Origin of the sequence: Lutibacter sp., assembly GCF_041562875.1 — a bacterium.
Classification (GTDB): domain Bacteria; phylum Bacteroidota; class Bacteroidia; order Flavobacteriales; family Flavobacteriaceae; genus Lutibacter.
The window spans coordinates 1-40,552 of the sequence record NZ_JBFFOE010000019.1 but is presented as its reverse complement, the minus strand read 5'-3'; the positions used below and the strand labels follow the sequence as shown (position 1 = coordinate 40,552).

41 protein-coding genes and 1 tRNA gene are annotated in these 40,552 nt (G+C 28.2%); 18 read left to right on the top strand and 24 right to left on the bottom strand.

Features of this window, described 5'->3' with window-relative positions; all coding sequences use genetic code 11:
- From ABY863_RS04595 to ABY863_RS04580, 4 genes are all read right to left on the bottom strand, one after another.
- On the bottom strand, nucleotides 1-1,813 hold a 1,813-nt coding region (locus ABY863_RS04595; protein WP_372793090.1), incomplete at its 3' end, for a M1 family metallopeptidase.
- 66 nt (nucleotides 1,814-1,879) lie between these two features.
- Entirely contained in the window at nucleotides 1,880-2,377 is a 498-nt protein-coding gene (locus ABY863_RS04590) for a DUF6702 family protein (RefSeq protein WP_372793089.1), read from the bottom strand.
- A 71-nt stretch (nucleotides 2,378-2,448) separates the two neighbouring features.
- Nucleotides 2,449-3,219: a carboxypeptidase-like regulatory domain-containing protein gene (locus ABY863_RS04585; protein ID WP_372793088.1), complete on the bottom strand. Its 771-nt coding sequence runs from the start codon at nucleotides 3,217-3,219 to the stop codon at nucleotides 2,449-2,451.
- A complete protein-coding gene (locus tag ABY863_RS04580) occupies nucleotides 3,203-3,970 on the bottom strand; it encodes a hypothetical protein (RefSeq protein WP_372793087.1) in 768 nt (255 codons plus the stop codon). The genes ABY863_RS04585 and ABY863_RS04580 overlap by 17 nt, the downstream gene beginning before the upstream one ends.
- Nucleotides 3,971-4,070: 100 nt before the next feature.
- Between ABY863_RS04580 and pepE the strand changes: the two genes are divergently transcribed.
- Entirely contained in the window at nucleotides 4,071-4,778 is a 708-nt protein-coding gene (gene pepE / locus ABY863_RS04575) for a dipeptidase PepE (RefSeq protein ID WP_372793086.1), read from the top strand.
- On the opposite strand, the gene ABY863_RS04570 is transcribed toward pepE, so the two are convergent.
- The 8 genes from ABY863_RS04570 to ABY863_RS04535 all read right to left on the bottom strand — a co-directional run bounded on the left by ABY863_RS04570 (nucleotide 4,770) and on the right by ABY863_RS04535 (nucleotide 12,790).
- Nucleotides 4,770-5,489, bottom strand: coding sequence for a DUF4369 domain-containing protein (locus ABY863_RS04570; RefSeq protein WP_372793085.1), 720 nt, complete (start codon nucleotides 5,487-5,489; stop codon nucleotides 4,770-4,772). The two genes, pepE and ABY863_RS04570, sit on opposite strands and share 9 nt — an antisense overlap.
- 15 nt (nucleotides 5,490-5,504) lie before the next feature.
- Entirely contained in the window at nucleotides 5,505-6,647 is a 1,143-nt protein-coding gene (gene ribB, locus ABY863_RS04565; protein WP_372793084.1) for a 3,4-dihydroxy-2-butanone-4-phosphate synthase, read from the bottom strand.
- Nucleotides 6,648-8,096, bottom strand: coding sequence for an LptF/LptG family permease (locus ABY863_RS04560; RefSeq protein WP_372793083.1), 1,449 nt, complete (start codon nucleotides 8,094-8,096; stop codon nucleotides 6,648-6,650).
- A gap of 5 nt (nucleotides 8,097-8,101) precedes the next feature.
- On the bottom strand, nucleotides 8,102-8,755 hold the full coding sequence (locus ABY863_RS04555) for an outer membrane lipoprotein carrier protein LolA (RefSeq protein WP_372793082.1): 654 nt from the start codon (nucleotides 8,753-8,755) through the stop codon (nucleotides 8,102-8,104).
- Nucleotides 8,756-8,778: 23 nt separating this feature from the next.
- Complete coding sequence (locus ABY863_RS04550; RefSeq protein ID WP_372793081.1) at nucleotides 8,779-11,142, bottom strand: DNA translocase FtsK; 2,364 nt, start codon at nucleotides 11,140-11,142, stop codon at nucleotides 8,779-8,781.
- Between the two features lie 52 nt (nucleotides 11,143-11,194).
- Nucleotides 11,195-11,563, bottom strand: a complete 369-nt coding sequence (locus ABY863_RS04545; RefSeq protein ID WP_372793080.1) for a diacylglycerol kinase — start codon at nucleotides 11,561-11,563, stop codon at nucleotides 11,195-11,197.
- A 2-nt stretch (nucleotides 11,564-11,565) separates the two neighbouring features.
- On the bottom strand, nucleotides 11,566-12,063 hold the full coding sequence (gene tpx, locus ABY863_RS04540) for a thiol peroxidase (protein WP_372793079.1): 498 nt from the start codon (nucleotides 12,061-12,063) through the stop codon (nucleotides 11,566-11,568).
- Nucleotides 12,064-12,157: 94 nt separating this feature from the next.
- Nucleotides 12,158-12,790 carry a peroxiredoxin gene (locus ABY863_RS04535; protein ID WP_372793078.1) on the bottom strand — a complete coding sequence of 211 codons (633 nt, stop codon included), beginning with the start codon at nucleotides 12,788-12,790 and terminating at the stop codon, nucleotides 12,158-12,160.
- Nucleotides 12,791-12,973: 183 nt separating this feature from the next.
- Here ABY863_RS04535 and ABY863_RS04530 point away from each other — a divergent pair, with 183 nt between their 5' ends.
- Nucleotides 12,974-14,332, top strand: a complete 1,359-nt coding sequence (locus ABY863_RS04530; protein ID WP_372793077.1) for an MATE family efflux transporter — start codon at nucleotides 12,974-12,976, stop codon at nucleotides 14,330-14,332.
- Nucleotides 14,319-14,549 (top strand): hypothetical protein, encoded by a 231-nt coding sequence (locus tag ABY863_RS04525; protein WP_372793076.1) that lies wholly within the window; start codon nucleotides 14,319-14,321, stop codon nucleotides 14,547-14,549. The genes ABY863_RS04530 and ABY863_RS04525 overlap by 14 nt, the downstream gene beginning before the upstream one ends.
- 3 nt (nucleotides 14,550-14,552) lie before the next feature.
- On the opposite strand, the gene ABY863_RS04520 is transcribed toward ABY863_RS04525, so the two are convergent.
- From ABY863_RS04520 to ABY863_RS04510, 3 genes are all read right to left on the bottom strand, one after another.
- Nucleotides 14,553-15,062, bottom strand: coding sequence for a hypothetical protein (locus ABY863_RS04520; RefSeq protein WP_372793075.1), 510 nt, complete (start codon nucleotides 15,060-15,062; stop codon nucleotides 14,553-14,555).
- 9 nt (nucleotides 15,063-15,071) lie between these two features.
- Complete coding sequence (locus ABY863_RS04515; RefSeq protein ID WP_372793074.1) at nucleotides 15,072-15,947, bottom strand: OmpA family protein; 876 nt, start codon at nucleotides 15,945-15,947, stop codon at nucleotides 15,072-15,074.
- Nucleotides 15,948-16,044: 97 nt separating this feature from the next.
- Nucleotides 16,045-18,252 carry a DNA mismatch repair protein MutS gene (locus ABY863_RS04510; protein ID WP_372793073.1) on the bottom strand — a complete coding sequence of 736 codons (2,208 nt, stop codon included), beginning with the start codon at nucleotides 18,250-18,252 and terminating at the stop codon, nucleotides 16,045-16,047.
- A 58-nt stretch (nucleotides 18,253-18,310) separates the two neighbouring features.
- Here ABY863_RS04510 and ung point away from each other — a divergent pair, with 58 nt between their 5' ends.
- Together ung and ABY863_RS04500 are read left to right on the top strand one after the other, a co-directional pair.
- A complete protein-coding gene (ung, locus tag ABY863_RS04505; protein WP_372793072.1) occupies nucleotides 18,311-18,976 on the top strand; it encodes a uracil-DNA glycosylase in 666 nt (221 codons plus the stop codon).
- A gap of 62 nt (nucleotides 18,977-19,038) precedes the next feature.
- On the top strand, nucleotides 19,039-19,755 hold the full coding sequence (locus tag ABY863_RS04500) for a hypothetical protein (RefSeq protein WP_372793071.1): 717 nt from the start codon (nucleotides 19,039-19,041) through the stop codon (nucleotides 19,753-19,755).
- A 187-nt stretch (nucleotides 19,756-19,942) separates the two neighbouring features.
- On the opposite strand, the gene lipA is transcribed toward ABY863_RS04500, so the two are convergent.
- From lipA to ABY863_RS04470, 6 genes are all read right to left on the bottom strand, one after another.
- Nucleotides 19,943-20,809: a lipoyl synthase gene (lipA, locus tag ABY863_RS04495; RefSeq protein ID WP_372793070.1), complete on the bottom strand. Its 867-nt coding sequence runs from the start codon at nucleotides 20,807-20,809 to the stop codon at nucleotides 19,943-19,945.
- 34 nt (nucleotides 20,810-20,843) lie between these two features.
- Nucleotides 20,844-22,070: an NRAMP family divalent metal transporter gene (locus ABY863_RS04490; RefSeq protein ID WP_372793069.1), complete on the bottom strand. Its 1,227-nt coding sequence runs from the start codon at nucleotides 22,068-22,070 to the stop codon at nucleotides 20,844-20,846.
- Nucleotides 22,070-22,636 (bottom strand): RNA polymerase sigma factor, encoded by a 567-nt coding sequence (locus tag ABY863_RS04485; RefSeq protein ID WP_372793068.1) that lies wholly within the window; start codon nucleotides 22,634-22,636, stop codon nucleotides 22,070-22,072. The genes ABY863_RS04490 and ABY863_RS04485 overlap by 1 nt, the downstream gene beginning before the upstream one ends.
- Complete coding sequence (locus ABY863_RS04480) at nucleotides 22,630-23,739, bottom strand: glycosyltransferase (protein WP_372793067.1); 1,110 nt, start codon at nucleotides 23,737-23,739, stop codon at nucleotides 22,630-22,632. The genes ABY863_RS04485 and ABY863_RS04480 overlap by 7 nt, the downstream gene beginning before the upstream one ends.
- A 3-nt stretch (nucleotides 23,740-23,742) precedes the next feature.
- Nucleotides 23,743-23,928, bottom strand: coding sequence for a membrane or secreted protein (locus tag ABY863_RS04475; RefSeq protein WP_372793066.1), 186 nt, complete (start codon nucleotides 23,926-23,928; stop codon nucleotides 23,743-23,745).
- A 344-nt stretch (nucleotides 23,929-24,272) separates the two neighbouring features.
- Nucleotides 24,273-26,387 (bottom strand): elongation factor G, encoded by a 2,115-nt coding sequence (locus tag ABY863_RS04470; protein ID WP_372793065.1) that lies wholly within the window; start codon nucleotides 26,385-26,387, stop codon nucleotides 24,273-24,275.
- Nucleotides 26,388-26,634: 247 nt separating this feature from the next.
- On the opposite strand from ABY863_RS04470, the gene ABY863_RS04465 reads away from it, so the two are divergent.
- The 8 genes from ABY863_RS04465 (at nucleotide 26,635) to ABY863_RS04430 (ending at nucleotide 34,375) form a co-directional block, all read left to right on the top strand.
- Nucleotides 26,635-27,066 (top strand): DUF2141 domain-containing protein, encoded by a 432-nt coding sequence (locus tag ABY863_RS04465; RefSeq protein WP_372793064.1) that lies wholly within the window; start codon nucleotides 26,635-26,637, stop codon nucleotides 27,064-27,066.
- A gap of 29 nt (nucleotides 27,067-27,095) precedes the next feature.
- A complete protein-coding gene (locus ABY863_RS04460; RefSeq protein WP_372793063.1) occupies nucleotides 27,096-28,439 on the top strand; it encodes a 2TM domain-containing protein in 1,344 nt (447 codons plus the stop codon).
- Between the two features lie 28 nt (nucleotides 28,440-28,467).
- Entirely contained in the window at nucleotides 28,468-28,764 is a 297-nt protein-coding gene (locus ABY863_RS04455) for a 2TM domain-containing protein (protein ID WP_372793062.1), read from the top strand.
- Between the two features lie 4 nt (nucleotides 28,765-28,768).
- Nucleotides 28,769-29,086: a 2TM domain-containing protein gene (locus tag ABY863_RS04450; protein WP_372793061.1), complete on the top strand. Its 318-nt coding sequence runs from the start codon at nucleotides 28,769-28,771 to the stop codon at nucleotides 29,084-29,086.
- A 73-nt stretch (nucleotides 29,087-29,159) separates the two neighbouring features.
- Entirely contained in the window at nucleotides 29,160-29,912 is a 753-nt protein-coding gene (locus ABY863_RS04445) for a LytR/AlgR family response regulator transcription factor (protein ID WP_372793060.1), read from the top strand.
- Nucleotides 29,913-30,097: 185 nt separating this feature from the next.
- Nucleotides 30,098-32,023 (top strand): 30S ribosomal protein S1, encoded by a 1,926-nt coding sequence (rpsA, locus tag ABY863_RS04440; protein ID WP_372793059.1) that lies wholly within the window; start codon nucleotides 30,098-30,100, stop codon nucleotides 32,021-32,023.
- A gap of 102 nt (nucleotides 32,024-32,125) precedes the next feature.
- The gene (gene glmM / locus ABY863_RS04435) at nucleotides 32,126-33,508 is read left to right on the top strand and encodes a phosphoglucosamine mutase (RefSeq protein WP_372793058.1); all 1,383 of its coding nucleotides are present in this window, start codon (nucleotides 32,126-32,128) and stop codon (nucleotides 33,506-33,508) included.
- 15 nt (nucleotides 33,509-33,523) lie between these two features.
- Nucleotides 33,524-34,375 (top strand): hypothetical protein, encoded by an 852-nt coding sequence (locus tag ABY863_RS04430; RefSeq protein WP_372793057.1) that lies wholly within the window; start codon nucleotides 33,524-33,526, stop codon nucleotides 34,373-34,375.
- Here the strand turns inward: ABY863_RS04430 and ABY863_RS04425 are convergent.
- The gene (locus tag ABY863_RS04425; protein ID WP_372793056.1) at nucleotides 34,372-35,256 is read right to left on the bottom strand and encodes a lysophospholipid acyltransferase family protein; all 885 of its coding nucleotides are present in this window, start codon (nucleotides 35,254-35,256) and stop codon (nucleotides 34,372-34,374) included. The genes ABY863_RS04430 and ABY863_RS04425 overlap by 4 nt on opposite strands.
- A gap of 103 nt (nucleotides 35,257-35,359) precedes the next feature.
- On the opposite strand from ABY863_RS04425, the gene ABY863_RS04420 reads away from it, so the two are divergent.
- The gene (locus tag ABY863_RS04420) at nucleotides 35,360-36,004 is read left to right on the top strand and encodes a rhomboid family intramembrane serine protease (protein ID WP_372793055.1); all 645 of its coding nucleotides are present in this window, start codon (nucleotides 35,360-35,362) and stop codon (nucleotides 36,002-36,004) included.
- Between the two features lie 31 nt (nucleotides 36,005-36,035).
- Here ABY863_RS04420 and ABY863_RS04415 read toward each other — a convergent pair.
- Nucleotides 36,036-36,108: transfer RNA gene (locus ABY863_RS04415), tRNA-Gly, on the bottom strand.
- Nucleotides 36,109-36,164: 56 nt separating this feature from the next.
- Complete coding sequence (locus ABY863_RS04410; protein ID WP_372793054.1) at nucleotides 36,165-36,590, bottom strand: GNAT family N-acetyltransferase; 426 nt, start codon at nucleotides 36,588-36,590, stop codon at nucleotides 36,165-36,167.
- Nucleotides 36,591-36,710: 120 nt separating this feature from the next.
- On the opposite strand from ABY863_RS04410, the gene ABY863_RS04405 reads away from it, so the two are divergent.
- The 4 genes from ABY863_RS04405 to ABY863_RS04390 all read left to right on the top strand — a co-directional run bounded on the left by ABY863_RS04405 (nucleotide 36,711) and on the right by ABY863_RS04390 (nucleotide 40,545).
- Complete coding sequence (locus ABY863_RS04405; protein ID WP_372793053.1) at nucleotides 36,711-37,220, top strand: GNAT family N-acetyltransferase; 510 nt, start codon at nucleotides 36,711-36,713, stop codon at nucleotides 37,218-37,220.
- The gene (locus ABY863_RS04400; protein ID WP_372793052.1) at nucleotides 37,207-37,641 is read left to right on the top strand and encodes a GNAT family N-acetyltransferase; all 435 of its coding nucleotides are present in this window, start codon (nucleotides 37,207-37,209) and stop codon (nucleotides 37,639-37,641) included. Before ABY863_RS04405 ends, ABY863_RS04400 begins: the two co-directional genes overlap by 14 nt.
- Nucleotides 37,642-37,656: 15 nt before the next feature.
- Nucleotides 37,657-38,388 (top strand): M15 family metallopeptidase, encoded by a 732-nt coding sequence (locus ABY863_RS04395; protein WP_372793051.1) that lies wholly within the window; start codon nucleotides 37,657-37,659, stop codon nucleotides 38,386-38,388.
- Between the two features lie 105 nt (nucleotides 38,389-38,493).
- Entirely contained in the window at nucleotides 38,494-40,545 is a 2,052-nt protein-coding gene (locus ABY863_RS04390; RefSeq protein WP_372793050.1) for a tetratricopeptide repeat protein, read from the top strand.
- The last annotated feature ends 7 nt before the right edge of the window (nucleotides 40,546-40,552 follow it).

Sequence of the window (40,552 nt, the reverse complement as noted above, 5' to 3'; positions counted from 1 at the left end):
CTTTTGCCATGTTTTCAGCTCTTTCTGTTGGTTTGTCAGTTACATAATATTTTTTTACTTCTTTTATACCAATATCATTACTACCAGTGGTATAAAACCAACCTCTCCAAAACCAATCTAAATCCATTGCTGAAGCATCTTCCATTGTTCTAAATAAATCAGCAGGAGTTGGGTGTTTAAAAGCCCAACGTTTTGCATAAGTTTTAAAAGCGAAGTCAAATAACTCTGGACCCATAATGGTTTGCCTTAAAATGAATAAACCTGCCGCAGGTTTTGCATAAGCATTTGCTCCAAAATTAAAAACAGTTCCACCTTGAGACATTATTGGCGCAATTTTATCTTGATCTCCAGACATATAACCTGTAATATTTTTAGGAGTGTTTTCCATTGGGAATAATGTTGGCTCATACTGGTATTCAGCCAAAATTTCTACAAAAGAATTTAAACCTTCATCCATCCATGTCCATTGTCGTTCATCTGAATTTACAATCATAGGAAAGAAATTATGTCCAACTTCATGAGTAACAACGCCTATCATTCCTTTTTTTGCTCTTTCTGTGTATTTTCCGTCAGTATTTGGTCTTCCGCCATTCCAACAAATCATAGGATATTCCATTCCTTGTTGCTTAGCGTTAATAGATGTTGCTTGAGGATATGGATAATCAAAAGTATGTTCAGAATATACTTTTAAAGTATTGGCAACAACTCTAGTTGAATGCTCTTCCCAAAGTGGATTTCCTTCATTTGGATATAATGAATATGCCATTACAGTTTTATTGTTTAGTTTAACTGCCATCGCATCCCAAATTAATTTACGAGATGAAGCAAACGCAAAATCACGAACATTTTCAGCATACATTTTCCAAGTTTTAGTTTTATCAGATCTTCCTTTCTCAGCTTCAAGAGCTTCTTCAGGCGTTACAATAAAAACGGGATTGTTATAAGAAGTATTTGCTTCAACATATCTGTTGTATTGCTTATTTGAGAAAACATCTTTTGGATTTTGAACAATACCAGTTCCATTTAAAATATGATCCATAGGTGTTGTAATTGAAACATCATAATTTCCAAATTCTAATGCAAACTCACTTTGTCCCCAAAACTGCATATTTTGCCAACCTTCAACATTATTATAAACTGCTAAACGAGGAAAAAACTGAGCGATAATGTATAAGTTATTACCATCAGGAAAAGGTTCATATCCAGATCTTCCACGTTCAGATGTATAATCATTAATATTATACCACCATTTTATATTGAAAATAAATTTTTCGCCTGAAGCTAATGGTTTTTGTAAATCCATTCGCATCATGGTGCTATTAATCATATAATCAATAGAGTTTCCATTTACATCGGTAATATATTCTATATTAAAACCACCTTGAAAAGGTTTTCCCATAAAAGATTTTGTAAATTTTGAAGGCGTATATAAAACATCAGGCCCACCACCTTTTATATCATTAGTTTTAGAATTTGGGGCTCTCATATTTTGATCTAACTGAACCCATAAATACTCTAAATTATCTTTAGAATTATTATGATAGGTAATTGTCTCTTCTCCAAAAAGTTTGTTGTTTTCTTCATCTAAAACAATATTCATTTTATAATCAACCTGCTGTTGTGTATATTCATAACCTGGAGCTCCAGATGCTGTATGTTGTTTGTTTGGAGTTGGTAATTCTTCGTTTAGCTGTTTAAATTTACTAACATTGTAATGTGCTTGTTGTTTTTCTTTTGGTTGTTGTATTTCTTGACCGTAAAATGATGTTGAAACAACTACAAATGAAAGTATTACAATAAATATTTTTTTCATAGGGAGTTAGTTTATAAATAATTAAACTGAAATTTAATTATTTTTAGTAAGAGTAATTGTTGAGTATTAATAATTTAAGAAACCTTTAACATTGTTGGGTGTTAAATAAAATGTTTTGTTTTTATTATTTGCTTTTATTTTGATAATATTTTGTTGATTTTCAAAATTTCTAAATAGAGATGTGTTGGTAACTTCAATAGATTTTAATTCATTTATATTAGGAATTTCTAAGTAAAAATGAACAATATCATTATCATATTCTTTGCCAATATATTCATAAACTTTTGATTCATTATTTAAACTAATTTTAAAATGTTCATTTAAATAATTTAAATAATATTCATCTATATTTTCAATCTCTTGTTTGGTTGCTAAATTTAGTGTTGTTTTATGGTCTTTATTTAATGTAAATTCAAGATCATCAATAAATATTCCTACTATAATTTGAAGTGATTTTTTTTCTTGATTATATTCAATTTCGCAAAGGCTGATATAATATTTGTGCAGTGTAAATGCGAATAGTGGAATTAATAAAAAGAGCAGTAGGTATTTTTTAAATTTCATTTTATCCAATTTAAGTGCTAATAAACAAAAAGCATTCCAAAGAAACAATTTACATAGTGTAATAAATATTACTAATTTTTAATTGAATTAAATTTTTTTGCTTGAAGTATTAGAAAGTTTTTGATGACAATTTCATCTCTTTCAAAAAATTGATTTAGGCCATTTCCTTCACAATAATCTAAAAATAAATAGATATTGTCTTCTGAAATATGTAGAGCTTCTTTGAAAAAAATAGCACCATATAAATTTTTGATTGTATTTGGGAATTCATTTTTTAGTTGTTTAATTTCTTCCTGTTCTAATCTTCTTATTTTTCTTTTTATACGGCCTTTTTTTGTCAACATCGTAAATATTGCGAAAGGATTTATTCCACCTGCATTTGCGTTTGGATCTGTTAATTTTCGTGCATTAGGTGCTTTCCTATTTGAAATTCCATCATTGTTTAAAATAGTTCCTTTTGTAACTGCTGTATCTCTCCAATTTATAAATACTTTTTTCGCTAACATTACTTCATCAAGTTGATAATAGTCGGGCTCTAAATAGACTGTAATTGTTTTTGAATTTAGGTGAGTTTTTGAAATTTTAATAATTCTATTTTCATAAACTACAGATGAAAACATGATAGAATCTCCTTCTTTAGCATAAATTGTGAAAAGACCATTTTCATTGCTTGAAGTACCTAAATTAGTCGCTTTATTTAAAATATTAATATCTTGTAAATATGTTGAATCATATTTTACAATACCTTCAAGTTTAACATGTGTTTTTTGTGCATTCGATTCTTGTATTGATAATGCGAATGCAAAAATTAGAATTATATAGGTCTTAATTTTTAATTTCATTGTAAGTTTTGCTTTCTTCACGCAATATTTTTATGACTTCTAACAAGTTGTTCTTATTGTATTCTTCAATAATATTTTTATACTCACAATAGGCTAAAAAATGATTTATTTTTTCTTCAGGAATTTTTAAGTTATTTGTAAAATAGCTGACTCCTAAATCTTTTTTTATTTTTATTGGGAATTGTGTTTTACTTTTTAATTCTTTTTTTAATTTTCTTAATGCAATTAAATAATAATCTGGAAAAGTAGCCGCTGCAGGTAGAGGTTTAAAAGGCCCAACAAAAGGTGCTTTTTTAGGACCTTGAATATCAGGTGGCAAAATTTTATCTAAATCACTTAATTTTAAAACAAAATTGTGTTTAGGGATAGTGTCTTTAGGTTTTTTTGCTAAATCTATATTTAAATTTCCTGTTAAACCGTGTAAAAAGACTTCTTCTAAACTTATGGTAGTTGGAATTAAATATACATCCATTATTTTTGAATTTAGATGATTTTTTGTTACTACTATTTTTATTTTTTCATATTGAATAGATGAAAATAATAGTGTGTCATTAAGGTGTACTCTAATTTCATACTCACCATTATCATTGCTTATAGTACCTGATAAATTATTTAGATTAATAAGATGTACATTACTCACAGAACCGCTAAAACTGAATATTTTTCCAGTGATAACAGTCTGTTTTTCTTGAGAATAAGAGTTTATAACAAGAAAAATAAAAATAAGTAAGTTGGTTAATCTTAATTTCATCTAAACAAATTACGTTATTGAAATCTTAAAATAGTATTAATACATTGATAAACTTATGTTAAAGAATGAAATTTATTATATTTGATAAAATTTATTTTTAATGAAAAAATTATTGATTGCCAGCACTTCAACGGTTCACGGAAAGGGTTATTTAGAATATATTTTACCTCAACTATCTGAATTTTTTAAAGGAGTACCTGAAATTTTGTTTATTCCATATGCAAGGCCAAGTGGGTTAACACATGATGAATATACGAGTAGAGCTCAACAAGGATTTGAAAAAATTAATATTAAAATTAGGGGAATTCACGAGTATAAAAATGCAATTGATGCTGTAAATAATGCCAAAGCAATATTTGTTGGTGGAGGTAATACATTTTTATTGGTACAACAATTATATCAGCATAAATTAATTTCAACCATTAAAAATGTAGTTGAAAACGGGATTCCTTACTTTGGAACTAGTGCAGGAAGTGTAATTACAGGCATAACTATGCAAAATACGAATGATATGCCAATAATTTATCCACCAAGTTTTGATACTTTAGGATTTTTGAATTTCAATTTAAATTGTCATTATTTAGATCCAGACTCTAATTCTACTCATATGGGAGAAACAAGAGAAACTCGTATTAATGAATATCACACAATTAATAAAACTCCGGTTTTAGGACTTAGGGAAGGTAGTTGGTTAAAAGTTGAAGGGAAAAAAGTTACATTAAAAGGAACTTTAAATGCACGTTTGTTTCAACAGAATAAACCAGCAATTGAATTGCCCACCGAAACCGATTTTAGTTTTTTAATGTAAATTTAAAAATGATGCAATAATTTTTGCATCAGGTGATTTTTTTATTTCTGAGGAAAGAATATCATATGTTTTTTTAATTTGAAGTGTATCTATTGTTGTTGATTTTATCTGATCTCTTAAAATCATAGCAGCAATATATGATTCCTTATTTTGAAGTATATAATTATTACTAAAATTTGTAAATTCTTTTTCAATTTTTTTCATTTCCTCAGAAATCTCTGCAAGTTTGTCAACATCATTTTCAAGCCTAGCTTTTTGAAATTTCGGAAACAAATAATCTATCTTTTTAAAAATAGTTTTAGCTTCTACTTTGTATTCAAAAAGTTTGTTATTTAATGATGAACCTATAATTATTGGATCATTTATGGTTTCAGAATTTATAATGATTTCAAATTGTGTATTTTCAATAATAAAAAGTGTAATTGAAGAATAATTTTCAAAAGTAATAGCAAAACGCTCAGGAAATTCCACAATTCCTATAAATGAGAAATTGTTATTTTGAATTTGAGCCGAATCTATTTTATAAAAAGAATCTTCAATTATTTTATTTAAATAAACTTTTTCTGGGTAAAAATTTTCTAAAGTACCTTTAATTTCAAATCCATTAAGAGTAGAAGCTTTAGAAATATTAGGCAGATCTATTTGTGAAACATTTTTTTTACACGAATAAATTATGATACAAAAAATACCAAGTAAAAAAAAATGTTTCATTATAGGATGTACTAATTAGTAATTTAAATACTCCACTATTTCTAGCCCATAACCAGTCATTCCAATACGTTTAGTTACAGATGGTGCATTTGATAAAACTCTGATTTTACTAATTTTTAAATCATGTAAAATTTGGGCACCAATACCAAAATCTTTATCATCAGGTTTTATTTGAGGAACTTTATGTTCAATATCTTTTTGTGCTTCTTTTAGTAGTGATAAGCGGTTTATCAGGTTGAAAGATTGGTTTTCTTGACTAATAAATACCGCAGCTCCTTTGCCTTCGTCATTTATCATTTTAAATACTCTAGAAAAAGTATCGTCAGGATTACTTGTTAATAGCCTAATAATATCATTATTAATTAAAGTTGAATTTACACGAACTAATACTTCCTCATTTTCGTTCCAAGAACCTTTGGTTAATGCCAAATGAACTTGGTTGTTGGTAGTTTGTTTGTATGCTCTTAATCTAAATTCACCGAAGCGAGTTTGAATATTGAAATCTTCAATTTTATAGATTAATGAATCGTATTTCATACGATAAGCAACTAAATCTTCAATTGAAATAATTTTTAAATCAAATTTTTTGGCAACTTCCAGTAATTGTGGTAGGCGAGCCATGGTGCCATCTTCATTTAAAATTTCAACTAAAATTCCTGCTGGTTGAAAACCGGCTAAACGAGCCAAATCTATAGACGCTTCTGTGTGTCCAGTTCTACGAAGTACACCACCTTCTTTAGCTCTAAGTGGAAAAATATGACCAGGTCTTCCGTAATCTCCTGGCTTCGTATCTTTTAATGTTAATGCTTTAATAGTTTTGGACCTATCGTGAACAGAAATTCCTGTTGTACAACCATTTCCAATTAAATCTATTGAAACAGTGAAAGGTGTATTGTGCAAAACAGTATTGTTATTTACCATAAGTGGTAAGTCTAGCTCTTCACAACGAGCTTCAGTTAAAGGAGCACAAATTAAGCCTCTTCCATGTTTCGCCATGAAATTAATCATTTCAGGAGTTACACATTCAGCGGCAGCAATAAAATCACCTTCATTTTCTCTATCTTCGTCATCAACGACAATAATCATTTTACCATTTTTAATAGCTGTAATGGCTTCTAGTATTGTGTTTAATTTAATTTTATGAGCAGAACTTTCCATTTATAAGTTGGTTGTTTTATTTCCTGTTTTATTGAATAATTTTTGTATGTTGTCAAGAACAGAATCAATATTAAATATTCCCATTCCTTGTGTAGCCCTTCGTGTTAATAAAATTCCAAAGGGTAATAAGATTAATGTTGAAAGCCAGCTTCCAAATAAAGCTGAAATAGCACTTTCTTCAGATAAGTTGCCTCCTAATTTTGAAATAAAAAAGTAAATAACAAAAATTATAATTGCCATTATCATTGGTAAACCAAATCCACCTTTTCTAATAATTGAACCAAGTGGAGCACCAATGAAGAAAAGCACCAAACAAGCTAAAGAAAATGAAATTCTATAGTAAATTTCATGGTCATAAAGGTTTAATAATTTTCTTTTGTCTTTAAAACTTATTTTTTGATTTTTATTATGATCTATAGTTCGTTTCAATAATTGAATTGATTCATTTAGAACAATACTTTTGTTATAGGTTGTAAAATTATTAAGTATTACTGAATCTAATTTAGTGTCAATAAGTGAATCTGGGTATTTATATAATTTTTTTGCTTCTAAAATGTTGAAAAAATAGTCAGCCTGGTTCTTCGTATATTCATCGTACTTTATTTTATTTACTTTTGAAATAGAATCTAACTGAACAATGCTTAGCATACCGTGGTGTTCTTTAATTTTCTCATCATCCAACTTGTCATCATCATTAAATGAAGAAATGTCAATATTTATGGTATATGTCTTGAATGTAGCTTTGGAAGCAGGCATTTTTGCTCTATCTTTAGGCTGCATGGATTTATTAATATGCTCTTCATAATAATTACCATTTTCTAAAGTTAAAGTCATGTATTTACTACCTTCTTCTGTTGAAATGATCCCTTTTTGAGCAGTGATAACTTTTATTTTTCCTTTAGATTGACTTAAATCTGCTATTTGAACATTTTTTAGTAAATTATCTTCTTCACCATATTTTTCTTCAAATTTTATGCTATACCCAGGAATATCAGTATTAAAAGCACCTGGTACTAAAGCTAAAGCAGGTTTTTTCTTTTTCATATTCAAATACAAATTTTTCTGCTTCAAAGTAGCCCAAGGATAAATGTTGTTTAAGAATACAAAGTTAAGTGCGCTTATAAATAGAATTAAAAATATTAATGGTCTTATCACTCTTTTTAATGAAATACCTGCACTTTTAATTGCTGCCATTTCATAATTTTCAGATAAGTTTCCCAATGCCATTATTGAGGATAATAAAATACCAATTGGCAAAGCTGTTGGAGTTAGCATAAGAGCTAAATACACTAAAAATTTTAAAATAAAAAAAATGTCGATACCTTTTCCAGCAATTTCGTCAAATGCAAGCCACAAAGATTGCATGACCAACACAAAAAGAACCACAAAAAATGTAGCTAAAAAAGGTTCTAGAAAACTTTTTAAAATGTATTTATCGAATACTTTCAACGCTTTTATTTTGGTTCAGAGATTGTATATTTTTTTTGATCTCTGTATTTTGCTTTGTCAAAGATAAAAAGCTTTTCTGATAAAGGCTGATTTGTTTTGAAAGTTCTTACTTCAAGTGTTGTTATTGTACCATTTTCCCCTTTTTCAATCACATTGTAAATGTGTTTGGTCTTTATGTCTACCCCAATAAGTATACTATTAATCTCAGAATTACTATCAATAGGTCTAAGTTTAACATATTGTATTTTAATTCCTTTAATAGTCTTTAATTCATCCATTTTATAAGTGTAGCCATTTTTATAGAATGAAAATATTTTTGAAGGTGTTAGGGCTTCTTCACTGTCTTTTGTTTTGTTTTGTATGATTACTTCTTCATCTTCATGAATAATAAGATAGATTTTTTTACCATCAAAAATTTGCTCAGTACCCATATAATTTAGGTGATACAAATCTTTTTTTAAAGTAACACTTCCTTTCGTTTCTTGATGAATATCAGCATCAGAATTATCCAATTTATGATCAAATTCAATATAAATATTTTTATAAGTTTCTACTTTTTGAGCAACTTCATCTAATAGTTTTTTTGCTTCATTAGAATTTTGGCTATAAGTTGAAATACTTATAAATGTAATTGTTATTAATAATGCTATTTTTTTCATTCTATAATTTATTATTCTTTTAATTATTTTGGTTCATTATCTAATAATTGATTTAAAGCCATTTCATCTGAAATTAAAACTTGTCTAGCTTTACTTCCTTCAAAAGGCCCAACAATTCCAGCAGCTTCTAATTGGTCAATTAACCTACCAGCACGGTTGTAGCCTAACTTTAATTTTCGTTGCAACAAAGAGGCAGAACCTTGTTGTGCATGAACAATTACTAAAGCAGCATCTCTAAATAATAAATCCCGCTCGCTAATATTAATATCAAGACTTGTGCCAATTTCATCACCACTATATTCAGGTAATAAATAGGCCTCTGGATAAGCGCGTTGTGAACCAATAAAATCAGTTATTTTTTCCACTTCTGGCGTATCAACAAATGCACATTGTAAACGAATTAAATCATTTCCATTAGAAAAAAGCATATCTCCTCTACCAATTAATTGATCAGCGCCAGAACTATCAAGAATTGTTCTAGAATCTATCTTTGAAGTTACTCTAAATGCTGCTCTCGCAGGAAAATTGGCTTTAATTATACCAGTTATTACGTTTACAGATGGACGTTGAGTGGCTACAATTAAATGAATCCCAATAGCACGTGCCAACTGTGCTAAACGAGCAATTGGAGTCTCAATTTCTTTACCAGCGGTCATAATTAAATCAGCAAATTCATCAATAACTAGAACTATATATGGTAAAAATTTATGTCCGTCGTTTGGATTTAATTTACGCGATTTAAATTTAACATTGTATTCTTTTATATTACGAACCATTGCTAATTTTAATAAATCGTAACGTGCGTCCATTTCAATACATAATGAATTTAGAGTATTAATAACTTTAGTAGTATCGGTTATTATTGCATCATCTAAATCAGGTAATTTAGCTAAATAATGACGTTCAATTTTATTAAATAATGTTAGTTCAACTTTTTTAGGATCTACCAAAACAAACTTAACTTCGGCGGGGTGCTTTTTATACAATAATGAAGTTAACACAGCATTTAAACCAACTGATTTTCCTTGACCTGTTGCACCCGCCATTAATAAATGCGGCATTTTAGCAAGGTCAACCACAAAAGTTTCATTTGAAATAGTTTTTCCTAAAGCTATTGGCAATTCCATTTCGGAATTTTGAAATTTAGTAGAAGAAATTACCGATTTCATAGAAACCATGGTTGGTTTTTTGTTTGGAACTTCAATACCAATAGTTCCTTTTCCAGGGATTGGGGCAATAATTCGAATTCCCATTGCAGAAAGTGATAATGCAATATCGTCTTCTAAATTTTTGATTTTTGAAATACGTATACCTGCAACTGGAACTATTTCATACAAGGTTACTGTTGGACCAACAGTTGCTTTAATGCGTTCAATACCAATATTATAATTATTTAAGGTTTCTACAATTTTATTTTTATGTCCCTCTAACTCTTCTTGATCAACGGAAATACTTTCATTATAATCTCTTAATAAATTTAAGGTTGGAAATTTATAATTACTTAATTCTAACGTTGGATCAAATTCGCCAAAATCTTTGACAAGCTTATCAGATAAATTTTCATCTACATGGTTTTCTTCAACAATTTGGTCAACTGCAATTTTAACTTCTTCAGGTTCAGGATTATGTTTAAGTGTTATATCTAATTCTTTTGAGGAATTATCTTGGATTGTAAAATTAGATTCATTTGGTTTTTCTTTTGTTGCAGATGGTTTATCTTCTGTTAATTCACTTAAAGGATATTTATTTTCATTTGAAATATCTTCAATAATTGTCTCGTTGTTATTATTTTTAACTGTAAAAAAACTAGTTTTAATAACTTCAGGAGTTAATTTAAATCGAATTACTAAATAAGAAACAATTAAAAAGAGTAGCACTAAAATTAATCCAGTTTTACCTAAAAATTGTTGTAAATAAATATTCATTTCAAATCCAATAATACCAGCAAGTAAAGAATTTCTGTTTGCTAAAAATCCAAATGAAATTGAAATCCAAAGAATTCCTAAAATTCCCCATCCCCAAGATTTTAACACTCTTTTTATACTTCCTTTTAAAAAGATAAAGAAGCCTGAAAAGAATAGGAGTACAGGTAAAAATAGTGAAGCAACTCCAAAATTTTTATAAATGAAAAAATGACTTATACTTGCACCCATTTTTCCCAATAGATTTTTTACCGTCGTATTTTTATCTGTAAAATTAGAAAGTTGACTTTGATCGTCTTGCCAATTAAAGAGGTATGATATGAAGGAAATAATTAAGAATATTGAAAATAACATAACAAACAAACCAAGTATGGTTTGAGTTTGTCTGCTGCCAAAAAATGATTTTGTTTTTTGGAAACGAGGTTTTTTTTCAGTTTTTACTGTTGTTTTTGTTTTTTTGGCCATTTAATTTAGTATCACACAAAAATATGAAATTAATATGATTGTGGTTAAATTCCTAAATAAATTTAGGTAAGTAAATTATTAAACCAATAATTACAGCAAATATTGCAGCAAAAAATGCTGCTCCAGCTGAAATATCTTTAACTCTACCTATTTGTTTATGAAATTCAGGATGAATAAAGTCGGCAAGCTTTTCAATAGCAGTATTTAAAGATTCTGCTACCAAAACAAGTCCAATTGAAAATAATTGAAACATCCATTCGGTAGCAGAAAGTTGCATTATAAAGCCAAATATTGTCATAAGAATGCCAATAATAACTTGGGCAATAATACTATTTTCAGAAGTAATTAAAATCCAGAAACCCTTGGCTGCGTATTTTACAGATTGAATTCTGTTTAAAAAAAAATTACGTTCTGTATTCATATTTATAGTGCTTTTAAAGCAGCTTCGTAATTAGGTTCATCAACAATTTCAGGAACTTGTTCTGTATAAGTTATAACTCCTTCTTCATTAATAATAACAATTGCTCTAGAATGTAAGTTTGCTAATGGTCCATCTTCAATAGTTAAACCGTAAGCTTTACCAAATTTTCCTTTAGCAAAATCAGATAATGTAATTACATTTTCTAAACCTTCAGCACCACAAAAACGTGCTTGTGCAAATGGTAAATCTCTTGAAATACATAATACTTTAGTGTTCTCAAGTTCACTAGCTTCTTTGTTAAATCTTCTTACTGAAGCAGCACAAGTACCAGTGTCTAAACTTGGAAAAATATTTAGAATTAATTTTGAACCTTTAAAGTCTTTTAATCTTGCTTTTGATAAATCAGATTTTATCAAAGAGAATTTTGGAGCTTTTTTACCTACTTTAGGTAAATTTCCTATTGTTTTAATTGGATTTCCTTTTAATGTTATTTTAGTCATAATAAATTTTTTAAATTATAAGTTTCAAAGTTAGTTTAAAAACTAAAAACTCCCGAGTTAATTCGAGAGTTTTTAAAAATATATTTGATTTTTGTTAGTGATTCGATAAATAATCAGCAACACCTTCATGCGTTGCTTTTAGGCCTTCTTTTTCTGAAGTCCAGTTTGCCGGGCAAGCTTCACCGTGTTCTTCGTTAAATTGTAATGCATCAACCATTCTTAAAGCTTCATCAACATTTCTTCCTAATGGTAAATCATTTACTACTTGGTGACGTACAATTCCTTCTTTATCAATTAAAAATAAACCACGGTATGCAATTAATTCACCACTAGCTTGTAATTGATCTTCATCATCATAAAAAAAATCACCAGCTAAAACATCATAATTTTTAGAAATTGTTTTGTTCGTGTCAGCAACTAATGGATAAGTAACTCCTTGAATTCCACCTGTATTTTTCGGCATTTGTAACCATCCCCAGTGAGATTGTTCAGTATCAGTTGATACAGCAACCAATTGAACATTACGTTCTTGGAATTCTGCTAATTTTTCTTGAAAAGCAAAAAGTTCAGTAGGGCATACGAAAGTGAAATCTTTTGGGTAGAAGAATAATACTACATATTTCTTCCCTTCAAATTGTTCTAATGAATAATTTTCAACAAACTCCATTCCGTTTACTACCGCTTGAGCGTTAAATTTTGGTGCTTTTTTTCCAACTAATACAGCCATTCTTATATTTTTTTATTTGTGAATATTAATTTTTGTTACACAAATGTACATATTTAAAGGGGCTTTTAAAATATTGTCAATTTTAATATTTTATTCCGAAATAGATTTTATTTATGGTATCACATTTCTAATTTAGTAATATGCATAATTCTTGTATCTTCGCAACTTATAAATTGAATAGAATTGACGCTTAAAAATTATACTTCAGAGTTTAAAAATAATTTAAAATTGGCGACTCCAATTATGATGGGGTCTTTAGGGCACTTATTAGTTGGCTTAATTGATGATATTATGGTAGGTAGGTTAGGTCCGGTTGAATTAGCAGCAACTTCATTGGGTAATAGTCTAATTTTTATTGCACTTTCAATTGGAATAGGGTTTTCATTTGCTATAACACCTTTAATTGCTGAATCTGATGGAGAGGGAGATGAAGAAAAAGGTAGAAGTATTTTTCAGCATGGTTTACTTTTAATGGTTATTTTAGGGGTTGCTGTTTTTATAATGTTACTACTTATAAAACCTATTTTGTATCATTTAGATCAACCTGAGGAAGTGGTAATTTTAGCAATTCCTTATTATGAAATTGTTGCGATTTCTATGATTCCATTGATGATTTTTCAAGGTTTGAAGCAATTCACAGATGGCTTATCAGAAACAAAATATGCAATGTATGCAACAATTTTAACGAATGTTGTTAACGTACTCTTGAATTTTACATTAATTTATGGTCTATGGATTTTTCCTCGTTTAGAAATAGTTGGAGCAGCATTAGGAACATTGATATCTAGAATTGTAATGGTAGTTTTCCTTTTTGTAGTTTTAATGAAAAAAGAAAAATTTGCAATTTATATGAAAAGGTTACAAATTCATGAGTTTAAGAAGAAAGTATTTGTAAAAATCATGAATTTAGGTTTTCCTACAGCATTACAAATGCTTTTTGAAGTAGGTCTATTTACAGCATCCGTTTTATTAGCAGGTACATTAGGCGCACTACCACAAGCGGCAAATCAAATAGCATTAAAGTTATCATCAACTACCTTTATGATGGCAGTTGGAATTGGAGTAGCTGCAACTGTTAGAGTTGGAAATCAAAAAGGACTAAGAAATTTTGTTGAATTAAGGCGTATTGCTTTTTCAAACTTTCTATTAGTATTAATTATAATGGTTGCATTTACAACGGGGTTTATAGTGTTTAAAGATGTTTTACCTTGGGTGTTTACTGATAATTTAGAAGTAATTGCAATGGCTTCTAGTTTATTAATTGTTGCAGGGATATTTCAATTGTCTGATGGATTACAGGCCGTTATTTTAGGAGGTTTACGGGGTTTGCAGGATGTAAAGTGGCCTTCAATATTATCATTTATTGCGTATTGGATTATTGGATTCCCAATATGTTTTTATTTGGGAAAAGAAGATGTTCTTGGTACTTTAGGAATTTGGATTGGTTTGCTAACTGCATTAACTAGTTCAGCTATATTGCTGTTTTTAAGATTTAATTACTTAACTAATAAATTAATAAGAGAAAATAATGGAATTACCTAAATTTTTATTGGGAGATAATACGGATTTTGCAGATGCTATTTTTGTGATACATACTGAATTTCCAAGATTTGTGATCAATTTAGTTGATGATGAAATTGAATGGTTTGAAGATTTTGATGGTGAAGATCAAGAAGAATTAGAAACTCAAGTAGCGGTGCTTATTGAAGAAGCTACTGCTTTTTATGATAGAGAAATGGAACGTTATAAAGAAGAATAAAATTTATTCTTCTTTTCCATTTAATAAATTATAAGCTTGTCCAACCCAATCATCTCGTTCAATTCTACCTGGGAAAAATTTTATTAAATCAGTAATTTTGGAGATATCTTTATTGTTAAAATTACTAATTTGTTTAAATGTAAATATTCCAATAGTGTTTAATTTTTCTTCAATTGAGGTGCCAATACCTTTAATTTGTTGCAAATTATCTTTATTTTGAAATGTAGCTGTGCCAATTCTATTGAAATTTAATCCATTTTGATTTTCAATATGAACTGTTCTTATCATTTCTACACCACCACGTTTAAAAGTTTGTGTTGCTCTAATTTTAGAAATATCATCAACAATATTTAAATCTTCATGGTTTTCAAGAGTAGTGTGAGTAGTGCTCTTATTTTCTTTTGTTTTAATAAATCTCCCAAAAAATAAACCTATCAAAAAAGCGCCTAACATCCAACAAAAAATTTCTATTAAATGTGCGGTATTTGGATTTGAAAATATTGATAAAAACATAGGTGTAAATTAGTTAATTGTAATTTCTATTCTTCGGTTTTTAGCTCTTCCTTTTTCTGTTAATTTTTCAGCAATTGGTTCGGATTCTCCTTTAGATAAAGTCTTAAATTTAGCAGTATTTATATCGTTATTTATAAAATACTCCTTTACTTTATTAGCTCTGTTCAATCCAATGATTAAATTATTTTCATAGTAACCTAAATTATCAGTATGTCCTGTAATTAGTACTTTTTTGTTGGTATAATTTTTTAAATATTGTTTTAGTAATAAACTATAATTTACTAGTTCTTTGTTAGAAATTAAGCTATCATTTTTAAACTCAATATAAAGTGTTCTATTAGCAATCGTTAATTCTAAACTATCTAAACTATGTTTTTGTAAAGTATTGAATTTCATATCAATACCATCCGTGTAAATTCCTTCCTTGTCATATAAAAAATCAGAAATTTTACTAGAAGTTTTAATTTTATAAGTATCAATATGTTGTTTTATTAATTCTTTTTTTACTAATTCAGCGCGTTGAAAACCAATATTAGTGTTAAGTTTAGGCGTGATTTCAGTTTTTAAATATTTTCCTGTAATAATAAGTTCTTTAGAATAATCGTTGGTTAAAATATGTTGAATGCTATCAGTTAAATAGGGTATTTTTAAAATACTTGAAACATTATTATTTTTATTATTTATTGTAAAACCTTCTGAAAAATTATGAATAATTGAATTATTTGAATCAATTAATGAAAACAGTTTGTTTTTATGAAGGACAGGTGATTCTGAAGTGTTTGAATTGCAGGTATTTAAAATTTTATTGCTAATATAAAAATGTGAAGTTAAGGCAATAAGTACCCAAATAAAAAAAATAGTAAAAGCTTTAAAATAGTTTAGCATGTTTTATTTTTTAGCACGCTAAATTTAATAAAATATTTATAGTATTTAGGGTAAAATGGTATGAAAATGATTAATAATGTTCTAAATAGTAATGAAATTATTTATTTTTTGCAGATTCTACTAATTCCAATTTATTTAGCGTAGTTTTTGTAGTAAAAAAGCCGTAATTTATGAAAGCATTATTTTTTTCTATTTTATCAATAGTTCCACAAGAGTTACTACCTATAATTCGGATTTTATCATTAATTTTAAAAACGTAATCAGCTTTCTGCTTTGCTTCTTTTTTTGCCTCAGTTTTTTTAATTTCTCTAACTTTAATTACTTCAACTAATACTTCAGTTTCAACAGTTTTTAGTTTCTCTTCAACTATTTTCTTTTCAACTATCGCTTGTTTTTTTTGAATTTTAGTTTTAACAACAGGTGGATTTCTTTTTAAATGCTTCGTTTTTTCAACAGTTACCCAATTATTAAAATCGGTAGTTAATTGTTTTTTATTATTATTTTGAAAGTATTTATGAAGCAATTCATTTATTTTTCTCCCATAGGCAAGCATTTTTTGATTGCTATCATATAATTCCTGAAAACTTTCTAATTTTTCTTGAATTTTAACTTGTTTTTCGTTTAAACTATCAGATTGTTCAATAGCTTTCGATTTCTCTTTTTCTAAGGTTTCTGAATTTTTTTGTAATTTATTTCGTTCTTTTTGAAGGTTAGAAATAGTTTTGTCTAATCGTACTTTTTCTCCATCAACTCGTTTTTTAGCTTTATTAATTAAACTAAAAGGGATTCCGTTTTTTTGTGCAACTTCAAAGGTAAAAGAGCTACCTGCCTGGCCAATAAACAGTTTATATAAAGGTTCCAGTGTTTTTTCATCAAATTGCATGTTGGCATTTGAAACGTTCTCTAATTCACTTGCCAGAACTTTTAAATTTGCATAATGCGTAGTAATAATTCCAAAAGCACCTTTCGTATAAAATTCTTCTAAAAATATTTCAGCTAAAGCACCACCAAGTTCAGGGTCACTTCCTGTTCCAAATTCATCAATTAAAAACAATGTTTTATTATTGCAATTTCGTAAAAAGTTTCGCATATTTTTCAAACGATAACTATAGGTACTTAATTGGTTTTCAATGGATTGATTATCTCCAATATCAGTCAATATCTTTTCGAAAAAACACGTTTCAGAATGTTCATGAACAGGAATTAACAAGCCACTTTGCAACATAACTTGCAGTAATCCAATAGTTTTAAGTGCAATACTTTTTCCACCAGCATTAGGTCCAGAAATAACTATAATTTGTTGTTGCTTATTTAATTCTAACGTTTGTGGAACAGTTTTAAGGCGCTTTTCGTTATTTTTTACTAATAAAATTGGGTGATAGGCATTTTTTAAATAAACTCTTTTTTCAGATGTTATTTTAGGCAATAAACCATGTATTTTATATGCATATTTTGCTTTTGAAGCAATCACATCTAATTTTGTTAAATAGCTTTGATATGTAATTAAATTTGGAACATATTCTCTTAAAGAATTGGTTAATTCTTTTAAAATTTTAATAATTTCTTGATGCTCATCATACAGTAAATTTTGAAGTTCTCGGCTAAACTGTAATGTAGCTTCTGGAGCAATAAAAACAATACTTCCTGTTTTTGAACTACCAACTAAACTCCCTTTAATTTTTCTTCTATGCATTGCAACTACAGCTAAAACACGTTGGTTGTCAACCACAGATTCGCGTATTTCATCTAAATAACCAGCGCCGCTATATTGGCTTAAAGCTTTGGTGAAACTACTTCCAATTTTAGAACGAACCGCATGAATATCTCTTCTAATTTGTTTTAAAACTCCTGAAGCATTTTCATTTACTTCACCATAAGAAGTTATAATTTTTTCAATATTTTGTACAATTGGTTTTTGAAATTCAATTGTTAATGAAGCATTAAAAAGAGTAGGGAAGTAATTATTATATTTTTTAAAAAATTGAAGCAATTCAAAAATGGTAGTTGTATTGTTTAATATTTTTAAAAAGGATGCAGGTTCTAAATAACTATTTTCAATATTTAGTAAATGAATTTCTCTTTGAATATCATCAAAATAATGATTCGGAATTTTATTGTCATTTATATAAGTTGATAAATATTCGTTTACCTGTAGTAATTCAGGCTGCAGTTTTTCTAAACTAATAAATGGTTTTATTTTTAACGTTTCATTTTTACCTAAATCAGAAATGCAAAATTCACTTACCAATCTTAATACGGTTGCTAATTCTAAATCTATTAATGTTTTTTCTGAAATAGTACTCATAAAAATTATTACTTTTGAAAAGTTAGACAAAAGTATTAATTTAAGATGAATAGCAACAATGAAAGTGAAAATAGCTGAAAGCTGGGAAAATCTTTTAAAACCTGAGTTTGAAAAGGCTTATTTTAAGCAACTTACTAATTTGGTGTCAGATGAATATGTTAAGAATACTTGTTATCCGATGGAAGAACAAATTTTTGAAGCGTTTAATTTATGCCCTTTAAACGATTTAAAAGTGGTAATAATTGGGCAAGATCCATATCATGGAATAGGACAAGCTCACGGGTTGTGTTTTTCTGTAAACGAGGGAATTGCGCATCCACCCTCATTAAAAAATATTTTCAAGGAAATTGAAACGGATTTAGGAATTCCATATCCTGAAAGTGGAAATTTAGAGCGTTGGGCAAAACAAGGAGTTTTGTTATTAAATGCGACTTTAACAGTGAAGGCTCATGAAGCTGGCTCGCATCAAAAATTAGGTTGGGAACTTTTTACAGATGCAGTAATTTCATTAATTTCTGAACAAAAAGAAAATGTGATTTTTATGCTTTGGGGTGGTTTTGCTAAAAAGAAAGGTAAAAAAATTAACCACCATAAACATTGTGTTTTAGCTACCGGGCATCCATCACCTTTAAGTGCGAATAGAGGTTTTTGGTTTGGGAATAACCATTTTAGCAGTGCAAATACTTATTTAAGAAGCAAAGGGTTTACAGAAGTAAAATGGTGACAATTGTCATATAAGGACATTGTAATATTTGTTACTTTTACGTTAAAATTAAATTAAAAAAAATGAAGAATCAAATTAAACTTTTTGCAGTAATATTTAGTGTTTTAGTGTTGTTTAGTTGTAAAGATAAAGAAGGCTATTCAAAAATTGAAAACAAACAAGAGCCCGCTAAATCAACTATTCATAAAATAGTAATTAATGAAACATTAGATGGTGGTAATTATACATATCTTAATGTTGATGAAAGTGGAAATAAGTATTGGATGGCAATACCAAATACTCAGGTAAAAGTAGGGGATACTTATTATTATGATGGAGGAATGTTAATGAAGGATTTTGAAAGTAAAGAATTAATGAAAACATTTGATTTTATAACTTTTGCTGAAGGAATAAGAACAAGTGAAGTAATGATTGTAGAGGAGCAAGTAAATCCTCATACAAATTCTGACACTTCTGAAATTGAAGCCATTAAAATTGAAAAACCAGCAAATGGAGTTTCTTTAAATGAATTATTTTCGGATAAGGAATCATTTTCAACAAAATCTATTATAGTAAAGGGGAAAGTTGTGAAAGTTAATAATGGTATTATGGACAAAAATTGGGTTCATATTATTGATGGAACTCAGTTTGAAGGTGAAAAAGACTTAGGAATAACTACACAGGATACTGTAAAAATTGGTGATATTATTACTGTTAAAGGAATTATTACTTTAAATAAGGATTTTGGACACGGATATGTATATCCTATATTAATGGAAGAGGGTACATTAGTAAAGTAGGATATTATAAAATTTTTAAATAAAAAAAGCGCTTATAAAGCGCTTTTTTTTATTAACTAACTCAAATTTTATAAAATGAAAACAAAGTTCTGCAAGTTCTATGTTTCACAAGGAATATTACAATTCCTATGCCAAAAACAAAGAGCTATTGTTAATATAAGGTTAAAATAAATTCTATAATTACTAATTATACCAAATGGCGTTGTGCTTTATATGAAGAACGAACCAAAGCACCACTTTCAACATATTTAAAGCCCATTTCCATTCCAATTTCTTTGTATTTGTTAAATTGTTCAGGTGTAATAAATTCAATTACAGGTAAATGTTTTTTGCTTGGTTGTAAATATTGGCCAATAGTTAAAATATCAACTTTAGCATTTGCCAAATCCTGCATGGTTTCAATAACTTCAGCTTCAGTTTCTCCTAAACCAAGCATAATACCCGATTTTGTTCTTCGCTGACCTTGATCTTTCATATATTTTAAAACTTCCAAACTTCTATCATATTTGGCTTGAATTCTAACTTCACGAGTTAAGCGTCTTACTGTTTCTAAATTGTGTGAAATTACTTCAGGAGCAACAGCTAAAATGCGATCAATATTAGTTTTATTTCCTTGAAAGTCAGGGATTAAAGTTTCAAGAGTTGTAGTTGGGTTTGCTCTTCTAATTGCATTAATAGTTTCAGCCCAAATAATAGATCCGCCATCTTTTATATCATCTCTATCTACAGATGTAATTACAGCGTGTTTAATTTTCATTAATTGAATTGAGCGTGCAACTTTTTCAGGTTCTTCCCAATCTATAGTTTCAGGTCTGCCAGTTTTTACACCACAAAATCCACAAGATCGTGTGCAAATATTTCCCAAAATCATAAATGTAGCCGTGCCTTCTGTCCAGCATTCACCCATATTAGGGCAACTTCCACTTGTGCAAATTGTATTTAATTTATACTTTTCTACAATTCCTCTTAATTCAGTATATTTTTTACCAACGGGTAGCTTTACTCGCAACCATTTTGGTTTTTGTATTTTATTTGTGATTGTTTCTTCAGACATATTCATAAAAATTGAATGCAAAAGTACAAAGAATTTATAAACTAAAAAGAAACCAAACGCTAAAACCAATTAGGAATAGAATTCCAAACCAACTAAGAATTTTTAGTTGTAGTGAAGGTCTCCATTCTTTAGGAGTGTGTTTACCTGAAATTAAAATGTAATTTACAATAGCAAAAAAAGGAGCAGTTAAGAAAGATAAAATTGTAGCAATTTTTATGAGAACACCCATTTCAGACATGAAGAAAATTAAGATTGAAATAGTTCCAACAGCAAGAAAACTAATCCAAAACCAATACATGTTTTTATAGGATTTATTGGTTAATAAATCAAAAGTTTTTGTCATAGCTCTTGGTGATGCGTCTAATGTTGTAATTGTTGTGCTAAACATTGTTGTAAAAGCTGCCGCTGCAATAAAAATATACATTTCTGAACCTAAATTTTTAGTATATAAATTTATGAGTTGTTGAGAAAACTGTACTGCACTTCCGCTAAATGTTTCGCCTGAGTTAAACATAACAATTGCACCCAAAGAAACAAAGCAAACTCCTAAAATTAAAGTAGTTACAAAGCCAATATTAAAATCGAAAATGGCTTGTTTTGTATTGAATTTGTTTGATTTATCTTTTTGTTTTTCAATCGCCCAAAGAGATTGCCAAATAGAAACATCCAATGGAGCTGGCATCCAGCCTAAAAAAGCAATTAAAAAGCCAACCTCAATGCTTCCTTTTGGTAAAATTTGAGTAAAAGTATAAGAATTCTCAGTATTAAAAGAAGCTATTAGAACAGCTATAATTGTACTTAAGGTTAATGTTACAATAATAATTTTCATTAAATTATCTAGTAATTTATATTTCCCTATAATTAATAAGGCAAGACAAATTAAAGTTATTAGAATACTCCAAATAATTGGATTTGTAGTAATTCCAAATAAATTGGCAGCCAAACCAGCAGTTACAATAGTAACAGCTGCTTGAATGGTAAACATAGTAGCTAAGTTCAATATAAAATAAGTAATAAGGACACCTTTCCCTAATCTTTTATAACCATCTAATAAGCTTTCCCCGGTTGCAGTTGCATAACGAGGCCCAAATTGAAAGAATGGATATTTTACAATATGAATTAATACCAAAGCCCAAATTAAACCAAAACCAAAATCTGCTCCAGCTCTTGTAGATTGTACCAAATGAGAAACTCCAATTGCAGCACCTGCAAAAAGTAAACCCGGTCCTAATTTTTTTAACCAATAAAATTTTTGAAACATTAACTTTTAGGAGATTTTTTAATAATTTCAGCTAGTAATTTTTTAGATCTTAGCAATTGTATTTTGATATTACCAATGGGTTCATTTAAAGTTTCGCCCATTTCTTTATAAGTCATTTCTCTAAAATAGCGAAGATTTATAATTTCCTGATAATGTGGTTTTAACTGTTTAATATAGTTTTTTAACTGTACCAAATTTTGCTTTATAATTAGCTGATCTTCAGCTGAAGGGGTTTCGTCAAAAATTTTATATGCTTCAGATGTAGAATCATCAAATGAAACGGTTTCAGTGCGTTGCTTACGTAAATGATCTAAAAAAATATTTTTTGAAATTGAAATTAACCACGTTTTAAAATTATAGCGTTCGTTGTATAAATCAATTTTATCAAAAGCTTTTGAGAATGTTTTTATGGTAATATCTTCTGCTTCATCCTCATTTCCAGTTCTTAAAAATTGAAATCTATATACATCACTCCAATACGTGTTCAGTAGGGTATTAAAAGCTTTTTGATCTTTATTTCTGGCTTTTTCAACTAAATCTGTTATATCAATATTTTTTTTTACCAAAATTTGGGTTTTGAAATAAGATTTTTTATAAAGATAAACAATTGTGTGAGAATTAAAAATAGTTCTAAAAATGGAGTATATAGAATTAAATCTTTTTCATTTAATTTTTTTGCTGAATACCCAATAATTAGGTATTGAATTAAGAAACGAACAAAAATTAAAATAACTATAATTTGCCATTGATAAAGGAAACTTAAAAGAAAGAAACTTAAAGTCCAAAATAGAAATTGAGAACTAAAAAAAGTGCTTAATAACAATTTGTGAAATGGTTTATAATATGAAGCTGTAGAAACGTGTCTCCTTTTTTGTTGAATCCACTCTTTAAATGTTGTTTTCGGAAGAGATTCAGTGAAACTATTTGGGGAATAGCAATTGGTTGTGTTTAGCTTCGTTCCCACCTGATTTACAAATAAATCATCGTCACCAGATTTAATTTTCATATGTTCCACAAACCCATTAACACTAAAAAAAAGCGTTTTTGTATAAGCTAAATTTCTTCCAACTCCCATATAAGGAATTCCGATTTTTGAGTAAGAAAAATATTGAATTGCAGTTAAAAGTGTTTCAAATCTAATTAACTTATTTAAAAATGACTTTTCTGTTTTTTGATAAGCTCCGTAGCCTAAAACTAGTTGATGTTCGTTACTGAAATTATGAGTCATTTCTGAAATCCAATGTTCGGAGACAGGTTTGCAATCTGCATCAATAAACAATAAATGTTCATGTGAAGCGGCTTTAATTCCTAAAGTTAAAGCATATTTTTTACTTCCCCAAAATTGTTCATTTGACGTAACATCTACAATTTTTATAGGGATTTTGGACTCTTTTTTAAATTGTTCCATAACTTTTAATGTATGGTCACGTGAACAATCATTAATTAATACTATTTCAAAATTAGTGTAATTTTGTTTCAGTAAAAAGGGAATGTTTTTGATGAGGTTTTTAGCCTCATTTTTAGCACAAATAATAACTGAAACGGGTTGATTGAAACTACTTTTTACGGATTTACTTTTAGAAAGTGAGAATAAACCAAAAACGAGAAGATAAAAAATGAGTTGAATACAAAAAATTACTATAAAAGTAATAAACAAGTATCCTAACATCTGCTATTTGTTTTCGCATAAATCTGCAGGTTTACCGCAAAAACCACAAGGTTCACCTGTTTTATTTAAATGTGGGTTTTGACTTGCACAAGTTCCTGCAAATTTACCATCTTTTTTTGCCCAAAGTTTAATTGCTAATCCTGCAATACCAATACCTAATAATCCTATTGTAATAAATACAAGTTTCATAGTAAAAAATTTATGCTACAAATGTACAGAATTTGTAGAATTGATAATGTGCTTTTTGTTTTAAAAAAGTAGATTTAAAATAATGTAATAAAAAAGGTAATAAATTAGGTTATTATAGTGTGATATGTTAAATTTCTATGATTATATTTGGAATTATTGATTATAAATTATTATATTTATAATCAATTAATATTTTATTTATGTATTCTTAGTAGTATTTAAAACCAATTGAAACGTTAAGAGTTATAAAATTGATTGAATTAAGAAATATTAATTGAATATTAACACTAAAAAGACCCGTCAAATTTAAATTTGACGGGTCTTTAATTTTTAAAATGATTGAATTATAATTCTCCTTGTTTAACCAATTCTTCTTGTACATTGTTTGGTACTAATTCAAAATTGGAAAATTTGGTGTTAAAACTACCTCTACCTTGTGTTATAGATCTAAGTGTGGTTGAATACCTATACATTTCAGCTAAAGGTGTTTTTGCTTTTATTGTTTGGTATTTTCCATCACTATCCATTCCTAGAATAATAGATCTTCTTGATTGCAAATCTGTCATAACATTACCCATCAATTCTTCAGGAACTTTAACATTAAGTTCATTTATAGGCTCTAATAGCTTAGGTTTGGCATTTAAGAATGCTTCTTTAAAAGCATGAGCTGCAGCAATTTTAAATGAAATATCATTAGAATCTACAGCGTGCATTTTCCCATCAAATAGCATAACTCTAATATCTCTTGCGTAAGATTTAGTTAGAGGTCCTTCTTCCATAACTTCTAAAATTCCTTTTAAAACTGAAGGTAAATAACGAGTGTCAATTACACCACCAACAATACAATTGTAGAAAACTAATTTACCTCCCCAGGCTAAATCTACCTCTTCTTTTTTTCGAATATTAAATCCTTCTGGTTCAGACATCCCTTCATACCAAGGTTCAATTTTTATATGAACTTCTCCAAACTGACCAGAGCCACCTGATTGTTTTTTATGTTTGTAACTTGTTGTTGCTGATCGCTGTATGGTTTCTCTATACGCAATTTTTGGTTGTTCAAAACTTGCTTTTATTCCTCCATATTGTTTTTGTAAAATCCAATCTATAGTTGCTAAATGTAATTCACCTTGACAAGAAAGAATTTGTTGTTTTAATTCATTTGAATATTTAACAATAACTGTAGGGTCTTGACTATGAATTTTTCTTAAAGCTTCATTTAGTTTTTCTTCTTCATTTTTGTCAATTGCATTTACAGATTTACTAATTCTTGAAGAAGGATAAGCAATTGGTTTTATAGTAATATTAGACCCTTTTGTTCTTAAAGTATCATTAGTTTCTGTATATTTTAATTTTAAAGTTGCACCAATATCACCAGCACTTAATTTTTCTACTTGTTCACGATTTTTCCCATCCATAATGAATAATTGATTTATAATTTCAATTTCATCATTTCTTGAGTTTTCTAGCTTGTCATTTTGTTTAATTTCCCCAGATTTTACTTTGAAAAAACTAATTTGACCTAAATTTGGTTCATATAAAGTTTTGAAAATAAATAATGATGTTGGAGCATCAATTTTACATTCAACTGTTATGTTTTCAACACTTTGTTCAGGTTTTAAATCTGCAGCAGAAGGAGCAACATTGTCAATAAATCCCATTAATCTACCTGTACCCATATCATTTAAGGCAGAAATACAAAAAACAGGGAATAGTTCGTGATTTAGCATTCCTTTTTTAATTCCTTCACGCATTTCATCTTCATTAAGAAATCCTTTATCAAAATAAAGTTCCATTAAGTCTTCATCATTTTCAGCGGCTTTTTCAATCAATTCATTATGAAGTTTATTGGCTAAATCTAATTGGTCAGCAGGAATTTCTAACTTTTCAGGTTTTCCCCCTTCAGGACCAAATTTGTATAATTTCATTTTAAGCACATCAATAATACATTGTGCACCATCAATAATTAATGGATATTGAATTTTAATAGCGTTATTACCCACTAAGTCTACAATACTTTTAAAACTTTCATCAAAATCAGCACTAGGGCTATCTATTTGATTAATTACAAATAATGTTGGTAGTGAAAATCGGTCTACATAATTCCAAATAATTTCAGTTCCAACTTCAACACCGTATTGTGCATTTATTACTGTTACAACAGAATCTGCAACACGCATTGTTGAGGCAATTTCACCAATGAAATCATCTAAACCAGGAGTGTCAATAATATTTATTTTGTAGTTGCGCCATTCAGTGTGAAGTGGAGTGGCAAAAACGGTAGTTTCTCTTTCTTGTTCAATTTCGTGATAGTCTGAAACAGTGTTTTTATTTTCTACACTACCACGGCGTTTGACTAAGCCAGCTTCAAAGAGCATTGTTTCTGCTAATGTAGTTTTTCCGCTTTTATGAGCTCCTACAAATGCAACATTTTTAATGTGTTTATCATCGTATATTTTCATAATTAAAATGTTTTTGTGAAAAGTTTTATAAAGTTACAATCTTTTTAATTTAAAAAGATGACTAATGTTAGGCTTTTTATCAAACAGTTTTATTATTTAGGTTAAAAGCTGCAAATAGTATTTAATTTAACTTTTTTACAATTCGTCCTGCTTAAAATACAATTCGGTTCATTTTAATTTTATTTTGAGAGCTTTTAAAAGACTTTTGAAGTGTAATAAAAAATAATATTAATTAAAAACAATTATTATGCAACAAATAATTTTAACCATTGTCTTATTATTTTCATCTTTGGTTGTAGTAAAAGCACAAGGTAATAATAAAAATTTAGAAGAAAGAAATGTTACCGTAACTGTTGTAAATGCTTTAAATGATACTGGTAGCGTAAACTTTGCTCTTTTTAATGAAGAAGGTTTTAGAAAACAGCCTTTATTTGCAAAATCAGGTACAATTGAAAATGGAGTTAGTTCAATTGTTTTTGAGAAAATTCCAAAAGGCGAATATGCCATTATTTGTTATCATGATGAAAATGAAAATAATAAAATGGATTTTGATGTAAATGGAATGCCAAAAGAAAGTTATGGAACATCAAACAATGTAATTTTAATGGGGCCTCCAAATTATGAAACTTCTAAATTTGAAATTATGGATAAAGATCTAACTTTAGAAATTAAGTTTTAAATTGCATTTAGTTTCGAAACTATTTTAAAATGAAGACAAATATTAAATATTTATTAAAAATTTCAACAATATTAGCAGTAGCAATATTTATTATTGAAAGGCTTATTTTTAATAGAGGTTTTAATCAACCTATTGATGAATTGTTTCAAATATTTGGAATTCATTTTATGTATGCGTTTGTATTAAGTATCATAAATGGTTATTTCTTTTATTTTCTAGAGGGAAAATTTACTTGGCAAGAACATTCAAAAAGTAGATTAATTATTGGAGCTTTAGGTTCAGTAATTTTAACAATGGTTGGACTTGCACTGCTAAGATTTGTAACACTTGTTGTTATTTTTGGAGAACCAATTGAAAGTTTTACAAACGACCCATCTGCAAGTAGTTATTATGTTTTTGGATTGGTAATAACGTTATTTGTAACCTTAATTTTTCATGCGGTATTTTTTTACAAAGCTTTAACTGAAAAAAAAGTAAGTGAACAGCAAATTGTAGCGAAGACAGAAACAGCCAAATACGAATCATTAAAAAGTCAGATTGATCCCCATTTTTTGTTTAACAGTTTAAATGTATTAACATCACTAATTGTTGAAAATCCAAAACTAGCAGAAAAGTTTACAACAAAACTTTCAAAAGTTTATAGATACGTCTTAGAGCAAAAAAGTAAAGATTTAATTGAATTAGATGAAGAATTACACTTTGCAAAAGCTTATATGGAACTGTTAACCATGCGATTTGAAGACGCTGTAACATTTGAAATTCCAGAAAAAGCAAGTAATTCTGAACTTAAAATTTTACCATTATCGTTGCAGTTATTATTGGAAAACACCATAAAACACAATGTAGTATCAGCTGAAAATCCTCTAAAAGTTACTATTACAGAAGAGGATGGTTATTTAGTAGTTTCAAATAACTTTAATCCTAAAACTATTTTAGAAAAAGGAACCAAAGTAGGTTTAAAAAACATAGAAGAAAGATATCATTTAATAACTTTAAAACAAGTTTTAATTGAAAAAACAGCAACTCAGTTTACTGTAAAATTACCTTTATTAACACAAAAAATTAAAATAATGAAAACATCAAACACACAACAAAATAGCAAATATATTAGAGCTGTAGAACGCGTTGAAGAAATAAAGGGGTTTTATTCTAGCCTTATTGCGTATTGCATTGTAATTCCTTTTTTAATTTTTATCAACTTAAAATATGTCCCACAATTTCATTGGTTTTGGTTTCCAATAATGGGTTGGGGTATTGGTTTAATATTTCAAGGATTTAAAGCATTCTCATACAATCCATTTTTAGGAAGAAACTGGGAAGAACGTAAAATTCAAGAATATATGAATGAAGATAATAAACACTATTGGGAATAGAATTCAGTGAAAATTTAAACATAAAAAAATGAAAACACACTATACAGAAGAAGATAAATACATTAAAGCAAAGAAAAAAGTAGATAATATAAAAGGATTTTATGCAAATTTATTAGCATACTGCTTAGTAATACCATTTCTGTTTTTTATAAATTATATGACATCTCCAGATCACTGGTGGTTTTGGTGGCCAATGTTTGGTTGGGGAATTGGAATAGCATTTCACGCATTTGGAGTCTTTGGAAATAATTTACTATTTGGGAAAGATTGGGAAGATAGAAAAATTAAGGAGCTCATGGATGAAGACAAAAACATTAAATTTTAAGGCAATGGAAAATAAAAATTATACTGACGACCAAAAATATATTAGAGCTAAAAAGAAAGTAAAAGCAATAAAAGGATTTTATGTTCATTTTACAGTTTATTTATTAGTAAATGCATTTTTAATCGTATCAAGAATGTTTTCTAGTGGTGGATATGAAGATTTATGGGACTGGCAAACCTATAATACAGCAATTTTTTGGGGAATAGGAATTTTATTTCACGCTTTTAAAGTATTTGGAATGGGAATTTTATTAGGGAAAGATTGGGAAGACCATAAAATAAAAGAGTTCATGGATAAAGATAAAAGAGATTCTTGGGAGTAGGTTTTAAGTTTAAAATTGAAGCGTGAGAAGTTAATATTGCCAAAAACTAAAACCTAGCAACCAACAACCAAGTATGAAAGTAGTAATTATAGAAGACGAAAAACCTGCAGCTCGTAGATTAAGCAGAATGCTAAATGAAATTGGAATAGAGCCTATTACAATGTTGCATTCTGTTGAAGAAGCTGTAAATTGGTTTTATAGCAATGAACATCCTGATTTGTTGTTTTTAGATATTCAACTTTCTGATGGTTTATCTTTTGAAATTTTTGAAGAAGTTGAAATCAGAAGCGCTATTATATTTACCACTGCCTATGATGAATACGCACTCAAAGCATTTAAATTAAATAGTGTAGATTATTTGTTAAAACCTATTGATAGTGATGAATTAAAAAATGCTGTAAATAAATTTAGAAATTTACACACGATAGCAAATAATAAATCTTTTAATTTTGAAGAATTAAAAGATTTAATTTCTCCCTTAAAAACGAATTATAAAAAGCGATTTACGGTAAAAATCGGGCAACATTTAAAAATGATTTTTATTGAATCTATTGAATGTTTTTATAGTGAAAATAAAGCAACACACATTCATACAATTGATGGAAGAAGCTATTTAATAGATGATACTTTAGAACAATTAGAAATGAAGCTTCAGCCAGAAACTTTTTTCAGAGTGAGTCGTAAACATTTTGTCAATATAAATGCTGTAAAAGACATTATTTCTTATTCAAACAGTAGGTTAAAAATAATACTTCAATCATATAATGAATCTGAAATTATTGTAAGTAGGGAACGGGTAAAAGATTTTAAAAATTGGATAGACTAATTTTATATATAAAAGCTTCATTTTCTTTTTGTTATACTGAAATAAATTTCTTAAATTTGCACTCCTTTTTACGAGAACAGATTTAAAAAGGAAATAAAAGAAAAAACATATAAATCAACTCTTGGCGTTAGTATCGTATAAAAATCTGAATAACAATAAGATACAAATAATAATCATCAGCAAATATGTCTGAAGAAACAAAAAAAACTGAAGAGCAAATAGAGGCTACTGAAGTAAAAAAAACAACAGCACAAGCAGAAACTACAATCGCTAAAGCTGAAAAACCAACAGAAGAAACTATAAAAGAGGTTAAAACTCCAGTAGTAGCTGAACAAGTTACAGAAGAAGTTGAAGCTCCAATAGTTGAAGTAGTAAATCCTGAAGAATTTTTGGCAAGCTTTGACTGGCACAAATTTGAAGAAGGAATTGAAGCTGTAGATGAAGATAATTTAAAAGCTTTTGAAGCTGCTTTAGACGGTACATTAGGTTTAGTAAATGAGCGTGAGGTAATTGAAGGTGTTGTAATTAGAAAAACAGATCGTGAAGCAATTATTGACATTAATTCTAAATCAGAAGGTGTAATATCTTTAAACGAATTTCGTTACAATCCAAACTTAGCTGTTGGAGATAAAGTTGAGGTTTTAGTTGATAAAAGAGAAGATAGCACAGGTCAATTAGTATTATCTCACAAAAAAGCAAGAGTAATAAAAGCTTGGGATAGAGTAAACAATGCACATGAAACAGGTGAAGTAGTTAACGGTTTTGTTAAATGCAGAACTCGTGGAGGTATGATTGTTGACGTATTCGGAATTGAAGCATTCTTACCAGGTTCACAAATTGATGTGAAACCAATTAGAGATTACGATCAATATGTAGAAAAAACAATGGAATTCAAAGTTGTTAAAATCAACCACGAATTTAAAAACGTTGTAGTTTCTCATAAAGCGTTAATTGAAGCTGATATTGAAATTCAGAAAAAAGAAATTATTGGTAAATTAGAAAAAGGACAAGTATTAGAAGGTGTTGTTAAAAACATTACTTCTTATGGTGTATTTGTTGATTTAGGTGGTGTTGACGGTTTAGTTCACATTACAGATTTATCATGGTCTAGAATTAACCACCCAAGTGAGGTTGTTGAATTAGATCAAACATTAAACGTTGTAATTCTTGATTTTGATGATGAGAAAACAAGAATTCAATTAGGATTAAAACAATTAAATGCGCACCCTTGGGAAGCATTAGATGAATCAATTAAAGTTGGAGACAAAGTAAAAGGTAAAGTAGTTGTACTTGCTGATTACGGAGCATTTATTGAAGTAGCTCAAGGTGTTGAAGGTTTAATTCACGTATCTGAAATGTCTTGGTCAACACACTTACGTTCTGCACAAGATTTCGTAAAAGTAGGAGATGAAATTGAAGCTCAAGTTTTAACTTTAGATAGAGAAGACAGAAAAATGTCATTAGGGATTAAACAATTACATCCAGATCCTTGGACTAACATTGCTGAAAAATACCCAGTTGGCTCAACTCACATAGGTACTGTTCGTAACTACACAAACTTTGGTGTTTTTGTTGAATTAGAAGAAGGAATTGATGGTTTAGTATATATTTCTGATCTTTCTTGGACTAAGAAAATTAAACATCCATCAGATTTTACCGCTGTAGGTGATAAATTAGAAGTTCAAGTGTTAGAATTAGATGTTGAAGGACGTAAATTAAATTTAGGTCACAAACAAACTAATGAAAATCCTTGGGATGCACATGAAGATAAATTTGCTATAGATTCAATTCATGAAGGTACTGTTAAAGATAAAAGTGATAAAGGATTAATCGTTTCATTAGAAGATGGAGTTGAAGCATTTGTTCCAAGTCGTTTTATAATTAAAGAAGATGGGACTAAGTTAACAAAAGGAGATACTGATAAATTTAAAGTTATTGAATTTAACAAAGAATTTAGACGTGTTGTAGCTTCTCATACATCAATATTTAAAGCACAAGAAGAGAAAAACATAAAAGCAGTTCAGCAAAAAGCTGATACTTCTGAAAAAACAACTCTTGGTGATTTAGGTGGTGATCTTGCTGCATTAAAGAAAAAAATGGAAGGGAAATAAAATTCTCATTTTCAAATAAATTAAAAAGCTGTATCAAACGATACAGCTTTTTTTTTCGCTAATACAACGATTAAATTTATATTTGCTGTCTAAAATAAAACAATGGCTTTAATAAAATCAATTTCAGGAATAAGAGGTACAATTGGAGGTTTAGTAAATAATAATTTAACACCTATTGATACCGTTAAATTTGCGGCAGCTTATGGTATGTGGCTAAAAAATCAAACTAAAAAAGAAAAATTAACTGTAATTTTAGGTAGAGATGCTAGAATATCAGGAAAAATGGTGAGTAGTTTGGTTGGAAATACATTGGTGGGTTTAGGAATAAATGTAGTAGATATAGGTTTGTCAACAACCCCAACTGTTGAAGTTGCAGTTACACTTGATAATGCTGATGGAGGAATTATTATCACTGCAAGCCATAATCCAAAACAATGGAATGCTTTAAAATTATTGAATCATAAAGGAGAATTTTTAAATGCAGAAGATGGACTAGAAGTTTTAAAAATTGCAGAAAACGATTCTTATCTATTTTCGGAAGTTGATGATTTGGGAAAATTCAGAAAAAAACCAAACTATATTACGAAACATATAAAAGAAGTTTTAAATTTAAAATTGGTTGATATAGAAGCCATAAAAAATGCGAATTTTAAAGTGGTTGTTGATGCCGTAAATTCTACAGGAGGAATTGCTATTCCAGAATTATTAGAAAAATTAGGAGTAGAATGTGTAGAGCTATATTGTGAGCCTAACGGACAGTTTCCTCACAATCCAGAACCTTTGAAAGAACATTTAACAGATATTTCAGAATTAGTTGTTAAAGAAAAAGCAGATTTGGGAATTGTAGTTGATCCAGATGTTGATAGACTTGCATTAGTTTGTGAAGATGGTTCTATGTTTGGAGAAGAATATACGTTAGTTGCATGTGCCGATTATGTTTTAGGAAAAACGAAAGGGAATACAGTTTCTAATTTATCATCATCCAGAGCTTTAAGAGATGTTACTGAAAAGCATGGAGGTAAGTATCAGGCAAGTGCAGTAGGAGAGGTGAATGTGGTTGAATTAATGAAAAAATCAAATGCAATAATTGGAGGTGAAGGTAACGGAGGAATTATTTATCCAGAATCTCATTATGGTAGAGATTCACTAGTTGGTGTAGCTTTATTTTTATCTCATTTAGCGCATTCAAAAATTTCTTGTAAACAATTAAGAGAAAGTTATCCAAACTATTTTATGAGTAAAAATAAAATTGAATTAACACCCCAAATTAATGTTGATGAGATTTTAAGAACAATTGCAGCTAAATATATGAATGAAGATGTAATTACAATTGATGGTGTTAAAATTAATTTTGAAACAGAATGGGTACATCTTAGAAAATCGAATACAGAACCTATTATTAGAATATACACTGAAAGTACTTCTCAAAATAGTGCTGATGAATTAGCACAACGTTTTATATCAGAAATAAAAGAAATCATTTAAGATACAAATAACACAATGAAATATATAATTTTAGGAATTCTAATATTAGTTAGTACCATAACTTTTTCTCAAGAAGTTTTAGATGCTCAAAAAGTTAATTATAACGATACAGGTAGTAATAAAGGAAAAATGTTTGCTTATTGGGGATGGAATAGAGGACATTATTCAACGTCAAATATTACTTTTAAAGGAGATGATTATAATTTCACTTTACAAGATGTAAAATCAGATGATAAGCCAAAACCTTTTGGTATTTATTATTTTAAATTAGATGAGATTACAATACCGCAAACAAATTTTAGAATAGGTTATTTTTTTAAAGAGAATTATACAGTCTCAATAGGTGTTGATCACATGAAATATGTAATGAGAAATGATCAAGCAGTAACAATAAATGGAACTATAAGTACAGGTGGTGATTTTGATGGTATTTATAACAATGATGAAATTGTATTGACTAAAGAATTTTTACTTTTTGAACACACAGATGGTTTAAATTATGTAAATGTTGAGGTTAGTAGATTTGATAATTTAGATAATTGGTTGAAATTTCCAATTAAAAATATTGATATTAATTTAACTGAAGGTATTGGTGTTGGTGTATTATATCCTAAAACAAATACCACTTTATTAGGTAAAGAAAGGTACGATGAATTTCACATTTCAGGATATGGAGTATCAGCATACGTTGGCTTAAACATTACGTTTTTTAAACACTTTTTTATTCAATCTAATATGAAAGTTGGATATATTAATATGAGTGATATTAGGACTACTGCAAGTAAAACAGATTCTGCATCACAACATTTTACTTTTTTAGAAAATATGTATGTATTTGGAGCTAGATTTAATTTAACTAAAAATTAATTTTTAGGTGCTTTATCTCTATGCTTAAAGCGTTTATGAGTCCAAAAATAATATTCAGGTTGTTTGCGAATTTGTTTTTCAACTTTGTCTATAAAAATATCTGTTAGTTCATAATCAGGGTGTTTTGAAGCTTCGTTAGTAATTAAGCTAAAAGTTGTTTCGTAATACCCTCGTTTCACCTTTTTAACATTCATATATACAACATTCATATTGTATTTTTTTGCAAGCATTTCCCCTCCAGTATGTACAGGAACTTTAATGTTAAAAAATGTTCTCCAATAAAAACTCTTTTTTAACATAGGAGACTGATCGCTTAAAAGCCCATACATTGCCTGAATGTTATTTTTTTGATTGTGAATAATTTCAGTAATTATTTTTGAAGTTGGCACTAAATTAGTTCCAAATTTTTTTCTTGATTTTAAAATTTTATTGTTAAAATAAGGATTGTTTACTTTAGTGTAAGCAGCATAACCTTTATAATTTACAAATGAGTCTAAACTCATTATCCACTCCCAATTTGCATAATGTGGTCCTACCAAAATAACACTTTTCCCATCTTTATATAATTCCGTAAAAAAATCTATGTTAGGATATTTGTAATGCTTATAAACTTCTTCTTTAGAAATAGTAAATGATTTTATCATTTCAATGAAAATATCAATAAAATGATGATAAAATTTCTTTTGTATTTCTAATAATTCTTCAATGGGTTTTTCGGGGAAAGCTAATTTTAAATTATCTAAAACAACTTTTTTTCGATACCCAATTACATTATATATAATTACATAAAAAATATCAGAAATGAAATACAAAACCTTAAATGGTAATATTGAAATAAACCAAATTAATGGGTAAACTAGTATGTAAATAAGTAGATTCATAATTTATGATTGCAAATATCGTATTTAATTTTTAATACTTCAGAAACTAACAAATCAATATCAGCAATTTTTCATATTTTCGTACCTTATTAAAATAAATAATATGTCAATAAGTCCAATACTGTTAATTATCATTCTTGCAAACGTTGCTTTTTCTATAAAAGGGTTTAGCGATCGTTTGTTCTTTGATAACTATAAATTTCAAATAGGAGCGATAAAACGTGGGGAGCAAATTAGAATGTTTTCATCGGCATTTTTGCATGTAGATTATATGCATTTAATTTTGAATATGTATGTTTTATATATTTTTGCGCCAATTATTATCATAAAATTGGGTATCATAAAATTTTTAATCTTGTATTTAGGAAGTTTACTAGCCGGAAACGTATTAACGCTAAAGTATCATAAAGATGAATTGTATTATACTGCAGTTGGGGCTTCGGGTGCTGTTGCAGGAATTATTTATGCCGCTATTTTATTGAATCCGGATATGCGTTTAATGATGTTTCCATTGCCAATTCCAATACCTGGATATATTTTTGGTTTAGGGTATTTATTGTATTCAATTTATGGAATGAAAAAACAACTTGGAAATGTGGGTCATTCAGCACATTTAGGTGGCGCAATAGGAGGTTATGCGTTAATGTTAATAGTATACCCATCAATATTTCTAACAAGTACTACAACAATTCTTTTATTAGGTGTTCCAATAATTTTATTACTGTTGTTTGGGCATAAATTAAAATAAAAAAGCTAAACTTTCGTTTAGCTTTTTTTTGAGCGAGAGACCGGGCTCGAACCGGCGACAGTCAGCTTGGAAGGCTGAAGCTCTACCAACTGAGCTACTCTCGCAATCGAGTGCAAATATACAATCCTTTTAGACTTTTGCAAATATTTTTTAAAGAATTTTAAAACTTTTTTAAGTAATGGTATCCAAGCTTTTTAAAGCCTTCATTTTCATAAAATTTGTGTGATTTTACATTCTCAATATAGGTATTTAGCTCAGTAGCTTCATAACCAATACTTTGAGCATAATTATAAATCCATTCAAACAATTTTTTGCCTAATCCTTTGTTTCTATGTTTAAAATTTATAACCACATGGTCTGGTTCTACTGTTCTTCCACAGTAATGTCTTGTTAAAAACCAAAGCCCAGAAATGCCAATTAATTCATTATTTAAATACATTCCAACACATTTATAATGTTGTGTGGTCATTTCTAACAAACGTTGTTTTAAAATAGTATCAGAAGTAGTACTGTTTAATTCCTTCAATAATGGAAAAATACTAAGAATATTTTTAGTTTCAATTAATTTTATTTCTATGTTTTCCATTTGAATAGTTTTTGTATTTTGTATTAATTATAATGAAACGAATATATTAAATTTTGGGATACAAGAGGATGCTTAATATTGAAGGCTATTTGCTGGCATTAAAAAATAAAGTTTAGAGATATGAAAATTATTTTAGAAACAGAGCGTCTGTATTTAAGAGAATTTATAGCTTCTGATGGTTTTCATTTTTATCATTTAAATAATGATTTTGAAGTTTTGAGATACACAGGAAATCAGCCATTTAAATCTTTGGAAGAAGCTATGATTTTTATAAAAAATTATTCAGATTATAAACGAAATGGTTATGGGCGTTGGGCTGTTTGCATAAAAGAAACTCACGAGTTTATAGGTTGGTGTGGCTTAAAATTTGAAGAAAAAAAGGAAGAAACTGATTTAGGTTACCGATTTTATAAAAAGCATTGGGGAAAAGGGTATGCTACAGAAGCAGCAAAAGCGTGCGTAAATTATGGGTTTTCAGTTTTAAAGTTGAAAAAACTAATAGGAAGAGTATCTATTAAAAATATAGCTTCAATTGAAGTATTAAAAAAATGTGGTTTTATTTATAAAAATAAATTCATCTACAATCATCAACCCGCAGTTTTATATGGTATGAAATATGATAGAAATTAAAAAAATAACAACAGAGGAAACCTATCCAATTCGCTTAGAGGTTTTACGTAAAAATATTCCATTGCCTTATGAATTTAATGGTGATTTTGATGAAAACACCTTTCATTTGGGTGCCTTTAAAGATGGAAAATTAGTTGCAGTTTCAAGCTACATGAAAGAGCGTAATGCTAATTTTAAAGGAACTCAATATCAATTAAGAGGAATGGCAACCTTAATTGAATATCAAGGTTTAGGATTGGGTAAATTAATGTTACAAGAATCTTTTTCTATTTTGAAAGAGTTAAAAACGAATTGTTTATGGTGCAATGCTCGAATTAAAGCAGTTAATTTTTATGAAAAATTAGGTTTACAAACCTATGGAGAAAAATTTGAAATTAAATATGTTGGAGACCATTATGTGATGTTTAAATATTTGGAATAACTTTAAGTTAAAAAAATGAAAAAGAAAGGTCAATTAATTGTGATTAGTTTATTTTTTGTTCAACTAATAGGTGTGCTAAATTCTGTAAACTATTCTCAGTCTATTTTTTCTGAGGAGGATTTAACAGGAGTGGGCGAGCTAAATTTTGAGAGTGAGGATATTAAGTTGCAAAAAGATGTTTTTGAAGCTTTTGAGGAAATGCAAAAAGCTGCTTTAATAGAAGGTATTTCTATTCAAATTGTTTCAGGATATAGAAGTTTTAATCGTCAAAAGGAAATTTGGAATACAAAATTTGAAAAATATATAGCTGAAGGTCTTTCAGATCAACAATCTATTGAAAAAATCATCGAATATTCTACAATTCCAGGTACATCTCGCCATCATTGGGGAACAGATATTGATATTATAGATACTGTTGTTTCAGCTCCAGAAGATATGCTCATAGAAGAGAATTATATAAATGAAGGAATTTATTCAAACCTTAAAACTTGGATGGATCAGAATTCAGAAAATTATGGTTTTTATTTGGTATATGATGATGATATAGAAAGAAAAGGGTTTAAATATGAACCTTGGCATTTTAGTTATAAATTAATAGCAAAACCTATGTTAAAAGAATTTTTAGCAATTGATTTTGTAAGTCTACTCCAAAACAATGATATAGCGGGAAGTTATTTGTTTTCAGAAGGTTTTTTGAATAAATATATTTCAGAGCAAGTTTTAGCTATTAATTTTAATTTAAAATAGTGATTTTTAATTAAATAAATGGTTTTTTTTACTATATAAATAGTATGTTTGTGTAAATAATCAGTTTTAATTTAGGTTGATATCTATTTTAAAAACTTAATGAGTATGAGGATAAAATTAATAACTCTAATCTTTATAGGGTTTTCAGTATCTATTTTAAGTCAGGAATTAACAACTATGGCTGATTTAAAAAAGAAACTACAATATGAGATAGTTGACACTACTAAAGTTTCATTAAATTTAATGATTGCAGATTCTTATTTAAAAATAAATAAAGATTCGACCTTACAATATTATAAAAATGCTCTCGAATTAGCTGCTAAATTAAATTCAAAACCAAAAATTGAATCTATTTTCTATAAAATTGGTTGGTTTTATGAGGATAACAATGAATTTGAAAAAGCAATTGAAAATTATGAAAAAGCAGCTTTATATTTTAATAAAAGTAAACAATCCAAAAAAGAAGCAACAGTATATTCTGCAATTGCTTATTGTTATTACTACCTTCTTTCTGAAGACAAATCCATTGAATTTTATTTAAAATCATTAAATATTAATAAAATTAATAATGATGAAAATGGAATTGCAATAAATTATAATGGTATTGGGAACTTATATTATTCACAAGAAAATTATGAGTTTGCCAAAAAATATTTTAGGGATGCTTTAACAATTTATATAAAACTTAATAACAAAATTGGAATTGCAAATTCGTATTTGAATCTTGGAAATGCAATTGCAGATTCTGGTGAAAATATTGAAGGTATTCATTATTATGAAAAGGCTTTAGTTTTATTAGAAAAAGATGAGGACAAAAATAATATTGCTACAATTTTTAATAATATTGGAGATTGTTATTTAAGTTTGAAACAGCATGATAAAGCAGAAGTATATTTTGCTAAAGCATTGAAAATTTCAGGAGAAACAGGAGATAATGAATTAGTTGCTATTGTTTATTTAAATATGGCTGAAAGTAATTTAGACCTTAAACAATATAAAGAGGCCATTATAAATTCTAAAAAAAGTTTTGGAATTGCCAAAAAAATTGGACACGTAAATATTGAAGTTGAAAGTTTAAACTTTCTCTCAAAAGCTTATGAAGCTTTAGGAAATAATTCAAAAGCATTTTATTACCTTAAAGAAAATAAAAAAATAAGAGAAAAATTAATAGCAGCAGATAAAAAAGAAAAAGTAAAGTTGTTTCATGCGTTAAATAATTTGGAAAAATCGCAATTTACCATAAGTGATTTATCTAATAAAACAGAAGTAGCTGAATTAAAATATAAAAATGGTAAAAAACTATCTAACTTTTTGATTAGTGGAATAGTACTATTTGGCTTTTTTGTAGTCCTTTTAATCTTGCAGCAAACAGCTAAGAAAAATGCATTTAATTTGTTAGAATATAAGAATCATCAGATAAATAAAATGAATGAAGAAATTCAAATTCAAAGTGATAATTTAAGACAAATAAATAAAACCAAAGACACCTTCTTCTCAATTATTGCACATGATTTAAGAAGCCCTTTTAATTCTATTGAAGGATTCACAGAACTTATGATTGAAAATATTCATGAGTATGATGATGAAAAGAGGTTAAAATTTTTAAACATCATAAAAGGATCTAGTTCAAAAGCTTCAAGTTTATTAAATAACTTATTAATTTGGGCAAATGCACAATCAGGAAATATAGAATTCAATCCTCAAGAAGTTAATTTGATACAAAAAGTTTCTGATGTTATAGTGTTGTCAGAAATTCAAGCGATTAATAAAGATATTAAAATTTTAAATAAGGTACCTCATAATCTTTTTGTGGATGCTGATGAGGATATGTTAGCCACCATACTTAGAAATTTAATTTCAAATGCCATAAAATTTACGGCTTTAAAAGGTGAAATTCAAATATTATCTTCTATTACTTCTAATTTTGTAGAAATTTCAGTTAAAGACAATGGAGTTGGTATATCACAATCAGATATAGATAATTTATTTAGCATTGAAGTAAAAAAATCAAATGTTGGTACCGCTAATGAGCAAGGATCTGGATTAGGTTTAATTTTATGTAAAGATTTTGTTGAAAAACATGGAGGTAAATTATGGGTAGAAAGTTCAATAAATGAAGGCAGTGAGTTTAAATTCACAATGCCAATAGCGGTGTAATTAATTT

Bases quoted from the DNA above. Each gene is read 5' to 3' on its own strand.
- ABY863_RS04590 (WP_372793089.1), bottom strand. From the start codon at position 2,377: ATGAAATTTAAAAAATACCTACTGCTCTTTTTATTAATTCCACTATTC.
- ABY863_RS04585 (WP_372793088.1), bottom strand. From the start codon at position 3,219: ATGAAATTAAAAATTAAGACCTATATAATTCTAATTTTTGCATTCGCA.
- ABY863_RS04580 (WP_372793087.1), bottom strand. From the start codon at position 3,970: ATGAAATTAAGATTAACCAACTTACTTATTTTTATTTTTCTTGTTATA.
- pepE (WP_372793086.1), top strand. From the start codon at position 4,071: ATGAAAAAATTATTGATTGCCAGCACTTCAACGGTTCACGGAAAGGGT.
- ABY863_RS04570 (WP_372793085.1), bottom strand. From the start codon at position 5,489: ATGAAACATTTTTTTTTACTTGGTATTTTTTGTATCATAATTTATTCG.
- ribB (WP_372793084.1), bottom strand. From the start codon at position 6,647: ATGGAAAGTTCTGCTCATAAAATTAAATTAAACACAATACTAGAAGCC.
- ABY863_RS04555 (WP_372793082.1), bottom strand. From the start codon at position 8,755: ATGAAAAAAATAGCATTATTAATAACAATTACATTTATAAGTATTTCA.
- ABY863_RS04550 (WP_372793081.1), bottom strand. From the start codon at position 11,142: ATGGCCAAAAAAACAAAAACAACAGTAAAAACTGAAAAAAAACCTCGT.
- ABY863_RS04545 (WP_372793080.1), bottom strand. From the start codon at position 11,563: ATGAATACAGAACGTAATTTTTTTTTAAACAGAATTCAATCTGTAAAA.
- tpx (WP_372793079.1), bottom strand. From the start codon at position 12,063: ATGACTAAAATAACATTAAAAGGAAATCCAATTAAAACAATAGGAAAT.
- ABY863_RS04535 (WP_372793078.1), bottom strand. From the start codon at position 12,790: ATGGCTGTATTAGTTGGAAAAAAAGCACCAAAATTTAACGCTCAAGCG.
- ABY863_RS04525 (WP_372793076.1), top strand. From the start codon at position 14,319: ATGGAATTACCTAAATTTTTATTGGGAGATAATACGGATTTTGCAGAT.
- ABY863_RS04520 (WP_372793075.1), bottom strand. From the start codon at position 15,062: ATGTTTTTATCAATATTTTCAAATCCAAATACCGCACATTTAATAGAA.
- ABY863_RS04515 (WP_372793074.1), bottom strand. From the start codon at position 15,947: ATGCTAAACTATTTTAAAGCTTTTACTATTTTTTTTATTTGGGTACTT.
- ABY863_RS04510 (WP_372793073.1), bottom strand. From the start codon at position 18,252: ATGAGTACTATTTCAGAAAAAACATTAATAGATTTAGAATTAGCAACC.
- ung (WP_372793072.1), top strand. From the start codon at position 18,311: ATGAAAGTGAAAATAGCTGAAAGCTGGGAAAATCTTTTAAAACCTGAG.
- ABY863_RS04500 (WP_372793071.1), top strand. From the start codon at position 19,039: ATGAAGAATCAAATTAAACTTTTTGCAGTAATATTTAGTGTTTTAGTG.
- lipA (WP_372793070.1), bottom strand. From the start codon at position 20,809: ATGTCTGAAGAAACAATCACAAATAAAATACAAAAACCAAAATGGTTG.
- ABY863_RS04490 (WP_372793069.1), bottom strand. From the start codon at position 22,070: ATGTTTCAAAAATTTTATTGGTTAAAAAAATTAGGACCGGGTTTACTT.
- ABY863_RS04480 (WP_372793067.1), bottom strand. From the start codon at position 23,739: ATGTTAGGATACTTGTTTATTACTTTTATAGTAATTTTTTGTATTCAA.
- ABY863_RS04475 (WP_372793066.1), bottom strand. From the start codon at position 23,928: ATGAAACTTGTATTTATTACAATAGGATTATTAGGTATTGGTATTGCA.
- ABY863_RS04470 (WP_372793065.1), bottom strand. From the start codon at position 26,387: ATGAAAATATACGATGATAAACACATTAAAAATGTTGCATTTGTAGGA.
- ABY863_RS04465 (WP_372793064.1), top strand. From the start codon at position 26,635: ATGCAACAAATAATTTTAACCATTGTCTTATTATTTTCATCTTTGGTT.
- ABY863_RS04460 (WP_372793063.1), top strand. From the start codon at position 27,096: ATGAAGACAAATATTAAATATTTATTAAAAATTTCAACAATATTAGCA.
- ABY863_RS04455 (WP_372793062.1), top strand. From the start codon at position 28,468: ATGAAAACACACTATACAGAAGAAGATAAATACATTAAAGCAAAGAAA.
- ABY863_RS04450 (WP_372793061.1), top strand. From the start codon at position 28,769: ATGGAAAATAAAAATTATACTGACGACCAAAAATATATTAGAGCTAAA.
- ABY863_RS04445 (WP_372793060.1), top strand. From the start codon at position 29,160: ATGAAAGTAGTAATTATAGAAGACGAAAAACCTGCAGCTCGTAGATTA.
- rpsA (WP_372793059.1), top strand. From the start codon at position 30,098: ATGTCTGAAGAAACAAAAAAAACTGAAGAGCAAATAGAGGCTACTGAA.
- glmM (WP_372793058.1), top strand. From the start codon at position 32,126: ATGGCTTTAATAAAATCAATTTCAGGAATAAGAGGTACAATTGGAGGT.
- ABY863_RS04430 (WP_372793057.1), top strand. From the start codon at position 33,524: ATGAAATATATAATTTTAGGAATTCTAATATTAGTTAGTACCATAACT.
- ABY863_RS04425 (WP_372793056.1), bottom strand. From the start codon at position 35,256: ATGAATCTACTTATTTACATACTAGTTTACCCATTAATTTGGTTTATT.
- ABY863_RS04420 (WP_372793055.1), top strand. From the start codon at position 35,360: ATGTCAATAAGTCCAATACTGTTAATTATCATTCTTGCAAACGTTGCT.
- ABY863_RS04410 (WP_372793054.1), bottom strand. From the start codon at position 36,590: ATGGAAAACATAGAAATAAAATTAATTGAAACTAAAAATATTCTTAGT.
- ABY863_RS04405 (WP_372793053.1), top strand. From the start codon at position 36,711: ATGAAAATTATTTTAGAAACAGAGCGTCTGTATTTAAGAGAATTTATA.
- ABY863_RS04400 (WP_372793052.1), top strand. From the start codon at position 37,207: ATGATAGAAATTAAAAAAATAACAACAGAGGAAACCTATCCAATTCGC.
- ABY863_RS04395 (WP_372793051.1), top strand. From the start codon at position 37,657: ATGAAAAAGAAAGGTCAATTAATTGTGATTAGTTTATTTTTTGTTCAA.
- ABY863_RS04390 (WP_372793050.1), top strand. From the start codon at position 38,494: ATGAGGATAAAATTAATAACTCTAATCTTTATAGGGTTTTCAGTATCT.